We start from the raw sequence: 56,003 nt of genomic DNA, 5'->3' as shown, positions 1-56,003 counted from the left end.
CGACCGACTCCATCGCCAGGTAGGGGTTGATCGCGCTGGCGCCGTAGCCGATCAGCAGCGCCACGTGGTGCACCTCGCGGACGTCGCCGGCCTCGACCAGCAGCGAGACCTGGGTGCGCTGCTTGGTGCGGATCAGGTGGTGGTGCACGGCGGAGGTGAGCAGCAGCGACGGGATCGGCGCGTGCTCGGCGTCCGAGTGGCGGTCGGAGAGCAGCAGGATGCGGGCGCCGTCGGCGATCGCCGCGTCGGCCTCGGCGGCGATCTCGCGCAGCCGCTCGGCCAGCGCCTCGCCGCCGCCGGCCACCCGGTAGAGGCCGGAGAGGGTGACGGCCTTGAGGCCGGGCTGGTCGCCGTCGGCGTTGATGTGGATCAGCTTGGCCAGCTCGTCGTTGTCGATCACCGGGAAGGTGATGCCGACCGAACGGCAGTGCGCGGGCCCGGCGGTGAGCAGGTTGACCTCGGGGCCGAGGCTGCTGTGCAGCGAGGTGACCAGTTCCTCGCGGATGGCGTCCAGCGGCGGGTTGGTGACCTGGGCGAACAGCTGGACGAAGTAGTCGAAGAGCAGCCGGGGCTTCTCGGAGAGGGCGGCGATCGGCGAGTCGGTGCCCATCGAGCCGAGCGCCTCGGCGCCGGTGCGGGCCATCGGCGCCAGGATGACGCGCAGCTCCTCCTCGGTGTAGCCGAAGGTCTGCTGACGGCGGGTCACCGAGGCGTGGGTGTGCGCGATGTGCTCGCGCTCGGGCAGCTCGGCCAGCTGGATCCGGCCGGCGGCCACCCACTCCTCGTAGGGGTGCTCGGCGGCCAGCGCGCCCTTGACCTCCTCGTCCTCGACGATCCGGTGCTCGGCGGTGTCGACCAGGAACATCCGGCCCGGCTGCAGCCGGCCCTTGCGGATCACGCTCTCCTGCGGCAGGTCGAGCACGCCGACCTCGGAGGAGAGCACCACCAGGCCGTCCTCGGTGACCCAGTACCGGGCCGGGCGCAGGCCGTTGCGGTCCAGCACGGCGCCGATCTGGGTGCCGTCGCTGAAGGTGACGCAGGCCGGGCCGTCCCAGGGCTCCATCAGGTTGGAGTGGTACTGGTAGAAGGCGCGCCGCGCCGGGCTCATGGTGGCGTGGTTCTCCCAGGCCTCCGGGATCATCATCAGCACCGAGTGCGGCAGCGAGCGGCCGCCGAGGTGGAGCAGCTCCAGCACCTCGTCGAAGGAGGCGGAGTCGGAGTGGTCCGGGGTGCAGACCGGGAAGATCCGGCTCAGGTCGCCGGGGATCAGGTCGGTGGCCAGCTGCGACTCGCGCGCGGTCATCCAGTTCCGGTTGCCCTTGACGGTGTTGATCTCGCCGTTGTGCGCGACGAACCGGTAGGGGTGGGCGAGCGGCCAGCTCGGGAAGGTGTTGGTGGAGAACCGGGAGTGCACCAGGCCGATCGCGGAGGCGAACAGCCGGTCCGACAAGTCCGGGAAGAACGGCTCCAGTTGACCGGTGGTCAGCATGCCCTTGTAGACGATGGTCCGGGCGGACAGCGACGGGAAGTAGACACCGGCCTCGCGCTCGGCGCGCTTGCGGAGCACGAAGGCGATCCGGTCCAGCTCCAGGCCGGCCGCCCCGGGCCGGCTGACGAAGAGCTGGCCGAACCGCGGCATCACCGAGCGGGCGGTGGCGCCCAGCAGCTCGGGGGCGGTGGGCACCTCGCGCCAGCCGAGGACGGACAGGCCCTCCTCGGCCGCGATCGTCTCGATGGCCGAGACGGCGGTGGCCGCTGCTTGGTCGTCGACCGGCAGGAAGGCGATGCCGACCGCGTACTCCCCGACCGGGGGCAGCTCGAAGCCGGTGTTGGCGCGCAGGAAGGCGTCCGGGATCTGCGTCAGGATGCCCGCGCCGTCACCGGAGTCCGGCTCGGCACCGGTGGCGCCGCGGTGCTCCAGGTTGCGCAGCACGGTGAGCGCCTGCTCGACGATCGCGTGGTCGGCGGTGCCCGTCAGGGTCGCCACGAAGCCGACGCCGCAGGCGTCGTGCTCGTGGCGGGGGTCGTACAGGCCCTGAGCTGCAGGTCGTGCGTCCGGAACGAGCCGGTACGGCGAACGGCCGCCGCCCTGGGGCTCGTTGGCGGAGCGCATGGATGCAGAAAGCATCGGCTCTCCCGTCGTCGTCATTGGCAAGTGGTGGTGCCGCCCAGCCTCGGCTGGGGGAGCTTTGCAACAGGGACGACGTTGGCCCTCTGCGATTTGGTGCAGGTTACATGATGTCGAACATCCCGGGAAGTGGAATCCCTAGTCCAAATGGCGGACTGGACCGCAGGTCAACGGCTATTACCGGCGGGTAGGCCCGGGGCCGAACTCCTCACAGTGTGCCCTGCCCGTCAAGGGCCGAAACAGCCTGGAAATCACCCTGACTTCGACTGCGTGGAGTCCGCCCTGCGATTTCACCGAAATGACGCGGCCCGAGGCGCTGGTCTGATGGTCCAGGGCGCCTCGGGCCGTAAAATTGCATTGCTATGCGGAGCCATGCGTGATGCTCCACACATCAGGGGTCAAGCCCGGAGTCAACCGATGTGGCCGCCGATCAGCCAGCCCAGCAGGTAGGTCACCCCGGCCGCGGCGCTGCCGAGCAGCAGCTGGCGCAGCCCGCTGAACCACCAGCTGCGCGCCGTCACCCGGGCCACCACCGCGCCGCACAGGAACAGGCCGACCAGTGCCAGCAGCAGCGCCGGCAGCAGCGAGGAGGCACCCAGCAGGTAGGGCAGCAGCGGCAGCAGCGCGCCGACCGCGAAGCAGCCGAACGAGGAGACCGCCGCCACCAGCGGGCTGGGCAGGTCGTGCGGGTCCACCCCGAGCTCCTCCCGGACGTGCACCTCCAGCGCCTGCTCCGGATCCCGGGTCAGCTGCCGGGCCACCTCGGCGGCGAGCTCGGGCTCCACGCCGCGCTCGACGTAGAGCTGGGCCAGCTCGGCCAGCTCGCCGCGCGGGTTGCGGCTCAGCTCGATCCGCTCGGCGGCGATCTCGGCCTCGACCAGCTCCCGCTGGGAGGCCACCGAGGTGTACTCCCCCGCGGCCATCGAGCAGGCGCCGGCCGCCAGGCCCGCCAGCCCCGTGAGGATCACCGTGCTGTGGCCGGCCGCGCCGCCCACCACACCGGTCATCAGGGCGAAGTTGGAGACCAGCCCGTCCATCGCGCCGAACACCGCCGGCCGCAGCCAGCCGCCGTTGACGTCGCGGTGGTGCCCGGCGCTGGGCACCCGGGGGGCCGGGGATTCGTCGATGGCCGAGCGGGTGATGACAGCACTCATGGCGGACCTCCTGGAACTGCGTGACCCCTTGACGTTAATCGGAGGATGTGACGGTTTCCAGCAAGCCAGCCCTGGCTTACCTCGCTGACCTGCGCCGTTGCCGGCGGCTACCACCAAAGAGGACCCCGGAGTGGCAACTCCGGGGTCCTGCGATGACGATGTGACGGATGGCGCCGCCGCCCGTGTCCGGGCTCTCAGACGTCCTCGGCGGCCGGCTCCTCGGTGACCGGCGCCGCCCCAGCCGGCGGCGCGGTGACCGGCTCCTCAGCAGCCGACTTCTCCGTATCCGGCGTGTCGGCTGCCTTCGCGGTGGCCTCCGGCACGGCCGGTGCGTCGGACCCCGGAGCGGCGTGGGACCCCGCTGCGGCGGTGGCCGCCTCGGCCTCCTCCCGCACGCCGACCGGGTCGATCGAGTCCGGCGCCTCGCGGCCCGGCCGCAGCCGCCCGACGATCACCAAGTAGGCCAGCGCGCCGACGAACACCACCAGCGAGGTCCAGTCGTTGAGCCGCAGGCCCAGGATGTGGTGCGCCTCGTCGACCCGCAGGTACTCGATCCAGGCCCGGCCCACCGTGTAGGCCATCGCGTACAGCGCGAACGCCCGGCCGTGGCCCAGTCTGAACCGGCGGTCGGCCCAGAGCACCAGCAGCGCCACCCCGACGCACCAGAGCGACTCGTAGAGGAAGGTCGGCTGGAAGACCCCGTCGACCACGGTGCCGTCCGCCTCCACCTTGTGGATCTCCAGGCCCCAGGGCAGCGAGGTCGGCCGGCCGTAGAGCTCCTGGTTGAACCAGTTGCCCCAGCGCCCGCAGGCCTGTGCCAGCGCGATGCCCGGGGCGATCGCGTCGGCGTAGGCCGGCAGCGGCACGCCCCGGCGGCGGGCGCCGATCCAGGCGCCGACCGCGCCCAGCGCGATCGCGCCCCAGATGCCCAGGCCGCCCTCCCAGATCTTGAAGGCGTTCCAGGGGTCGCGGCCCGGGTCGAAGTACAGCTGGTGATCGGTGATCACGTGGTAGAGCCGGCCACCGACCAGGCCGAACGGCACCGCCCAGACGGCGATGTCGCCCACCGTGTGCTTGGCTCCACCGCGGGCGACCCAGCGCTTGCTGCCGAGCCAGACGGCGACAACAACACCGATGATGATGCAGAAGGCGTACGCGCGCAGCGGGATCGGTCCCAGGTGGAGGACGCCCCGCGACGGGCTCGGAATGTAAGCGAGTTCCATGGCACCACCGACGCTACCGTGCCGTGACCTTGAAGCCCGCACCGCCCGCCGTACCGGGTCGAAACCGGTTCGCACACGGAACCGGGCCGTGACGTTGACGTGCCCGGGCTCAGTGCGGCGGCAGGGCCGCCGCCGCGGTGCTGGTCGGCGCCGGGCTGGCCGAGGCGCTGCCGGTGGTACCCAGCGGCTTGCCCTGGTTCGCCTGGTCCACCCACTTGACCAGGTTGTCCGGGGAGATCTCCTCGTTGCCGTTCTTCGGGTAGATCGGCTTGCCGTTCAGCAGCACCGTCGGGGTGGAGGTGTAGCCGGTCTTGTCGAAGTCCTGCTCCACCGCGGAGACCCAGCTCTTGAAGTGCTGGCCGTTGACGCAACTCTCGAAGGCCGGCGTGTCCAGCCCGGGGACCTGCTTGGCCAGGGCGATCAGCTGGGACTTGTCCTTCCAGGTGTCCACGGTCTCGTCGGGCTGGTTCTTGTACAGCACGTCGTGGTACGCGCGGAAGTACCCGGCGTCCTGGGCGCAGGCCAGCGCGTTGGCGCCGTTCTTGGAGCCGTGCCCGCTGTCGTGCCGGTCGATGAACGAGACGATGTGGTAGTTGCCGTAGAGCTTGCCCTGGTCCTGCAACTGGTCGATGGTGGCCGAGAACTGGTGCTCGAAACCGCCGCAGGCGGGGCAGCGCGGGTCCTCGTAGACCGTCAGGGTGGACGGGGCGTTGGCCGGGCCGTCCGGGATGATCAGCTTCTTGTCGCCGATCGCCCCGGCCGGCGCCGCGGTCGGGGTGGACGGCGCCGAGCGGCTGCTCTGAACCGCGATGCCGATGCCGACCCCGGCGGCGATCACCACCAGCACGGTGCCCACGACCAGCAGCTTCTTGCGCCGCGCGGCCTTGACCTGCTCGGCGGCGCGCTCCTGCTGCATCCGCTCGCGGGCGGAGCGCTTGCCTTCGCGGTTCTTCTCACTCAATGACATTCAGACTTCCGGGAAGTTGGCGGTGTGACTGGTCGTCCAGCGCACCGGGTCGGTCAGAGTGCGAGCCAGGCGTCGACCGAGGCCTTGGAGCGCGGCCGGTAGACCAGCCAGAGCGCCAGCAGCAGGAATCCGCAGTCGCGCGCGATCTCCTGGCCGTACTGGGTCTGCGACTTGGCCACCGCGCCGCCGCCGCCGAAGCAGCCGCAGTCGATCGAGATGCCGCGTGCCCAGGCCGAGCTGATCCCGGCGATGAAGGTGAGCAGCAGCACGATGGAGATCACCGCGACGACCCGCACTCCCAGGCCGACCACCAGCAGCACCGCCAGTGCCAGTTCCAGGAACGGCAGCCCGTAGCCGACCGGCTTGACCAGCCCCTCGGGCAGGATCCGGTAGGCCCGGACCGCCTGCGCGGCCACCGCCGGGTCGGAGATCTTGGCCAGACCCGCCCAGGCCCAGACCACGGCGAGGCCCAGCCGCGCGGCGGTGCTCAGCCACTCCGCCGCCGGTCCGTCCGCCACCCGACGCACACTGCCCACCGCCACCGCCTCGACCATGCTGCCTACCCCCTCGACGACGTCCGTTGCCGGGCCACCGGGCCCGTCGGGAACTACCTGACGAACCGTAGGGGATAAGTGGTGAATGGTCCAAAGTGTCCGATTCACCCGAACGGGTGATGGGACGTCAATGGCGCAGCAGGTCGACCTGCCGTGCGGGCGCGCGGTGCGGCCGGTCCTGGTGCTGATGGGCCGCCAACTCGGCGCCCCGGCGGGCCAGCGCATGGCCGACCACGTGCTCGCTTCCGAATGCCACGGCCAGCACCACGGCGGCGGCAACCGCTCGCAGCAGGACCGCGCGGTGGATCCCGGCCACGGGCCTCGCCTCCCGGTGGTTTGTGAGTGACGCGAACGGCGGAGACCGGAAGCATTCCCCGCGGCCGCACCGGATACAACGTCCGGTCCGCGCCGATGACACGTCAGGTCGGTCAATTTCACCCGAACGGGTCGGCGCATGGCAACGGCCCGCGCCCCCTGAAGTCAGCGGGGCGACGGGCCGTCGAAGGTGCCGGGGGGCGGGTCAGCGCGAGCGCACGCCCTGCGCCAGCTCGCCCGCCAACGCACCCACCGCGTCGAGCGCGGCCGCCTCGTCCGCCCCGGCGTCCAGGATCCGCTGCACGAAGGCCGAACCGACGATCACCCCGTCGGCGAAGCCCGCCACCTGGGCGGCCTGCGCACCGTTGGAGACGCCCAGGCCCACGCAGACCGGCAGCTCGGTGGTGGCCCTGGTGCGGGCCACCAGGTCCTCGGCCAGGTCGCCGACCTGGGCCCGGGACCCCGTCACGCCCATCACCGCGGCGGCGTAGACGAAGCCGCTGCCGGCCGCAGTGACCTCGGCCAGTCGCGCGTCCTTGCTGGACGGCGCGACCACGAAGACGGTGTCCAGACCGTGCTCGCCGGCCGCCTTGCGCCACTCGCCGGACTCCTCCACCGGCAGGTCGGGCAGGATCACGCCCGCGCCCCCGGCCGCGGCCAGGTCGGCGGCGAACCGGGCGACGCCGTACCGGTCCACCGGATTCCAGTAGGTCATCACCAGCACGGCGGTCGCCGGATGGGCGTCGGCCACCTCCTTGACGGTGCGCAGCACGTCGGTGATCCGCACCCCGCCGCGCAGCGCGATGTCGTCGGCGGTCTGGATGGTGGCGCCGTCCAGCACCGGGTCGGAGTGCGGCAGGCCGATCTCGACGATGTCGCAGCCGCCCTCGATCATGGCGCTGATCGCCCGGATGCCGCCGTCGACGCTGGGGAAGCCGGCCGGCAGGTAGCCGATCAGGGCCGCCCGGTCCTCCGCGCCGGCCTGCGCCAGCACCGTGGTGAGCTTGGACGTCATCGGTTCTCCCCCTTGGCCGGCTCGTCGTAGAGGCCGAAGTACTGGGCGGCGGTGTGCATGTCCTTGTCGCCGCGCCCGGACAGGTTGACCAGGATGGTGGCCTCCGGGCCCAGCTCACGGCCCAACTCCAGTGCCCCGGCCAGCGCGTGGGCGCTCTCGATGGCCGGGATGATGCCCTCGGTGCGGGACAGCAGGCGCAGCGCCCGCATCGCGGCGTCGTCGGTCACCGTGCGGTACTCGGCGCGGCCGGTGTCCTTGAGCCAGGCGTGCTCGGGGCCGACGCCCGGGTAGTCCAGGCCCGCCGAGATGGAGTGGCTCTCGACGGTCTGGCCGTCCTCGTCCTGCAGCACGTAGGTGCGCATGCCGTGCAGCACGCCCGGGGAGCCCTTGGTGAGGGTGGCGCCGTGGCGCTCGGTCTCCAGGCCTTCCCCGGCCGGCTCGCAGCCGATCAGGCGCACGCCCGCGTCCGGGATGAACTCGTGGAAGATGCCCATGGCGTTGGAGCCGCCGCCGACGCAGGCGACCACCGCGTCGGGCAGCCGGCCGGTGCGCTCCAGCACCTGCCTGCGGGCCTCGATGCCGATCACCCGGTGGAAGTCGCGGACCATGGCCGGGAACGGGTGCGGGCCGGCCACCGTGCCGAACAGGTAGTGGGTGGAGTCGACGTTGGCCACCCAGTCGCGGAACGCCTCGTTGATCGCGTCCTTGAGGGTGCGGCTGCCCGACTTGACGGCCACTACCTCGGCGCCGAGCATCCGCATCCGGGCGACGTTGAGCGCCTGGCGCTCGGTGTCCACCTCGCCCATGTAGATGGTGCAGTCGAAGCCGAAGAGCGCGCAGGCGGTGGCGGTGGCCACGCCGTGCTGCCCGGCGCCGGTCTCGGCGATGATCCGGGTCTTGCCCATCCGGCGGGTCAGCAGCGCCTGGCCCAGCACATTGTTGATCTTGTGCGAGCCGGTGTGGTTGAGGTCCTCCCGCTTGAGCAGCACCCGGGCGCCGCCGGCCTCGGCGGAGAACCGGTGCACGTCGGTCAGCGCGCTGGGGCGGCCGGTGTAGTCCTTGAGCAGCAGGTCGAGTTCGGCGGCGAAGGCCGGGTCGTTCTTGGCCTTCTCGTACTCCTCGGCGACCTGCTCCACGGCGGCGACCAGCGCCTCGGGGATGAAGCGGCCGCCGTAGGCGCCGAAGTAGCCGCGGGCGTCGGGCACCTGAGGGCCCGTCAGGTTCTCTGACATGTCAGTGGTGGTCCTTGGACGATGGCGGAACGGAGGTCAGCTGGAGTGACGGTCCGTCCGGCGCCATCGGCGACCGGGCACCTGGCCCGGCTCGCACCCGATCACGTAGCGCACCCGCCGCCCCAGCACCCGGCGCGCGGGCGCCCGGCAGCCGCGCGGGCGGCAGCCGGGGGCCAGGCGGGTGGTGAGCGGCATGGCGGTCAGCCCTTGTTCCGCAGGGCGGGGTGGGCGCCGGCCGCGACCAGGTCGGCGACCGCCGTGCGCGGGTCCCTGCCGGTCACCAGCGACTCGCCGACCAGCACCGCGTCGGCGCCCTCGTTGGCGTAGGCGATCAGGTCGTGCGGGCCGCGCACCCCGGACTCGGCCACCTTCACGATGTGGCCGGGGATCGCGTGCGCCACGTTGGCGAAGGTGTCGCGGTCCACCTCCAGGGTCTTGAGGTTGCGCGCGTTCACCCCGATCACCCGGGCGCCGGCGTCGACCGCGCGGGCGATCTCCTCCTCGTCGTGCACCTCCACCAGCGGGGTCAGCCCGATCGACTCGGCCCGCTCGATCAGCGACACCAGGGCCGGCTGGTCCAGTGCGGCGACGATCAGCAGCGCCAGGTCGGCGCCGTGCGCCCGGGCCTCCCAGAGCTGGTAGGCGGTGACGATGAAGTCCTTGCGGAGCAGCGGCGTGTCGACCGCGGCGCGGACGGCGTCCAGGTCGGCGAGCGAACCGCCGAACCGGCGCTGCTCGGTGAGCACGCTGATCGCCGCGGCGCCGCCGGCGGCGTAGTCCACCGCCAGCGCGGCCGGGTCGGCGATCGCGGCGAGCGCGCCCTTGGACGGGCTGGAGCGCTTGACCTCGCAGATCACCCGCACGCCGTCACCGCGCAGCGCGGCCACGCCGTCCTTGGCCTGCGGGGCCTTGGCGGCCAGCTCCTTGAGCCGGTCCAGGCTCACCCGGGCCTGCCGCTCGGCGAGGTCCTCGCGGACTCCGGCGATGATGTCGTCAAGCACGCTCATCAGGCTGCCTCTCCCCTGGCCATCACGGCCGGAACACCACGTGCCTCACGCACCGTGCACCTTCTCTGCACCCGAAATCTTCCAGGGGCCCGATCGGATCATGCGGCGGCAGCGGCCGGCGCACCTCCATCGGCAACTCGATGGTAGCCGCACCGGGGGGCGCGCAAGGCATCCACCCGGCGCCCGTCTCGTCCTGCGGACCGGTAGCGGCGCAGCTCACCGGGGGCGGCCCAGCGCTCGGGCAGCCCGGACCGCCGGGGGTCAGACGGCCGGCGGCGCCAGGTGCACACCGGCCGGCACGTTGCGCAGCACGGTGAAGGCCAGCAGCACCAGCCCCAGCGCGACCAGCCGGGCCGGCCCCATCTCCACCCGTGGCGCCGGGCCACCGGTCAGCGCCGCGAAGGCCCAGCGCACCCAGAGCACCCCGAGGATCCCGAAGAGCACCACGGCCAGCAGGTTGTCGTGCAGGGCGGCGGTGAACTCGCCGCGGGTCAGCGCATGGACGCAGCGCAGCCCGCCGCAGCCGGGGCACCACCAGCCGGTGGCCTGCCGGAACGGGCAGAGCGGATAGTGCCCGGGGGTGTTCGGGTCGACGGCGCCGACGTAGCCGGCCGGGAGTGCGGCGGCGGCCAGGGCGGCGAACGGGCGGCTCAGCCGGCGCAGGACCGGCCCGCCGGCGGTGGTGCTCGGTGCGGTCACGGGGCTGATTCTGCCCGGGCGCCGCCCGGGCACGCGCGCTGCCACGCGGCGGCGGGGGTGCGGGCGGTCGGCGCGCGCCACCGGTCACGCGAACACGCGGACCGGGGCGCCGGGCCTCCGGGGCCCTGGCGCCCCGGTCCGGGACGTACGTGGCGGAAGTGTCAGGCGTTGGCCGTGACAGCCTCGGCGGTGCCGGCCTGCGCGGTGCGCAGCGCGCGGTACTCGGCCTTGATCTGCTCGACCTTGGGGTCGGGCTGCTTGCCCATGCCGGCCGCCTTCATCGCCATGCCGACGACGCCACCCGCGACCACGACGACCAGACCGGCGATCACGATGATCGGCGAGGCCATGATCATGCCGACGCCGGCGACGCAGAACCCGGCGAAGGAGACGACCACGCCGGTCCAGGCAGCAGGGGTGTGTCCGTGGGCTTGCCGCGACATGTGGGTACTCCTTGGTTCCGCAAAGGTCTGTCACCCACCATTGTTGCGGACGCCTTTCGGCGCTCCAAAGGCGGGTCCGAGTGACGACGGTCACGCTCCACGATGCGTGAACTCGCCCGGCACGTCAGGCGGTCGGGTCCTCGCCGCGATCCAGCGCCTTCCACAGGTCGGCCGGAGTGCCGGCAGCCTGGGCGGCGCCGGCGGTGCGCCGGGCGGTCGGCGCGTCATAGCGGGCGCCCATGCTCGGCCAGGCTTTCCCCTGACTGATCGTCAGCATCCCGGCCAGCGCCAGCAGCAGGCCGCCGAGCAGGGCCACCCAGGGCCAGGCGGTGTGGCTGACGTGCTCGGCCGTCACCCCGGTCAACCCGAGCTTGCGGGCCGCCCCGGAGTCCAGCGCGGCGGTGTCCCCGGCACCCAGGCCGGCCGCCACCGCGATGCCCAGGCCGGCCAGCGTGACCAGCCCGCCGACCACCGCGCGGGCCGGGCCGCGCACCGCGAACACCGCCACCCCCGAGGCCAGCGAGACCAGCGCGAGGGCGCTCGGCAGTCCGGAGACGTCACCGCCGCTGGCCGTCACGTCCAGCCCGGCGACCGTGCCCGACGCCCAGCCGCGGCCGGCCGCCCAGAGCACCAGGGTGGCGCCCACCACGGTCAGCAGCAGCATCACACCCAGGCTGCGCCGGGCCGCGGCGGAGCGGGCGGGGGTGGGGGCGGCGGCGGTGCCGGGGGCGGCGGCGGGTGCGGGTTCGGGAGTGGAGGCGGGTGCGGCAGTCACCCGTCCACTATCCCCCGAGACGGTTCGGATCTCCGCACCGGGTCACCCGCGGGGAAAGCCGTCCGTCTTGATCACGATCTTCCGGTCCTCGAGCGGCAACACGAGATCCTCACCGAAGGGAACCCGTACGGCGGTGGCGTAGGTCCCGGTGTGCTGCGGGGAACCGTGCACAGTGCAGATGGCGGTCGCCGGGTCGATCACCACGTAGAGCGGGATCGCGCACTCGGCGTAGAGAGCGACCTTCAGGACGAAGTCGTTGTCCTTGCTGGACGGGGAGACGACCTCCAGGATCGCCTCAAGATCATGCCACTCGTAGCGGCCACGGCTGTTGTGCTCCGCACCCGGGGCGACGATCGCCAGATCAGGCGCGTAGCCGTAACGGCTGGACGGAAAGTCGATCATGACATCCGAGAGGATGTCACCCCCATCGACGAGCTGATCCTCGATCTGGCGAGCAGCCTTGAAGATGACCTTCATCTGCGTCTCACCCTGGGGGGTCATGATGATCTTCCCGTCCGTGATCTCGACCTTGTAGCCACGCGGGAAGTCAACGCCCCCATGCACATCCCAGGCGCTCTCGGTTGCCATCGCGGTCATCGCCACCTCCCTGTGAGACACAACGAACGGGCTCCTCTCACGATACTGGCGCCCGCAGGGTGTTCGCCGCAGCGACCGCCCGCAGCACCGCCGTGGCCTTGTTGCGGCACTCGGTGTCCTCGCCGACCGGGTCGGAGTCGGCCACCACACCGGCGCCGGCCTGCACGTAGGCGGTGCCGTCGCGCAGCACGGCGGTGCGGATGGCGATCGCGGTGTCGGCGTCCCCGGCGAAGTCCAGGTACCCGACGCAACCGCCGTAGAGGCCCCGCCTGGTCGGCTCCAGCTCCTCGATGATCTGCATCGCGCGCGGCTTGGGCGCCCCGGAGAGGGTGCCGGCCGGGAAGCAGGCGGTGAGCACGTCGAAGGCGGTGCGGCCCGCGGCTACCTCGCCGGTGACGGTGGAGACGATGTGCATCACATGGCTGTAGCGCTCCACCGACATGAAGTCGACCACCTCGACGCTGCCCGGTTCGCAGACCCGGCCCAGGTCGTTGCGGCCCAGGTCGACCAGCATCAGGTGCTCGGCCCGCTCCTTGGGGTCGGCCAGCAGTTCGGCGGCCAGCTCGGCGTCCTCCTGCGGGGTGTCGCCGCGGTGCCGGGTGCCGGCGATCGGGTGCAGCATCGCCTGCCCGTCGGTCACCTTGACCAGCGCCTCGGGGCTGGAGCCGACCACGTCGAAGCCGCCCTCGGCGCCCCCGTCCGGGCCGGGGAACCGGAACAGGTACATGTACGGGCTGGGGTTGGTGGTGCGCAGCACCCGGTAGACGTCCAGCGCGGAGGCCGGGCACGGCGCCTCGAACCGCTGCGAGGGCACCACCTGGAAGGCCTCGCCGGCCCGGATCCGCTCCTTCACCGTCTCCACGGCCGCTTGGTACGGCGCCCCGCCGAACGGCGAGTGCGCGTCGACGGCGGGAAGGCGGCCGATGACGGCCAGCCCCGGGTCGACCGGGCGGGCCAGCTCGGCCTCCATCGCGTCCAGCCGGGCCACCGCGTCGGCATGGGCCTCGTCCACGCCGCTGGCCCGGTCGTTGTGGTTGACCGCGTTGGCGATCAGCAGCACCGTGCCGTCGACGTGGTCGAGCACCGCGAGGTCGGTGGCGAGCAGCATGGTGAGCTCGGGCAGCCGCAGGTCGTCCGGGTTGAGGTCGGGCAGCTTCTCCAGGCGGCGGACGATGTCGTAGCCGAGGTAGCCGACCAGCCCGCCGGTGAGCGGCGGCAGACCGTCGTCGTCCAGGCGCGGGGTGTGCAGCACGGCCAGGGCGGCCCGCAGCGCCTCCAGCGGGTCGCCGTCGCGCGGGATGCCGACCGGCGGGGCGCCGAGCCAGCGGGCCCCGCCCTGCTCGTCCACCGTCAGGGTGGCGGCGCTGCGCACCCCGACGAACGAGTAGCGGGACCAACTGCGGCCCTGCTCGGCCGACTCCAGCAGGAAGGTACCGGGACGCTCGGCGGCCAGGCTGCGGTAGAGGCCGATCGGGGTCAGGCCGTCCGCCAGCAGTCGGCGGGTGACCGGGATGACCCTGGTGTCGACGGCGAGCTTGCGGAAGGCGGCGAGGTCCATCGGGAGCACCAATCGTCGAGGGTCGGTCGAGGTCAGCGGGCAGCGGGCGTCGGGGCCGGGTCAAGTGCCGGCGACTCGGCGGCGGGTCAGGACGCCGGAGCGAGCAGCACGTCTTCGTCGAAGCAGGTGCGGGCGCCGGTGTGGCAGGCCGCGCCGACCTGGTCGACCCGGACCAGCAGGGTGTCGCCGTCGCAGTCCAGTGCCACCGACTTGACGTGCTGCAGGTGGCCGGAGGTGTCGCCCTTGACCCAGTACTCCCGGCGGCTGCGGCTCCAGTAGGTGCAGCGGCCGGTGGTCAGGGTGCGGTGCAGCGCCTCGTCGTCCATCCAACCGAGCATCAGCACCTCGCCGGTGTCGTACTGCTGCGCGATGGCCGGCAGCAGGCCGTCCGAGGTGCGCTTGAGACGGGCGGCGATGGCGGGGTCGAGTCGGGTGCTGCCGGGGGCGGCGGGGGCGGACGGCGTCGCGGATGACATGACGCCATTCTGGCAGGCTCGCGGGGCGGGCGGGGCCCGTTGGCCAACTGGCGGGAAAGCCTCACACGGGCGGCCGGGCTGCGGGATTCTGGTGCGCATGACCCAGTCCGCGCGCCCTGCCGGCCGGTTGGCCCTGCCGGCCCTGGTCCTGCTGCTCGTCGTGGCCGTACTGGCCGTGGTGCTGTTCTGGCCGAGCCCCGGGCACCGGGCGGCCGCGCCGCCGCCCCCGTCGCCGAGCGCCCCGCCGTCGCCCTCCCCCAGTCCGAGCCCCACCAAGCAGCTGCCGTACCCGTGGTTCGCGGTCGGCGCCTGCCTGGACCATCCGAAGCTGAGCCCGGTGATCACGGTGGCCGAGCCGCAGCGGTGCGACGGGCCGCACGACGCCGAGTCGATCGGCAATCCGCTGCTGCCCGACGGCCTGCAGAAGGAGAGTCAGATCGCCCTGACGCTGCAGCGGCTCTGCCAGCCCTACGCGGCCGCCGCCGAGGCCAAGCAGGGCGGCGGCACCTGGTTCAGCCTGCCGACCGGGCCCTCGCTGAAGTACTACGGCCAGGGCTACCGGGACACCAGTTGCCTACTGGCCGCCTCCGACCGCGAGGGCGGCAGCAAGTTGACGGCTCCGCTGAAGGGCTAGCGCACCGGGTGGCCGGTGTCGCGCAGCGCGTCCTTGACCGCCCCGATGGTCAGCTCGCCGAAGTGGAAGACCGAGGCGGCCAGCACGGCGTCCGCGCCGGCGTCGATCGCCGGGGCGAAGTCGGCGAGCCTGCCGGCCCCGCCGGAGGCGATCACCGGGACGGTGACCAGCTCGCGGACCGCGCGGATCATCGCCAGGTCGTAGCCGTCCTTGGTGCCGTCGGCGTCCATCGAGTTGAGCAGGATCTCGCCGGCGCCCGACTCGGCGGCCTGCCGGGCCCATTCGACGGCGTCCAGGCCGGTGCCGGTGCGGCCGCCGTGCGTGGTCACCTCGTAGCCGGAGGGCGTCCGGGTGCCGGGCGGGCAGCGGCGGGCGTCCACCGAGAGCACCAGCACCTGTCGGCCGAACCGCTCGGCGATCTCCCGGATCAGCTCCGGGCGGGCGATCGCCGCGGTGTTGACGCCCACCTTGTCGGCACCGGCCCGCAGCAGCTTGTCGACGTCCTCGACGGTGCGCACCCCGCCACCGACGGTGAGCGGGATGAAGACCTGCTCGGCGGTGCGGCGCACCACGTCGTAGGTGGTCTCTCGGTCGCCGGAGGAGGCGGTGATGTCGAGGAAGGTCAGCTCGTCGGCGCCCTCGGCGTCGTACCGCTTGGCCAGCTCGACCGGGTCGCCGGCATCGCGCAGGTTCTGGAAGTTGACGCCCTTGACGACCCGTCCGGCGTCCACGTCCAGGCAGGGGATAACTCGGACCGCGAGGGTCATCTCGTGTTGCCTTCCAGGGAGTTGGCGAGCCCCGCACGGTAGGCGTCGAGCTCGATTTCGACCAGTGTCCGGGGGTCGGACAGGCCGGCCACCACCAGCAGGGTGGCGGCCGGGCGGACCGCGCCGAACAGTTCCCGGTGGGCCCGGCCGACCGGGTCGGCATCCCGGGCATGGGTGATGTACATCCGCGTGCGGACCACGTCGTCCGCGGTCAGACCGTAGGCGGCCAGCGCCGCCAACGCGCTGCCGAAGGCGGCCCGGGCCTGCTCGTACGGGTCGCCCCAGGCGTCGCCGTCGCCGTCCGAGCCGGCCATGCAGCCGGCGACATGGACGTGGTCACCGGCCGCCACCGCGCGCGCCGACCCCAGCTGCTCCTCCACCGAGGAGGACCCGAGCAGCCGACCGCCCACGATCTGACCGTCCGTCACGATGACACAGCCTCCAGGGCCTCGGCGAGGGTGAACTTCTGCTCGTAGAGCGCCTTGCCGATGATCGAGCCCTCGACGCCCTCCGGTACCAGGGTGGCGATGGCCCGCAGGTCGTCCAGTGAGGACACGCCGCCGGAGGCCACCACCGGCCTGTCGGTGGCGGCGCAGACCCGGCGCAGCAGCTCCAGGTTGGGGCCGCTCAGGGTGCCGTCCCGGTTGACGTCGGTGACCACGTAGCGGGCGCAGCCCTCGGAGTCCAGCCGGGCCAGCACCTCGAACAGGTCGGGGCCCTCGGTGGTCCAGCCGCGACCGCGCAGCTGGGTGCCGATCACGTCCAGGCCGACCGCGATCCTGTCGCCGTGCTCGGCGATCACCTTGGCCACCCAGTCGGGTGACTCCAGGGCGGCGGTGCCCAGGTTGACCCGGGTGCAGCCGGTGGCCAGCGCCCGGGCCAGCGACTCGTCGTCGCGGATGCCGCCGGACAGCTCGACCTTGATGTCGAGGGTGCGGGCGATCTGCTCGACCAGGTCGCGGTTGTCGCCGGTGCCGAAGGCGGCGTCCAGGTCGACCAGGTGGAGCCACTCGGCGCCGGCCTGCTGCCAGGCCAGGGCGGCGGCCAGCGGCTCGCCGAAGGAGGTCTCGGTGCCGGAGGCGCCCTTGACCAGGCGGACCGCCTGGCCGTTGCGGACGTCGACGGCAGGGAGCAGTTCGAGGCGGCTCATCAGTCTGATGCTTCCATGCGGTTGGGAGGAGGGAGTTAGAGGGTGCCGACCCAGTTGGTCAGCAAGGCGGCGCCGGCGTCGCCGGACTTCTCGGGGTGGAACTGGGTGGCCCAGAGCGGGCCGTTCTCCACGGCCGCCACGAACGGCTCCCCGTGGGTCGCCCAGGTGACCAGCGGCGCGTTGATCCTGGCGTTGGCGACCTCCAGCTCCCACTTCCGCACCGCGTAGGAGTGCACGAAGTAGAACCGGGCCTGCGGGTCGATCCCGGCGAACAGCCGACTGCCCTGCGGCGCCTCGACGGTGTTCCACCCCATGTGCGGGATCACCGGCGCCCGCAGCGGCTCCACGGTGCCCGGCCACTCGTCGCAGCCGGGCGTCTCCACGCCGTGCTCGACCCCGCGCTCGAAGAGGATCTGCATGCCCACGCAGATGCCGAGCACCGGACGGCCGCCGGCCAGCCGGCGGCCGATGATCCAGTCACCGCGGACCGCCTTCAGCCCGCGCATGCAGGCCTCGAAGGCGCCGACGCCGGGGACCAGGAGCCCGTCGGCGTCCATCGCGGTCTGGAAGTCGGAGGTGACGGTGACGTCCGCGCCGGTGCGCTCCACCGCCCGCTGCGCCGACCGCAGGTTGCCGGAGCCGTAGTCGAGGACGACGACGTTCTTGCCCATCAAGCTGTTCCCGTCTGTTTCCGAAAGCCACGAAGGGCGAGGGCTAGAGGCGCATGAGGCCGGCGGACAGGCACATGACCGCTCCGATGGCGAGCACGGCGATCACGCCCTTGGCCACCTTCTGCTTCCAGAAGGAGTAGACACCGCCGCCCAGGAAGAGGCCGGCGGCGATCAGCATCATGGCGGACTTGCTCACAGTGCACCCTTGGTCGAAGGCAGGATCCCGGCCGCCCGCGGGTCGAACTCGGCGGCGTAGCGCAGCGCCCGGGCGAGCGCCTTGAACTGGGCCTCCACGATGTGGTGCGCGTTGCGCCCGTACGGCACGTGCACGTGCAGGGCGACCTGCGCCTGGGCCGTGAAGGACTCCAGTATGTGCCGGGTCATCGTGACATCGTAGGTGCCGATCATCGGCGCCATGCCCTCGGGCTCGGTGTGCACCAGGTAGGGGCGGCCGGAGAGGTCGACGGTCACCTGGGCCAGCGACTCGTCCAGCGGCACCGTGCAGTTGCCGAACCGGTAGATGCCGACCTTGTCGCCGAGCGCCTGCTTGAAAGCGGCGCCCAGCGCGAGGGCGGTGTCCTCGATGGTGTGGTGGGTGTCGATGTGCAGGTCGCCCTCGGTCTTCACGGTGAGGTCGAAGAGTCCGTGGCGGCCCAGCTGGTCGAGCATGTGGTCGTAGAACCCGACGCCGGTGGAGATGTCGGTCCGGCCGGTGCCGTCGAGGTTGATCTCGACCAGGACCGTGGTCTCCTTGGTGGTGCGCTCGACGCGCCCGATGCGGGGGGTCATACGGGTGACAGCTCCTTGATGACGGTGGCGACGGCGGCCAGGAAGGCCTCGTTCTCCTCGGGGGTGCCCGCGGTCACCCGCAGCCGCCCGGGAACGCCGTTGTTGCGGACCAGCACGCCCTGGTCGAGCAGCGCCTGCCAGACCGCCTGCGGGTCCTGGAAGACGCCGAACTGGATGAAGTTGGCGTCCGAGGCGGTGACTTCCAGGCCGAGCGCGGCCAGCCGGGCCACCACCTCGTCGCGCCCCTCCTTGAGGCGGCGGACGTACCCCAGCAGGGTGTCGGTGTGCTCCAGGCAGGCCAGTGCCGTCGCCTGGGTGACGGCCGACAGGTGGTACGGCAGCCGGACCAGCTGCACGGCGTCCACCACCGCCTGGTCGGCGGCCAGGTAGCCCAGGCGCAGGCCGGCCGCGCCGAAGGCCTTGGACATGGTGCGGGTGACCACCAGCAGCGGGCGGCCCGCGAGCAGCGGCAGCAGCGAGGGCTGGTGGGAGAACTCCACGTAGGCCTCGTCCACCACCACCATGGTCGGCTTGACCGCCTGGGCGGCGTCGTAGAGCCGCAGCACGGTACCGGCGGCCACCGCGGTACCGGTCGGGTTGTTCGGCGAGCAGATGAACAGCACGTCGGGGCGGTGCTCGGCGAGCGCGGCCTCGGCGGCGGCCTCGTCGATGGTGAAGTCCGCCTTGCGCGGGCCGGCGATCCAGCGGGTGCCGGTGCCGCGCGAGATCAGCTCGTGCATCTGGTAGCTCGGCTCGAAGCCGAGCGCGCTGCGGCCCGGTCCGCCGAAGGTCTGCAGCAGCTGCTGGATGATCTCGTTGGAGCCGTTGGCCGCCCACACCTGGCGCACGCCCAGCTCGGTGCCGGCGGTGCGGCCCAGGCCGCTCGTGCGGTTCAGGTAGGCGGCCAGTTCGGTGCGCAGCCGCACCGCGTCCCGGTCCGGGTAGCGGTTCAGGTCGCGGGCCGCCTCGGCGACCCGCTCGGCGATCCGGGCGACCAGCTCGTCGGGCAGCTGGTAGGGGTTCTCGTTGGTGTTCAGCTGGACCGGGACGTCCAGCTGCGGGGCTCCGTACGGGGACTGTCCGCGCAGCTCGTCGCGGACCGGTAGGTCGTCGATCTTCATCAGTTGCCGGGGACCGTCCAGTCGAAGCGGGCTCGGATCGCGTCGCCGTGGCCGGGCAGGTCCTCGGCGGCGGCCAGGTTGACCACGTGCGCGGCGACGTCCGCCAGCGCGTCCTTGCTGTAGTCGACCACGTGGATGCCGCGCAGGAAGGACTGCACCGACAGGCCGGACGAGTGGCAGGCGCAGCCCGCGGTGGGCAGCACGTGGTTGGAACCGGCCGCGTAGTCGCCCAGCGAGACCGGGGCGTAGCGGCCGACGAAGACCGCGCCGGCGTTGCGCACCCGGGTGGCGACCGCGGCGGCGTCCCGGGTCTGGATCTCGAGGTGCTCGGCCGCGTAGGCGTTGGCGACGGCCAGGCCCTGCTCCAGGTCGTCCACCAGCACGGTGGCGGACTGCTTGCCGCTGAGCGCGGTGGTGACCCGCTCGCGGTGCTTGGTCTCGGCGACCTGCTTCTTCAGCTCGACGTCGACCGCGTCGGCCAGTGCCGGCGAGTCGGTGACCAGCACCGATGCCGCCATCGGGTCGTGCTCGGCCTGGCTGATCAGGTCGGCGGCCACCTCGGCGGGCGCGGCGGTGTCGTCGGCGAGCACCAGGATCTCGGTCGGGCCGGCCTCGGCGTCGATCCCGATCCGGCCCTTGAGCAGGCGCTTGGCGGCGGCCACGAAGATGTTGCCGGGGCCGGTCACCATGTTGACCGGGGGGCACTCCTCGGTGCCGTAGGCGAACATCGCCACCGCCTGGGCGCCGCCGACCGCGTACACCTCGGTGACGCCGAGCAGCGCGCAGGCCGCCAGCACCACCGGGTGCACCTTGCCGCCGAACGCCTTCTGCGGCGGAGAGGTGACCGCGATGCCCTGGACGCCGGCCTCCTGCGCGGGGACCACATTCATCACAACGGATGACGGGTAGACGGCCAGTCCGCCCGGCACGTACAGGCCGACCCGGTCCACCGGCACCCACCGCTCGGTGACCGTGCCGCCCGGCACCACCTCGGTGGTGTGGTCGGTGCGGCGCTGCGCGCGGTGCACGATCCGGACCCGGCGGATGGTCTCCTCCAGCGCGGCCCGGACCTTCGGGTCCAGACCGGCCAGCGCCTCGTCCAGCTCGGACCGCGGCACCCGGGTGCTGGACAGCTTGACGCCGTCGAACCGCTCGGTGATCTCGATCAGCGCCGCGACACCGCGATGGCGCACGTCGTCGCAGATCGGGCGCACCTTCTCCAGGGCGTCCTCCACGTCGAACTCGGCACGGGGCAGCAGGTCGCGCGGGTCGGCGGTCGAGCCGCGCAGATCGATTCGAGAGATCACACGGCCAAGTGTAAGGAGTGGCCGGAACTGCTGGCCCGGCATATCAGTCCGTGATACGAACACTGAGACCCCGGTCGTGAACCTGATCACCCTTGCTGGTCACACGGCTGGAGCACACAGGGGGGGTACGCGTGACTGTGGGGGCGGAGCAGCTGGCTCCTCAGGGCTGGACCGGGACGGAGTCACGGCTCTGGGACATGTTCCGGTGCAGCGAAGTGCTCGACCTGTCGAGCGGCGACGTGGCCGCCGACAATCCGGCCGGCGGGGCCGGCTGGGGCCCGGACCGCACGGTGCGGGCCGAGGTGCTGGCCCGGCTGCTGCTGGCCGGGCCCGACCCGCTGCCGGGCCGGGTCCGCGGGCTCAAGCTGATCGGCGCCCGGATCGCCGGGCGGCTCTGGCTGGCCGGCGGGCGCTGGGACAGCTTCGTCGAGCTGCACGACTGCTACTTCGACACCGGCGCGGTGCTCTCCGAGGCGCACGCCGGCACGGTGCGGCTCGACGGCTGCTGGCTGCCCCGGCTGGACGCCTCCCGGCTCGACACCGCGGGCGACCTGGTGCTGGCCCGCTGCACCGTGCCGTACGGCGTGCGGCTGACCGACGCGCAGATCGGCACCGACCTGATCGCCAACTACCTGACGGTGGGCGGCGACCAGTACGGCCGGGGATTCTCCGCCGACGGGCTGACGGTGCACCAGGACTTCGAGGCCGACCGGCTGACCAGCGACGGCGAGGTGAGCCTGCGCACCGCCCGGGTGGGCGGTCGGCTCTCGCTGCGCGGCGCCCAGCTGCACGGGCGGCCCGGCAAGCCCAACTGCCTCAACGCGGCGCGGCTCACCGTGGGCAGCACCTGCTACCTGACCGGCTGGCGGGACCCTAGGAGCAGCCGCGCCTTCGCTCCGCAGACCCGGGAGCCGTCCGGCGGCCCGTTGGCCGGACCGGCCGCCGCCGCGGCGCAGGCGGCCGCCGAGGCGCAGCTCAACAACGTGCCCGACCTGCGCTACCTCCGCGTCCAGCACGACCCCGGGCCGTACCACACCGGCGCCGTCCCGGGCCCGTTCCACGGCGCCGCGGTGCCGCCGCAGCGGCTCGGCCCCTCGGACCCCGACGACGACGCCGCCGACGCGGAGCAGGAGGAGCGCGAACAGAGCATGTACGGCCAGGACTTCGGCGAGGAGTCCGGCGACGGCACCATCCCGTTCCGCGCCTACGGCGGAGTCCGGCTGGACGACGCGCACTTCGAGAGCGCCCTGCTGATCAACAACGCCGAGTTCCTACTGGCCGACAAGCAGGAGCTGTCGCTGCGCCGGATCCAGACCCCCGAACTGCGCTTCACCAGCCCGACCCCGCCGACCGGCACGGTGGCGCTCTCCCGGGCCCGGGTCGGCAACCTGGTGGACACCTGCTCGGCCTGGCCCCGCAACCACAAGGTGCGGCTCACCGGCTTCTCCTACGAGGCGCTGCGCCCGCCGGAGGGCACCACCTACACGGTGGCGCAGCGGATCGACTGGCTGGACGCGGGCCTGGACAAGTTCCGCCCCGAGCCGTACGAGCAACTGGCCGCCGCCCTGCGCCGGGACGGCCTGGACGACGACGCCCGCCACGTGCAGTACGCCAAGCAGCGCCGCCGGGCCCGCACCCTGCCGCTGCCCGGTCGGCTCTGGTACCGCCTCCAGGACATCACCGTCGGCTACGGCTACCGTCCCGGCCGGGCCGCCCTGTGGCTGCTCGCCGCCTGGGTGGTCGGCACCCTGTGGTTCGGCTGGCACCAGCCGGCGCCGATGAAGCTCGACGAACACCCGCACTGGAACCCCGCGTTGTACTCGGCCAGCCTGGTGCTGCCGATCGTCAACTTCGGCCAGGACGGCTGGGCGCCCGCCGGCTTCAGCCAGTGGCTGAGCGCCGCGCTGGTCGTGACCGGCTGGGTGCTGGCCTCCACGGTGGTCACCGGGGCGACCCGGGTCCTGCAGCGGGGATGAGCGGGGAAGCGGGGACAAGCGGGGACAAGCGGGGACGGCCAACGCGTGGACGTCCACAACGAGTTCAGCGGCCGGGCCGTCTTCGTGATGCGGGCCGGCACCCGTCCACCGGTTCCGGCGCGCCCCTCTGCGGGAGCGACTCGCCAGGCGACCGGTAAGGTCTCGCCATGATCGACGACGACCGGATCGGCCCGCCCCACTTCGCTCCCGAGCGCGACATGCTCCGCGCCTTCCTGGACTTCCAGCGCGCCACGCTGGCCATGAAGTGCCAGGGCCTGACGGACGAACAGCTCCGCGAGCGCTCCATGCCCCCGTCCACGCTCACCCTGCTCGGCCTGGTCCGCCACCTGGCCGAGGTCGAACGGGCCTGGTTCCGCCGCGTCTTCGACGACCACGAGGCCCCGCTGGTCTGGTCGGACGAGGTCGACTTCCAGGCCGCCTACGACGCGAGCAACTCGACCCGCGCCGAGGCGTTCGCCGCCTGGGAGGCCGAGGTCGCCCACTCCCGCAAGGTCGAGGCGGCCGTGGAGTCCCTGGACTCGCCCGGCTACCAGCCTCGTTGGGAGGAGGAGGTCTCGCTGCGCATGGTGATGCTGCACGTGCTGCTGGAGTACGGGCGCCACAACGGCCACGCGGACTTCCTGCGCGAGGGCGTTGACGGCGTGGTGGGGGCGTAGCCCGCGCCGACCGCCGTCGCTCAGCGGCTCGGTGGCTGCGCCGCCCACGCCAGCGCGTACCAGGACAGCACCGCCAGCACCGCCGCGCTGGGCAACTCGGTGGCGTAGGCCAGCACTTGGGCGAGCAGATAGGCCGAGCCGCGGTGCGCCGACCACAGGTCGAAGAACGCGTCCACGACGAACAGCACCGCCGTCGCCGAGGCCAGCGGACTGGTGGCCCGGTGGCGGCGGGCGACCAGCGCGGCGAGCAGGAACAGCGCCACCACCTCGATCAGGTCGAACCAGATCCAGGCGTTGGAGAGGTTGCGCTTGCCGAAGTAGCCGCGGACGTTCAGCGCCAGCACCACGATCCACGGCAGCAGCAGGAACCCGCCCGCGCGGAGGGCGCGCGGCAGCCACCGCCTGATGGCGGGTTCTCGGAGTTCCATGGCACCGTGCAGGTCTCGCATGGGTCAAGCCTAGGTGGCGCCGCGACGGCCGTGATCGGCCGGCAAGGCGGTCACCCCACCCCGTCGCTCGCAGCCGCCCCCAGCCGACCCGAGTCGCTCCCGGCCGCGTTCGGTCACCCCGGCCGCACCCGGTCACCCCAGTTGCGCCCGGTCGCGCCCCAGCCGCCCTCAGCCGACGTTGCGCGGCCGGAACTGGATGCTGATGCGCGGCCCCGCGCCGCGGGCGGTCTTGGGCACGGCGTGCTCCCAGGTGCGCTGGCAGCTGCCGCCCATCACCACCAGGTCGCCGTGACCCAGCGGCAGCCGGTGGTGCGCCGTCCCGCCGTCGCACGGGCGCAGCACCAGCGCTCGCGGCTCGCCGACCGAGAGGATCGCCACCATGGTGTCGTGGGTCCGGCCGCGCCCGATCCGGTCACCGTGCCAGGCCACGCTGTCCTGCCCGTCGCGGTAGAAGCAGAGCCCCGCGGTGACGAAGGGCTCGCCGAGTTCCTCGGCGTAGTGGGCGCTCAGTGCGTCGCGGGCGGCGGTGAGCACCGGGTGTGGCAGCGGCTCCCCCTCCCGGTAGTGGGCCAGCAGCCGGGGCACCCGCACCACGTTGTCGTACATCTGGCGCCGCTCGGCCCGCCACGGCACTCGGGCCGCCAGGTGATCGAACAGCGCATCCGACCCGGTGAGCCAGCCCGGCAGCACATCGATCCAGGCGCCGTGCGACAGCTCGGTCCGCCGCACTGCCGCGAGGTCCGTGAGCCGCAGCGGGGCTGCCTCGGCGGAGTCGAACAGGGACGCCTGGAGGTGCACGCTCATGCCTCCAGGCTAACCCAGATATCGAACGTTTGACCGAACAGAACTTCACCCGTGCGACTCAGGCCCGCGACTCCGCCCGACAGGCGGCGATGAACCGCAGCAGGCGCTCGTTGACCAGTTCGGGCTGCTCCAGATTCAGGCCGTGACCGGCCCCTTCGACGATCTCGGCCTGGACGTCGGGGATCAGCGCGGTGATCCGTGCCAGCGCCTGGCGGGGCCGCAGCAGGGCGCTGCGGCGCCCGAGCAGGACCAGGGCGGGCACCCGGACGGAGCCCAACTCCTCGTCGGTGAACGGCCTGGCCGCGGGGCGGCCGGTCGGCCTGTACGTGCGCATGGCGAGCATCAGGGGAGCGATCATCTCGGGCGGTGAGCTGAGCGCGGGGTTGGCCAGCAGCCGTCCCAGCGCGGGCCGGAAGCGGCGCGGGGCGAGCATTCCCAGCAGGCCGCCGACCATGTGGACGTAGAACCGCGCGGGAACTCCCTCGATCCCGCCCGGATCCAGCGGCGCGATCGACGCCAGGCGCTCGGGCGCGTGCACGGCCTGGTTGAGGGCCAGCCAACCGCCGTAGGAGAGGCCGACCAGGTGGATCCGGTCCAGCCCGAGGCCGGCGAACACCTCGCCGAGCCAGGCCGCGTTCTCCTCGGAGCCGGCGGCGACGGCGCGTTGCACGCTGCGGCCGGGGTCGTCCAGCGTGTCGATCGCGTAGACCGGGTGGCACTCGCCCAGGGCGGCGATCTGCCGGTACCAGTTGGACGCGTGCCCGGCGTGCCCGTGCAGCAGCACGACCGGCTCACCGGTCGCGGGCCCGTAGTGGTGGACGTGGACGGTGCCGTAGGCGGTCTCGACGTCGAGTGCGCGGCGGGGGCCCGGCCACAGCTCCATCGCGCGGTCGTACGCGGCGAGGAACTCGGTGCGGGCTTCCTCACTGACGAAGTGCCCGACGCTTGCCCTGGTCATGAACCCTCCCGGTGACACGAAGCAGCAGGACTTGATGGTATGGCTGTACCACCAAGATGGTATGGTTGTACCATAAAAGAGTTCGAAAGGGAGCAGAGAAGGAAGCCGATGCCGAAACTGGTGGATCACGAGGAGCGGCGGGCCCAGATCATCGATGCGCTGCTCCGGGTGGCGGCGGACACCGGGCTGCACGCCGTCACCATGCGGTCCGTGGCCGTCGAGGCGGGCATCTCCGTGCGGCTCGTGCAGTACTACTTCGACACCAAGGAGCAGTTGCTGCTCGCCGCGCTCGACCGCCTGGCGGCGCGCATGGGCGAGCGGGTCCGCGACCGGGTGAGGAGGGCCGGCTCGTCACCCGCTCCGCGCGACATCGTCGAGGCGGTCCTGCTGGAAGCCGTGCCCACCGACGAGGAGAGCCGCACCTTCCACCTCGTCTACACCGAGTACGCCGTGCTCTCCGTCACCGATCCCGCGCTCGGCGGCCGGCCGTTCCTGGCGGCACCCGACGAGATGGAGGAGTTCCTGGTGGCCCAGCTCACCACGGCGCAGCGGGCCGGGGACGCCGACCCCGAACTCGACGCCCGCCAGGAGGCCGTCGTCCTGCTGGCCGTCTCCGCCGGCCTCGGACTGAGCGTGCTCCTCGGTCAGCGCACGGCAGGCGACGCCGCCGCCGTTCTCCACTACCACCTCGGACGGCTCTTCCCCAGCCGGTAGGCTCCCCCGGCCCGGCCCCGGCAAGCAGCCCCCAGGCCGTCCGACACCGAGGCGGAGGTCGGCGCTGCCCCAAGTCGAACACCCGGAGCTGCGCCGCTTCCCGAGCGGGCGTCACCGGCCGCTCCCCGGGCCCAGCTTCGCGATCACCTCCCGCATCTGCTCCTCGTCGGCCTCGTAGACCGTCTCGCCCATCCGCGGATCCCGGGCGTGCAGCGTGTGGATGAGCGGGCCGTGCGGCACGTCCAGTCGGACGAGGGAAGCCGAGGGACCGTGGACGACACGTTCGCTGCCGGGGCGGACGGTCAGGTCGACGCGGCTGGCGACCCCTGGAGTGACCCAGACGGTGGACTGCTCGAAGCGGCCCAGGAGTTGCAGGTGGAAGTGGCCGCAGAGGATGAGCTCGACGTCGGTGCCGCGGATCACGTCGGCCAGCTCCTGGGCGTTGCGCAGGCCGAGTTCCCGCTGCACCTCGACATCCAGGGCGATCGGCGGGTGGTGGAACGCCAGTAGGGTGCCGAGCGGCGCGGGAGCCGACAGAAGGTCGGCAAGCCAGTCGAGTTGAGCACGACTGAGCCAGCCGTAGCCCTTCCCCGGCACCAGCGAGTCCAGTGTGATCAACCGCCGGCCCCCGACCGTGCTCGCCGCGGCCCGCTCCCCCGCGGGTCCCTCGTACACCGTCTCGGGCCGCTCGTGCCCGCTCCCCAGCACCTCGGCGAACGCACCGCGCTCGTCATGGTTGCCCGTCGTGTAGAAGACCGCCGCGCTGCGCTCCCGCGCGAAGTCACCCACGATCTCGCGGATGCGCGTGTAGGCCTCGCGGGAACCGTCGTCGGCGACGTCCCCGGTGATCACGAGCGCGTCGAGGTCACGTAGATGCACCAGCTCGCCGAGCATGCGGCGCAGGGCGGCGGTGCCGTCGGCACCATCCGCGTCCGGGCCGTCGATGCGGCTGATGTGCACATCGGACAGATGCAGGATCCTCATCCCGTCAACCTATCCGCCCACCAACGGAGTTGACCACCCTCGGTGCGGAGGAGCACGGTCGGCGACCTCACCGCCGTCCGCGCCGCGCTGCCCGGCGACCGGGCCGACGTGAGCGCCCCCGGCAACCGGCCGCACCGACGGGGAGCCTCGGGACCGCTGTGCACCGCAGCCCCCGGCAACCGGCCGCACCGACGGGGAGCCTCGTGACCGCTGTGCACCGCAGCGAGAGGCGGACCGGCGCCCCTGCCGATGAGACCGTCGTCGCCGTGTCTCCCCGGGCGGCTACGCTGTGCGCCGTGACAGAACGGCTTCCGATCTTCCCGCTCGACGCGGTGCTCTACCCGGGGCTGGTGTTCCCGCTGCATGTGTTCGAGGAGCGCTACCGGCGACTGGTCGCCGACCTGGTGGCGCTGCCGGAGGGCCGGCCGCAGCGGTTCGGGGTGCTGGCGATCAAGGACGGGCGGGAGGTCGCACCGGTCACCGAGAGCGACAAGCCGGCCGGACCGCTGGACGGCCTGGGCACCTCCAACGGCGACCCCCTGGAGGCCCTGTACCACATCGGCTGCATCGCCGACGTGGCCTCGGTGACACCGCACACGGACGGCCGGTACGAGCTGCTGGTCACCGGCACCACCCGGTTCCGGCTGAGCGCGGTGGACACCAGCGGGCCGTACCTGGTCGGCGAGTGCGAGCCGCTGGAGGAGCAGACCGGCAGCGGCGCCGGGGTGCTGGCCGGCGGGGTGGAGCGGGCGTTCCGGGCGTACCAGAAGCGGCTGGCCGGAGCCCGGCAGGCGAGCCTGGCCGGCGAACAGGAACTGCCGGACGACCCGCAGGTGCTCTCCTACCTGGTGGCCGCCGCCGCGGTGCTCGAGGTGCCGGTCAAGCAGAAGCTGCTGGCCTGCCCGGACACCGCGAGCCGGCTGAGCGCCGAGCTGGAGCTGCTGCGCAGGGAGACCTCGCTGATCAACTGGCTGCCGTCGCTCCCGGCCGTGGAGCTGACCCGGCAGCCGTTCAGTCCCAACTGAGGGGAACCATGGCGAAGAAGAACGGCGCCGGCGGCAAGGGCACCCCGGCCACGGTGGCCCTGGAGAAGGCCGGTGTGGCGTTCACCGTGCACGCCTACCAGCACGACCCGGCCGCGCCGTCCTACGGCACCGAGGCGGCCGAGGCGCTCGGGGTCGCGCCGGAGCGGGTGTTCAAGACCCTGGTGGCCGAGGTGGACGGCACCCTCACGGTCGGCGTGGTCCCGGTCGCCGGTCAGCTGGACCTCAAGGCGCTGGCCGCCGCGGTGGGTGGCAAGCGGGCCGTGATGGCCGATCCGGCGGCGGCCGAGCGCAGCAGTGGCTACGTCCGCGGCGGGATCTCGCCGCTGGGCCAGCGCAAGCCGCTGCGCACCGTGGTGGACGCCGGGGCGCTGGCCCACCCGACCGTCTACGTCTCGGCCGGGCGCCGGGGCCTGGAGGTGGAGCTGGCCCCGGCGGAGCTGCTGCGGCTCACCGACGGCGTCAGCGCGGAGATCAGCCGCAGCAACTAGCCGGGCCCAGTGCCGTCGCCCCCTCAGCGCCCGGACTCGGTGTGCGACGGGGCCTGGTCGCCCTCGGCGGGCGGCTCGGACGGTTGCGGGGCCCACGGGTTCCCCGAGCCGTCGTCGGCCGGCGGCAGCGGGCCGACCCACTGCGGCTCCGGGTGCTCCTCGCGCTTGCCGAAGGTGGCGGTCAGCGCGAGCAGCAGCACCATGGCGGCGATCGGCCAGGCCAGCAGCGCGCCGTGGGCGGGCAGCGTCAGGTTCTCGTAGAAGGTGTGCCCCTCCCCGACCTGCTTGGCGTGCCCGATGATGTTGCTGGTCGGACCGAGCTTCTCGCCCAGCCAGACGGCGATCAGCGAGCCGCCCACCCCGCCGAGCCCGAGTGCCACGGCCATCGCGATGCCGCCGCCGCGCCGCCGGGTGAGCAGGAAGGCGACCAGCGCGGTGACCAGCCCGAAGGCGATGCCGAGCAGCACGAAGGTGCCGACCGCGCCGGCCGACTGCTCACCCTCCGGGTCCACGTAGAGCACCGAGTTGCCCTGCACCACCAGCGGCACCTCGGGCGCCAGCCAGTACCACAGCGCCCCCATCAGCAGCCCCAGCAGCAGGCAGCCGAACCCGATCGGGAGCGCGATCCGCAGCTCGGCCCGGAGGCGGGTCAGGACGGTGCCGGCGCGGGGCTCCGAGGTCAGCTCGTCCGGGGCCGTCGACAGCGGGTCGGGTTCCGCAGGGGTGTTCGGTACGGTCACCCGACCATCGTTTCACGCCGGTCCGGTGCACCGGCCACTCGGGCCCACGGCACCCGGAAAGGCCCGACCGCGCAGCCGCCCGGCGGTCCGGAAAGGCCCGACCGCGCAGCCACCCGCGGGTCCGACCGGGCCCGACCGCGTCGCCACCCCCGCGCGGTCCGGAAAAGCCCGACCGCGTCGCCACCCGCGGGTCGGGAAAGGCGCTACCGCGTCGCCACCCGCCGGTACGCGTACGTCGCCAGGGTGAGGGCCAGCAGCCCGACGCCCGCGCAGACCCCCAGGTCGCCCAGTACGGCGGCCCAGTCCGGGCGGGCCGCGAAGCTGTCGGCGAAGGCGTCGACGCCGTACGTGGACGGCAGCAGATCGCGCAGCGCCCGGATCGGGCCGGGCAGGTGGGAGGCCGGCAGCACCCCGAGCAGCAGCGCCGCGGACATGCCCAGCTGGCCGAGCATGGTGGCGATCTCCTGCTTGGGCGCGAGCAGGCCGAGCGCCGCGCCCAGCCCCGACAGGGCCGCCCCGGCCAGCGGCACCACCGCCAGCAGCACCCACAGGTGGGCCAGCGGCAGCCCGAACAGCACCGCACCGAAGGCGGCCGTGACCAGCGCGCCGGGCAGCGTGAAGGAGGCGTAGGCACCCGCCGCGCCGAGCACCACCGCGGCGGCCGGCACCGGCAGCGTGGCGTAGTGGTCGAGGCCGCCGGTGGCGCGCAGCTTGCCGAAGTACTGGGCGAGCAGGTTGAGCGCCACGAAGGCGACCACCAGCACGGCGGAGCCCGCCACCACGGCGCGGGACGACGCGTTGTCGCCGCTGTCCACCACGCCGCGCATCATCACCAGGATGCCGACGGACTGGAAGGTGGCGACGAACATCAGCGGGATCCGGGCGACCTTGGCACGGGTCAGCTGCGCCCGGTAGACGGCGGCCAGTGCGGGCAGCAGGCGGGCCGCCGGGCCCAGCGGGGCGGCGGTCGGCGCGGCGGCGGGGGCAGCGGTGGCAGGGGTCAGTACGGTCACGTCGCCGGTCCTCGCGAACGAAGGGCTGAGTGGGCGGTCACTTCGCCAGTCCTTGGTGGCGGCCGCCGAGCCGGAGGTAGGCGTCCTCCAGGCTCGGAGTGGCGAGGGTGAAGTCGTCGAGGGCGGCGAACGCCGGCCCGGCGGTGACGGCGGCGACCAGTTCCCTGGCCTCCTCCGGGGTGGTGCGCACGGTCCAGCGGCGGCCCGAGCAGTCGGCGCGGTCGGCGAGCCGGGCCACCGCGGGAACGGTCAGCGGGGGCTCGTCACGCCACACCAGGTCGAGCCGGACGTCCCCGTCGACCAGCGCCTTCAGCCTGCCGGGGGTGTCGCAGGCGATCACCCGGCCGTCGTCCAGCACGGCGACCCGGTCGAGCACGGTCTCGGCCTCGATGACGTTGTGGGTGACCAGCAGCACGGTGGTGCCGCGCTCGGCGCGGCGGCGGTCCACGGCCGACCAGACGGCGCGGCGGGCGACCGGGTCCATGCCGGTGGTGGGCTCGTCGAGCACCAGCAGCGGCCGCTCCCCCACCAGGGTGGCCGCGAAGCAGGCGAGCCGGCGCTGGCCGCCGGAGAGCTTGGCCAACGGGCGGGCGGCCAGCCGTTCCAGGCCCAGTTCGGCGAGCACCTCGGCGGTCTCGGCGCGGGCCGCGGACCGGCTGAGCCCGCGCAGCCGGCCGGTGGTCTCGGCGGCCAGCGCGACGGTCAGCTCGTCGAGCGCGGTGGACTCCTGGCCGAGGTAGCCGAGCAGGCGGGCGGCCCGCTCCGGGTGGCGCACGATGTCGTGGCCGAGGATCTGCACGCTGCCCGCGTCGGGGCGCAGCAGTCCGGTGAGCTGCCGGACCAGGGTGGACTTGCCGGCCCCGTTCGGCCCGAGCAGGCCGAAGACCTCACCCTGGCGGATCTCCAGGTCGACCCCGTCGTTGGCGCGGATCTCACCGTGGTTCTTGGTGAGGCCCCGGACGGAGCAGCAGGGCAGGGGGGCGTGGCTCACGACCGAAGACTCTACGCGCCGATCGCCCGCGAAGCGGACCGGGGTCACCCCGTCCGGTGATCAGTTCAGTCGTCCACCACGATCTGCTCCCCGCCCGGCACCCGGGCGGCGAGCTCCTTCCAGAAGCCGGCCCGGATCGCGTACCGGTCGTGCTCGTCGATCTGGTCGTCCTTGTGGGCGAGCAGGCCGAACCGCGCGGCGTAGCGCAGCAGCTCGCCGTCGACCTTGTGCGGGATCCGCGGGTAGTCGGACCAGATGACGGTGAGCCGCTCCTTGTCGGCCAGCCGCTCGGTCCAGCGGCGGGCGAAGACCTGTCCGACCTCGTGCGGATCGCCGCCGATCGCCGTGATGTCCTCCTCGCGGTCGGCCCAGCGCTGCTCGGCGGTGGTCAGCTGGGCCAGGGTGGGCAGCGAGTCGGCGGCGCAGGGCTGCTCGGCGGGGCGGTCGACGTAGCCGCGGTCGGAGGACCAGCGCAGCACCGGGGCGTTGGCGGCGGCGGCCGGCTGCGGCTGTGGCTGCGGCTGGGCGACGTGCGCCTGGGCGCGGCCGGCCAGGTCCTTGGGGGTGGGGACGGCCTTGAGCGGCGCCGACGGCTCGGGCTCGGCGGGCTGGGCGGGGGCCTCGGCGGCGGCCGGGCGCGGCGCGGCGGGTGGGGCGGAGAGGATCTTGGCGATCTCGGGCGGCGGTCCGGCCGACGGGAACGGCGGCACCTGCTCGCGCAGGCTGACCGAGCGGGTGATCCAGTCGCGGTCCAGCACCCGGCGCTCGTCGGCCTCGCCGACCAGGTCCTCCGACTGGTTGAAGTCGCCGTCTGCGGCCTGCAGCGCCCACAGGTGGACGGCCACACCGTGCTCCTTGGCGCTCATCATGCCGGGCAGCAGGTCGCCGTCGCCGGTGACCAGCACCACGTCGGCGCAGGCCCGGTTGCGGGCGAGTTCGGAGAGTTCGGCGTGCATCGCGGCGTCCACGCCCTTCTGCACCCAGCGGCCCTCGGCCCGGGTGAGGGCGCCGAGCCGCACGGTGACCCGGGGCAGCACCCGCAGCCGGCGGTGCTCGGGCAGCGGCCGGCGCTCCGGGGCGGCGTCGAACCAGTAGATCCGCAGCAGCGGCAGGCCGGTCTCCTCCTCGGCCCGTTCGCGCAGCGAGGCGATCAGCGCGGTGTGGTCCACCGTCACCCGGGAGCGGGATGGTTCTCCGGCGAGCAGGCTGGCGGAGGCACCCAGCAGGTACCCGGCGTCCACAAGGACAACGCAGCGGTCCACATTCCGCACCTTTCTCCCGGTCGGCCCCCGTGACACCAGCCCGTTGACGCCGCCTGGAGGCAGTCTGCCCGAGCGACGTCCCACCTGGCACCCGGTCTGACCGTTGCGATCACCTTTACCCCCCGAAGACGGTGTGAATCACCCGGGTGCGCGGTCGTCGCACAAACTGCTAGGTCGAATTCGACCGACCACTCGTGCTGTCGGCGAGCGACACTCGCGGCGTCCTAATCGGCGAGCGGCGCTCGTGGCATCGCCCGTCGGCACCCACGGTGTCAGCGTGCCGCGCGGGCGGCGTCGTACGCCGAGCGGGCCTGGTGGATGGTGGTGCGGTGCCGCTCGGCCCATCGGGTCAGCTGCGCCAGGTACTCGTTGAGCTCGACGCCGACCTCGGTGAGGGCGTACTCCACCTTGGGCGGCGCGGTCGGGTGGACGGTGCGGGAGATCAGCCCGTCCCGCTCCAGGTTGCGCAGCGTGAGGGTGAGCATCCGCCGGCTGATCCCGGTGATGGTGCGCTCCAGCTCGGTGAACCGGATCGGCCCGGCCGCCGCGGAGACGATCACCATGATGCTCCACTTGCTGCCCACCCGGTCGAGCACCTCGGTCACCGCGCAGGCCCCGCGCTCCACCGTGTCACCCGGCTTGAGCGGCCCCGGTACACAGGTGTTCCCCCGTGACAAAAAAGTGCCTTCTTCCATGGGATCTGATGGTCACACAGGATGGTCCACGTAACAAGACGTGCACCATCGGAGGTCAAGCCATGTCTGCCAAACCTGTTGGGAACGATCGACGCCGCTGGTACGCCCTGCTGGTGCTCTGCGCCGGCACTTTGGTGATCATTCTGGACGGAACGATCGTGACGGTGGCCCAGCCCGCGATCCAGCACGCTCTGGGCTTCACCGACACCGGGCTCTCCTGGGTGATGAACGGCTACCAGATCCCGTTCGCCGGACTGCTGTTGCTGGCCGGTCGGCTCGGCGACCTGCTCGGCCGCAAGCGGGTCTTCCTGGCGGGTCTGGTGCTGTTCGCCGCCGCCTCGGCGCTGTGCGGACTGGCGGACTCGGCGGGGATGCTGATCGCCGCCCGCTTCCTGCAGGGCGCGGGCGGGGCGCTGGTCTCGGCGGTCAGCCTCGGCATGATCGTCACGCTCTTCCCCGACCCGGTCGAACGGGGCCGCGCGATCGGCGCGTTCAGCTTCGTCGGCGCGGCCGGTGCCTCGCTCGGCATGGTGCTCGGCGGAGTGCTGACCCAACTGCTCGACTGGCACTGGATATTCCTGGTGAACCTGCCGATCGCCCTGGCCGCCGGCCTGCCCGCGGTGCGGCTGCTCGACCCGGAACCGGGCCAGGGCCTGCGGCAGGGCACCGACGCACTGGGCGCACTGCTGGTCACCGCCGGCCTGATGCTCGCCGTCTACACCATCGTCAGCACCGGTACCCGCGGCTGGAGTTCTGCTCACACCCTGGGCTACGGCGCGGCGGCCCTGGGGCTGCTGGCCGCCTTCCTGGCGCGGCAGGCCCGGGCGGCCCGACCGCTGCTGCCGCTGCGGCTGTTCCGGTCCCGGCGCACCTCGGGCGCCAACCTGGTTCAGCTGCTGATGATTTCGGCGATGTTCGGGTTCCAGGTGCTGATCGCGCTCTACCTGCAGAACGTGCTCGGCTACGGCGCGGCGGCCACCGGCTTCGGGATGCTGCCCACCGGACTGGCCATCGCCGCCGTCTCGTTGGGGCTGTCGGCCCGGCTCACCCGGGCCTTCGGCGCCCGCCGGGTGCTGCTGACCGGCGCCGGGATGCTGGTGCTGTCGCTCGCCTACCTGGCCCGGCTGCCCCAGCACGCGTCCTACGCGGTGGACGTGCTGCCCGCGCTGCTGCTGGTCGCCGGCGGCGGCCTGGTGCTGCCCGCCCTCGCCGGGCTGGCGATGGCGGACGCCACGCCGGAGGACTCGGGGGTCGCCTCCGGTCTCTTCAACACCTCGCAGACGGTGGCCTCGGCGCTCGGAGTGGCCGTTCTCTGCACCGTGGCGGCGGGGCGGACCGCGGGGCTGCGGGCCGCCGGGCGCGACGCGGTCGGTGCGCTGGCGAGCGGCTACCGGCTCTCCTTCGCGGTGGCCGCCGGGCTGCTGCTGCTCGCCTTCGTCGCGGCGGCGGTGCTGCTGCGGGAGCGCCGGGCCGCAGTTCCCGAGGCCGCACTGGCGGCGTGAGGCCCCGGGCCGGACGCACGGCGGGCCGGGCTCCCGACGAGGGTGCCCGGCCCGCCGTGCGTCCGGCCTGTGATCAACCTCCGGCTGCTGCTCAGCCGTTGAGCTCGGCCGCGACCAGTTCGGCCAGCTGCACGGTGTTCAGCGCGGCGCCCTTGCGCAGGTTGTCGTTGGAGATGAAGAGCGACAGGCCGTGCTCCACGGTCTCGTCCCGGCGGATCCGGCCCACGTAGCTCGGGTCCTGGCCGGCCGCCTGCAGCGGGGTCGGGATGTCGGCGAGTTCCACGCCGGGCGCGCCGCTGAGCAGCTCCACCGCCCGCTCGGGGCTGATCGGGTTGGCGAACCGGGCGTTCACCTGGAGCGAGTGGCCGGTGAAGACCGGCACCCGGACGCAGGTGCCGGCCACCTTGAGCTCCGGGATCTCCAGGATCTTGCGGCTCTCGAACCGGAGCTTCTGCTCCTCGTCGGTCTCGTTCAGACCGTCGTCCACCAGCGACCCGGCCAGCGGGACCACGTTGAACGCGATCGGGCGGGCGTAGACCTTCGGGTCGGGGAACGGCACGGCGGAGCCGTCGAGGGCCAGCGCGGCGGCGCCGTCCACCACCTTGGCGGCCTGCTCCTGCAGCTCGGCGACGCCGGCCACGCCGCTGCCGGAGACCGCCTGGTAGGTGGCGACCACCAGGGCGGTCAGCCCGGCCTCGGCGTGCAGCGGGCGCAGCACCGGCATGGCGGCCATGGTGGTGCAGTTCGGGTTGGCGATGATGCCCTTGGGGCGGTCGGCGACGGCGTGCGGGTTGACCTCGGCCACCACCAGCGGGACCTCGGGATCGCGGCGCCAGGCCGAGGAGTTGTCGATCACCACGGCGCCGGCCGCGGCGACCTCGGGCGCCAGCGCCTTGGAGGTGCCGCCGCCGGCCGACATGATCACGATGTCCAGACCGGCGTAGTCAGCGGTGGCGGCATCCTCCACCACCACCTCGCCACCCTGCCAGGGCAGCGTCTTGCCCGCCGACCTCGCCGAGGCGAACAGCCGCAGCTGCGTCACCGGAAAGGCGCGCTCGGCCAGGATCTCGCGGACCACGTTGCCCACCTGGCCGGTGGCACCGACGATACCGATCTTCATGTTTCCTCCTCCTGCCTACCTGCTCAGACTCATCTTGCCTGGTCACCGGTTCCGAAGCGGCATCGCTTTCACCCAGTGGACACCGCGAGGTCCAGCGCCCGGGACACCGAGGCCGCGTTCGCGGGCAGCAGCGGCAGCCGGACCGCCGGGGAGGGGATGCGACCCCGGGCGTGCAGCACGCCCTTGATCACGGTGGGGTTGGGCTCGGCGAACAGCGCGGCGGCCAGCCGGGACAGGCGGTGTCCCAGCTCCCGGGCCCGGGCGACGTCGCCGGCCTGCCAGGCGTCCACCAGCTCCACCCAGCGGGCGGTCGCGATGTGCGCCGAGGCCAGGATGCCGCCGGCGGCGCCCAGCGCCAGCAGCGGCGGGAGCACCACGTCGTCCCCGCCCAGCACGGCGAAGTGCGGCGGCAGTTCGCCGGCGAGCAGCGCCACGACCTCCGGATCGACCGCCCCGGTGGCCAGCTTGACGCCGGCCATGCCGGGCACCGAGGCCAGCTCGCGCAGCGTCTCGGCGTCCAGCGCCTGCCCGGTGCGGTACGGGATGTGATAGGCGACCAGCGGCACCGGGCTGGCCGCGGTCAGCTCCCTGAAGTGGGCCAGCACCCCGGCCGCGCCCGGCCGGACGAACGGCGGCACCAGGGTGAGGGCGGCCGTCGCCCCCGGGGTCACGTCCTGGAGGGCGGCGGCCACCTGCCGGGTCGCGCCGCCGCCGACGCCGACCAGCAGCGCGGCCCCGCGCTCCGCGCAGACCCGCGCGCAGATCCCGACCACCGCGGCCTGCTCCGCGGCGTCCAGTGCACCGGGTTCGCCGGTGGTGCCGAGCGCGACCAGGCCGGCCGCGCCCTCGTCCAGCACTCCGTGGGCGAGCTTCTCCAGGGCGGCCCGGTCGAGGCGGCCGTCAGCGGTGAAGGGGGTGATCAGGGGGACGTGGATCCCCCGCAGCTTGGCGGTTTCCATGCCCTCGACCCTCGCTCACGGCGATCGTGCAGGTCCAGTTCGCGTTTCTGACGCAAAGCGTAAGCTGAGCCGATGCTCGACACCCCGGGAGTGCGCTGATGCTCGATGTCCGCCGTCTGCGGCTGCTGCGGGAGCTGGCCCACCGGGGCACCATCGCCGCCGTCGCCGAGGCCCTCGCCTTCAGCCCGTCCGCCGTCTCCCAGCAGCTGACCGCCCTGGAACGGGAGGCCGGGGCGGTGCTGCTGGAGCGCACCGGCCGCCGGGTGCGGCTCACCCCGGCCGCCGAGAAGCTGGTCGGCCACGCGGAGGCGGTGCTGGCCCGGCTGGAGCTGGCCGAGAGCGAGCTCGCCGGTGCCCGGCGCGGGCCGGCCGGGCCGCTGCGGATCGGCACCTTCCCGTCCGCCGGCCGGGTGCTGATCCCGCCCGCGCTGGCCGCGCTCTCGGTGATCCACCCGGAGCTGGAGCCGATGGTGGCCGAGGTCGACCCGGCCGGGGTGGGCGACCTGCTGCGCTCCGGCGAGTTGGACGTGGCGCTGGTCCACGACTACGACTTCGTACCGTCCGCCGAGGAGCCCGGGGTCGAGCGCCGACCGCTCTTCGCGGAGACGATGCACCTGGCCGCCGCGGTGCGCGGCAGCGGCCGGCTGGCCGACTACCGGGACCACCCGTGGATCCTGGCCACCCACGGCACCCTCTGCCACGCGATGGCGATCCGGGCCTGCCAGGCCGCCGGGTTCACGCCCCGGATCCGGCACCGGGCGGACGACTTCGACACCGTGCTGGCCCTGGTCGCGGCCGGTCAGGGCGTGGCGCTGGTACCGGACCTGGCGCTGCTGGCCCCGCTGCCCGAAGTGCGGTTGCACCGGCTGCCGATGTCACGCCGCACCGCGGTGGCCGCCCGCGAGGGCGGGAGCGGGCACCCGGCGGTCGTCGCGTTCACCTCAGCAGTCAAGAAGGCATTGCCAACAAATCTGCGCTGATCTGATACCGGTTGGGAAACACTCTTCCTAAAGGGTTGTCAAACCCGGTAAAACCTCTGAGGGTCAGGTCATCACGAGACGAGCGGGGCTATGACCAACCCACCTCCCGGCTACGGCTACCCTCCGGACCCCCAGGGTTCCCGGAACCCCTACGACCAGCAGCCTCCGTCCACGCCGTCCGGCTACGGCGTGCCGCAGGGTCCGTACGACCCGCAGCCCGGCTACACGCACCAGCCCCAGCCCGACTACGCCGCTCCCCCGCAGCCGCCGGGCTACCCCCAGCAGCCCACCGGCTACGGCCCCAACCCGGCCTACCCGCAGCTCCCGTACTGGATGTCGCCGCCCACCCCGTACGGCCCGCCGCCGCCCGGCAGCCGCCAACTGGCCGGCGCGGCCGACCGCTTCCTGGCCCGGCTGATCGACGGTGCCATCCTGCTGGTACCGGTCGTGCTCATCCAGGTCCTGCTGAGCACCGCCATCGGCGTCTGGCTGGCCGCCGTCGTCGACGCCGCCATCTACTTCGGCTACGAGGCGCTGATGCTGCTCACCCAGGGGCAGCAGAGCATCGGCAAGAAGGCCATGAAGCTGCGGGTCGTCGACGCCGCCCACGGCGGCCGCCCGACCGACAACCAACTCCTGGCCCGCACCGCGGTCTTCGCCCTCCCCCAGGCCGTCTACTGCATCGGCTCGCTCTTCGCCCTGGTCAACGTGCTGTCGCTGACCTGGGACAAGCCGCTGCAACAGTGCTTCCACGACAAGGCCGGCAAGACCGTGGTCGTCAAGGAGTACTGAACGCAGGCCGATTGACGGCCGGCCGGCCCGCCCTTCGGGGCGAGCCGACCGGCCGTCGCCGTTGCTACCGTCGGATCACGTCCTCGACCTGCCGCGCCCGACACTGAGGCCCCGCTCGCCCTGACTCCGACGAGAGGACCCGCCGATCGTGCGCTGGATGCTCGGTAACGAGCAGTGGTCCGCGGTCCTCGTCCGTCACGGCTTCGAACACGTCGACGTCCACACCCGCCCCGGCCCAGCGGAGGGGCTCGTCGGAACCACGATGGGACGTGCCCGTGCGCCCCACTAGGCAGGTGCCGTATCCCCGAGGACCTGGAAGTACGAGGCGTGGCTCCCTGCCGCAGCAGTCGCGGATCCGGACCGCGGCGCGCCCCGGCCCGCGCACCGTGACGACGCCCTCGTGGCGGGAATCGATCACGCTCCCCGGCGCGCTAGGGTGGATAGCCTCCCAGCCGCAGCCGACACCGAGGAGCCTGCCCCCGTGGCCGACAGCTTCGTTCACCTGCATGTCCACACCGAGTACTCGATGCTCGACGGGGCGGCCAAGAACGGCAAGCTGGTCGCCGAAGCGGAGCGGCAGGGGATGCCGGCGATCGCGATGAGTGACCACGGCAACATGTTCGGGGCGTACGAGTTCTTCCAGAAGGCGAAGGACAGCGCGGTCAAGCCGATCATCGGCATCGAGGCGTACGTCGCCCCCCACTCGCGTTTCGAGAAGAAGCCGGTCTTCTGGTCCCCCGGCGGCCAGCGCCCGTCCAACAGCGACGGTGAGGGCGGCAAGGACGTCTCGGGTGGTGGCCGCTACACCCACATGACCATGTGGGCGCAGAACGCGACCGGGCTGCGGAACCTGTTCCGGCTCTCCTCCCTCGCGTCGATCGAGGGCTACTACATGAAGCCCCGGATGGACCGCGACCTGATCTCGCAGCACGCCGAGGGCATCATCGCCACCACCGGCTGCCCGTCCGGCGAGGTGCAGACCCGCCTCCGCCTCGGCCAGTACGACGAGGCGGTCAAGGCAGCCGCCGCGTACCAGGACATCTTCGGCAAGGAGAACTACTTCCTGGAGCTGATGGACCACGGCCTGGACATCGAGCGCGAGGTCCGCCTGGACCTGCTGCGGCTGGCCAAGGAACTGGACATCCCCCTCCTCGCCACCAACGACTCGCACTACGTCACCGCCGACCAGGCGGACGCGCACGACAGCCTGCTCTGCGTCGGCGTGGGCAAGAACAAGGACGACCCGAACCGCTTCAAGTTCAACGGCAGCGGCTACTACGTCAAGACCGCCGAGGAGATGCGCGAGCTCTTCAGCGAGCTCCCGGAGGCCTGCGACAACACCCTCGCGATCGGCGAGCGGGTGGAGTCGTACAAGGAGGTCTTCGACTACGTCGACCGGATGCCGCAGTTCGACGTGCCGGAGGGCGAGACCCAGGCCTCCTACCTGCGCAAGAAGATCGAGATCGGTCTGAAGAAGCGCTACGGCGACAACCCGAGCCAGGAGGTGCTGGACCGGGTCGAGCTGGAGATGGGCGTCATCACCCCGATGGGGTTCGACTCCTACTTCCTCGTGGTGGCCGACATCTGCGAGTACGGCCGCAACAACGGCATCCCGGTCGGCCCCGGCCGTGGTTCGGCGGCAGGCTCGATGGTGGCGTACCTGACCGGCATCACCCAGCTCGACCCGCTGGAGCACGACCTCCTCTTCGAGCGCTTCCTCAACCCCGAGCGCATCAACCCCCCGGACGTCGACATCGACTTCGACGACCGCCAGCGCGACCAGATGGTGCGCTACGTCACCGAGAAGTACGGTGCCGAGTACACCGCCCAGGTGAACACCTTCGGCACCATCAAGGCGAAGGCCGCCGTCAAGGACGCCAACCGGATCCTGGGCTACCCGTTCTCGATGGGCGACCGCATCACCAAGGCGATGCCGCCGGACGTGATGGGCAAGGGCGTGCCGCTGGCGGACCTCTTCAACGAGTCGCACCCTCGCTACAACGAGGGCACCGAGATCCGGCAGATGTACGCCAACGAGCCGGACGTCAAGAAGATCATCGACACCGGCATGGGCATCGAGGGCTTGATCCGCGGCACCGGTGTGCACGCCGCGGCCGTCATCCTCTCCTCGACCCCGCTGCTCGACCTGATCCCGCTGCACATGCGGGACAAGGACGGCGTGATCATCACCGGCTTCGACTACCCGTCGTGCGAAGCCATGGGCCTGATCAAGATGGACTTCCTGGGTCTGCGGAACCTGGGCATCATCGATCACTGCCTGCAGATCATCAAGGCCAACCGCGGCGTCGAGGTCGACATCGAGAAGATCCCGATCGACGACCCGACCACCTACGAGATGCTGGCCCGCGGCGACACGCTGGGCGTGTTCCAGCTCGATGGTGGTCCGATGCGCGCCCTGCTGCGGCTGATGAAGCCCACCGAGTTCGCCGACATCTCCGCCGTCTCGGCGCTGTACCGGCCCGGCCCGATGGGCATGAACTCGCACACCAACTACGCGCTCCGCAAGAACGGGCAGCAGGAGATCGTGCCGATCCACCCGGAGTTGGAGGAGCCGCTCAAGGACGTCCTCGGGCCCACCTACGGCCTGATCGTGTACCAGGAGCAGGTGCAGCGTGCCGCGCAGGTGCTGGCCGGCTACAGCCTCGGCCAAGCAGACCTGCTCCGCCGCGCGATGGGCAAGAAGAAGAAGGAGGTCCTGGAGAAGGAGTTCGTGCCGTTCCACGCGGGCTGCAAGGAGCGCGGCTACTCGGACGAGGCGATCCAGGCGGTCTGGGACGTGCTGGTCCCGTTCGCCGGGTACGCGTTCAACAAATCGCACTCCGCCGCGTACGGCCTGGTCTCCTACCAGACCGCCTACCTGAAGGCGAACTACCCGGCCGAGTACATGGCCGCGCTGCTCACCTCGGTGGCGGACGACAAGGACAAGATGGCCGTCTACCTGGCCGAGTGCCGGGCGATGGGCATCAAGATCCTCTCGCCGGACGTCAACGAGTCGGTGGTCGACTTCACCGCCGTCGGCAGCGACGTGCGGTTCGGCCTCAAGGCCGTCCGCAACGTCGGTGTGCCGGTGATCGAGTCGCTGATCAAGACCCGCAAGGAGAAGGGCAAGTACACCTCCTTCGCGGACTTCCTGGACAAGGTCGAACTGGTCGCCTGCAACAAGCGCACCGTCGACTCGCTGATCAAGGCCGGCGCCTTCGACTCGCTGGGCCACACCCGGCAGTCGCTCTGCGCGGTGCACGAGAACGCGATCGACGCAGTCACCGGCGTGAAGAAGCAGCAGGCGATCGGGCAGGACGACCTGTTCGGCGCGCTGGACACCGGCGCCGACACCCCGGCGATCGGGTTGGACTTCGAGCTGTCCGACCGCGAGTGGCCGCGCAAGCAACTCCTCAGCCTGGAGCGGGAGATGCTCGGACTGTACGTCTCCAGCCACCCGCTGGACGGCGCCGAGCACATCCTGGCCCGCAACCGGGACATCTCGATCGCCGAGCTGATGGGCTCCGGGCGCACCGAGGGCGAGGTGCGGCTCTCCGGGCTGATCACCAACGTGGACCGGCGGATCAACAAGGCGGGCAACGCCTGGGCGATCATCACCCTCGCCGACCGCGACGGCTCGGTCGAGGTGCTGTTCTTCCCGGCCACCTACAACCTGATGGCCGATCAGATGGTCGAGGACAACGTGGTCTCGGTCCGCGGCCGGCTGAACGAACGCGACGGCGCGCTCTCGGTGTTCGGCCAGGAGATCACCACGCTGGACATCTCCTCGGCCGAGTTCGGCGGCAAGCCGCCGGTGCAGATCACCGTGCCGTACCCGAAGGTCACGGCCCACGTGGTGCGGGAGTTGAAGGCGACGCTGCAGGCCCACCCGGGCGATGTGCCGGTGCGGCTGCTGACCACCAGCCGGCAGAAGGACGTGCTCTACGAGCTGGGCTTCCTGGTGAACCCCGACACGGCGTTCGCCAGTGAGGTCAAGACGCTGCTCGGGCCGTCCGCCTGGAGCGCCTGAAACGAGCGCGTCACCGTTGTGCTCCCGGTGTGCGGGCTGCCGTTCCCGGCGCACCGGAAGCGCGCTAGTCTCACCGGGCGGCGGCGTCCGGCGCCGTGAGTGATGTGCTGCCCGGAGGGGGAAAGATGAGTTACGGCCAACCCGGGGTCCAGGGGTACGCACCGGTGGCGGCGCCGCCCCGGTCGGGCGGCGCGGCGGCGCTGCCGGGGCTCGCGGTGGTCCTGGTCCTGAACCTGGTGCTGGAACTGGCGCTGCTGATCTTCGACCTGAACCGCAAGGGTGCCGGGTACCTGGAGACGGCGATCTGGAACGACTACCACCACTACGTGGACGGTGTGCCGTTCGGCTTCTTCCCGGGTGACACGGCGACGGTGATCGCCCTGGTGGTGCTGATCATCGGCGCGTTCTCCGGCAAGGGCTGGGTCCGGCCGGCCGGCACCGTGCTGCTGCTGATCAACGGGTACGGCTCGGCGATCGTGGTGATCGACCAGCTGACCAGTGACGAGGGCCGGCATGCCTTCGGCAGTCCCGCGACCAACCTCTGGCTCAACCTGGACGGCATCGTCCAGGTGCTGCTGGCCCTGGTCTTCGCCCTGGTGGTGATGGTGACCGTGTCGTCCGGTCCGCGGCCGGCCTACGGCCCGGGCTACGCGCCGATTCCCGCCCAGCCGATGCCCATGCCGCCGGCGGGGGCGCCGGGCGGGGCACCCGGCTTCCCGCCGCCGCCCGCCCAGCCGCCGGGGCAGCCGCCCTACGGCTACCCGCCGAACCGCTGACCGGCGGTCAGCCGGCGTCGAGGTCGTCGAGGAAGGCCAGGGCCGTCGCCCAGGTCCGCTCGGCGGCCTCTTCGTCGTAGTCGGGCAGGTCCGGATCGGTGTAGAGGTGGCCGGCGCCGTGGTAGCGGTGCACCTCGACGTCCGCGCCGGCCCGGCGCATCCGCAGGTACCAGGCGTTCAGCCAGTCCTCGGTCTCGAACGGGTCGGGCTCGGCCACGTGCAGCTGCACCGGGATCCCGGTGGCGGCGTCCTCGCGCAGGTCGGAGGTGCCGTGCAGGAGCAGCAGGGCGAGCGCGTTCTCATCGGCGAGCGCCAGGTTCTGCGCCAGTGCGCCGCCGAGCGAGAAGCCCGCGTAGACCAGGCCCTTGCCCGGGGCGGACGGCACCGGGGTGAGCAGCGGGGCGGCGGCGCCGACGGCCCGGCGCAGCAACTCGTCGGTGCCGATCGCCTCTTGGTGCGCCGTGGCCTCGTCGATGGAGTCGAAGGCCTTGCCGTCGTAGAGGTCGGGCACCGTGACCTGGTGCCCGGCGGCGCGCAGCCGGTCGGCGGCGGCGTGGACCGCGGGGCGCAGGCCGTAGACGGAGTGGAGGAGCAGGATCTGGGCCACGGTGGCGCGTACTTCCTGAGAGGTGGACGGGTACCGCCCCATCCTCCCTCACCCGGCTGTCGGGAAACGATGTCCTCGCGCCCCGGCGGTCAGGACACGATGTCCTTGCGCGCGAAGCCCCGGAACGCCAGCGCCAGCAGGATCAGCGCGTAGGAGAGCGAGAGCGAGACACCCTGGATCATGCCGCCCACCTCCAGTTGCGGCTGCAGCGCGTCCGCCCAGGAGTACTGCCAGTGCGCCGGCAGCCACTCGCGCAGCGAGCCGAGCGCCGTGATGGCGTCCAGCACGCCGGTGACGATGGCGATGAAGACCGCGCCGCCGACCGCGCCCAGCGGGTTGTCGACGGCGGTGGAGAGGTAGAAGGCGAGGGCGCCCACCACCAGTTCGCTGAGCACGATGAAGAGCACCGCGATCGCCAGCCGGGACAGCGCCTGGTCGGCCGGCAGCGCGCCGCTGGTGGGCAGCCGCAGGTCGCCCCAGCCGTAGACGGCGGTGCCCAGCCCCAGTCCGACCAGCGGCAGCGTCACGATCGCCGCGGTGGAGAAGAGCAGACCGACGGCCAGCTTGCGGGCCAGCAGCCGGGCCCGGGGCACGGGCGCCGCCAGCAGGTAGCGCAGCGACGACCAGCCGGCTTCGGCCGCCACCGTGTCGCCGCAGAACAGCGCCATCGGGATGACCAGCAGGAACCCGGTGCCCATGAAGAGCATGGTGGCCGCGAAGTTGGGGCCGGAGGCGGTGGCCAGCGCGATGAAGGTGGTCCGGTCGGCGCTCCGCTGCGCGCCGCCGAGCTGCAGGGCGGCCAGCACCAGGAAGGGCATGGCGAACAGCACCGCGAAGATCACCAGGGTGCGCCGGCGGCGCAGCTGGCGCAGCGCCTCCACCCGCAGCGGCAGGGTGCGCTGCGGGCGGTAGCCGAGCGCCCGGTCGTTCTGGGCAAGGCCGACGGTCATGCCCGTCCTCCGATCCTCATGCGCCGCCGCCGATCAGTGACAGGAACGCGTCCTCCAGTCGGCGGTGCGGTCCGGCCCGTTCCACCGGCACGTCGAGCCGGACCAGCTCGGCGATCAGTTCGGTGGCGGTCATCCCGTCCAGCCGGACCAGCAGCCCGTGCTCGACCGTCTGCGCCTCGGCGATGCCGGGCAGCGCCGCCACCTTGGCGGCGGCGACCGCCAGCCGTTCCGGCGGGTAGCTCGCCGGCGTACCGACCAGCAGCAGCTCGCCACCGCCGACGATCTCGCCGACCTCCCCGGCGGTGACCAGCCGGCCGCGCTCCATCACCACCAGGTGGGTGCAGCTCTGCTCGACCTCGGCCAGCAGGTGGCTGGAGACGATGACGGTGCGTCCGCCGGCCGCGTAGCGGATCATCACCTCGCGCATCTCGCGGATCTGCGGCGGGTCGAGCCCGTTGGTCGGCTCATCGAGGATCAGCAGTTCCGGCAGGCCCAGCATGGCCTGGGCGATGGCCAGGCGCTGGCGCATGCCCTGCGAGTAGGTGCGCACCGCGCGGTTCAGGGCCTCGCCCAGGTCGGCGATCTCCAGTGCCTCGTCCAGGTGGGCGTCGGCGGCGGGGCGGCCGGTGCTGCGCCAGTAGAGCTCCAGGTTGGCCCGTCCGGTCAGGTGCGGCAGGAAGCCGGCGCCCTCGACGAACGCCCCGACCCGGGAGAGCACCGGGCTGCCGGGCCGCACGGCGTGGCCGAACACCCGGATCTCGCCCTCGTCGGGGCGGATCAGGCCCATCAGCATGCGCAGCGTGGTGGTCTTGCCGGCGCCGTTGGGTCCGAGCAGGCCGAGCACCTGGCCGCGCTGCACGGTGAACGAGAGGTCCCGCACCGCGTACCGGTCCTGGGCGCCCTTGTAGCGCTTGCTCAGCCCGGTGATCTCCAGCGGCACGTCGGCCAGCGCCGGGTCGGGCAGCGGCAGCGCGCGGCGGCGCCGGGCGGTGAGCAGCAGCACGCCGGCGGCGGCCAGCGCGACCAGCGGCAGTGCCCAGGTGCGGGTCGGCAGTGCGGTGGGCTCCGGGGTCAGCGCGGCGTCGGTGGGCAGGGTGATCGGGCCGGTCGCCGCCACCTGGTAGGTGGCCGGGTCGCTGGGCGAGGCGTAGGCCAGGTCGGTGCTGGAGAGGGTGAGCCGCAGTCGGTGGCCGGCCGGGAAGGAGTAGTCGACGGCCGGCAGCCGGATGCTGACGGTGCGTCCGCCCGGGGTGTCGGCGCCGGTGACCCGCAGCGGGGCGGCGAGTTGCTGGGGCAGCGTGGTCTTGCCGTCCGGGGCGAGGTCGTAGAGCTTGGCGAAGAGCACCGCGTCGGGCCGGTCGGCGTGCACGGTGACGTTGACCGTGGGCGCGCCGGTGAGCTGGAGGGAGCCTTCCAGCGGCGCGGAGTCGAAGGAGGCGGACTGCCCCGGGAAGTCGAGGGAGAGGCTCACGCCCAGCTGGGAGGCCTGGGTGAGGGCGCCGAGCCCGGGCACGGTGGAGATCGCGGGGGGCGCGCCGCCGGGCGGGTTGGCGATGGTCTGCGGAGCGCCGGCCAGCTGGACGGTGCGCTGGGCGGTGCCGTTCAGGCCGGGGTAGCTGGTGCCGTCGGCGCCGCGCAGCACGGCCTGGAAGCCGGTGGAGTCGACGCCCCCGGTGCGGGTGACGCGGAAGGCCGGGCCGGTACTCGTCGACTGGTGCTTGAGGTAGTGGTCGAACCAGGAGGTCACCCGGCCGGTCACCCGGTCGCTGGTCTCCAGGCCGCCGTCGTGGCCGCCGGCGAACCAGTCCACCGAGACCGGGGCGCCGTTGGCGGCGATCGCCTTGGCCATCTCGTCGCCCTGGTCGAGCGGGAAGAGCGAGTCCTCCTGGCCCTGGACCACCAGCGTCGGCACCTTGATGCCGGACGCGTGGGCGGACGGGCTGGACTTCTCCAGCAGGGCGACGGCGGCCGGGTCCGGGCGGCCGCTGCTGGCCACCCGGTTGTACATGGCGCACAGTTCGGCGGTGAACCGGCCGCAGCCGACCGGACCGCTCTGGACGCTGACCGGCTTGTTGCTGCCGGAGCTGATGATGTCGCCGGAGGAGCCGGCGGTGAAGAAGATGCCGGCCCAGAGCTTCTTGAAGACGCCGTCGGCCGGGTTGCTGCCCTGGACGCCCTGCGGGAAGAGCGCCTGCGGCAGGTCCCACCAGGTGATCTGGGGGGCGATGGCGTCGATCCGCGGGTCGGCGGCGGCCGCCAGGAGGGAGATCGCGCCGCCGTAGGAGGCGCCGGTGATGCCGACCCGCGGGTCGCCGGGGCCGTCCAGCTGGACCTCGGGGCGGCCGGCCAGCCAGTCGACCAGGTGCTTGACGTCCTGCACCTCGCCGTCCTGCGCGTCGAGCCCGATCTGCCCGGTGGACTTGCCGAAGCCGCGGGCCGACCAGGTGAGCACCGCGTAGCCGGAGCGGGCCAGGGTGCGGGCCTCGCCGGCCTCGTCCGTCTTGCTGCCGCCGAAGCCGTGGGCGAGCAGGATCGCGGGGCGCGGGCTGCTGCCGGTGGTGAAGAAGGAGGTGTCGATGCGCACCTGGGCGCCGCTGCCGGGTGCCTCGGGCATCGAGAGGAACTGGTCCTGTTCGTGCACGGGCGCCGCGCCGTTCGCCACCGCGGTGACGGTTCCGAGCCCGACCAGCGCGACCAGGGCGAGTCCGGCCGCCAGTACCCGACGGCGGGTCGGCTTGAAACGTCCGCGCAGGCTCATGGAGACCGATCCTATGTGCGGAAACTGAAGATCTGCTGAAGAGCGGTCAGGTGCTGACGCACGACGGCCTGTCCGATTTGTATGTTTTGTCAGGATCGCCGCGTATCGTATGGCTGTGCTCTGGCCGCTCGTCTCGCTGCTCGCCATCGCCGCCGTGACCCTGGTGGTCGGCTGGCTGGTGGACCGGGGTCTGCAGCGGCTCAGCGCCCGCCATCCGAATGAGCTGCTCTGGACGCCGCTGCGGCGCTGCCGGGTGCCGCTGCAACTGGTGGTGGCGACCGGGCTGCTGCTGGGCGCCGGGTCGGTGGTCCATCCGGGCCGCGACCTGGGGCACCTGGTGCTGCTGGCACTGATCGCCTCGGTCGGCTGGCTGCTGGTGCGGATCGACGCGGCGGCGCTGACGGCCGTGCTGGCCCGCTACGAGGTGGTGGCCGGCGACCCGGCCAGGCTGCAGCGGGTCCGCACCCAGCTGGGCATGCTGCGCCGGGTGCTGAGCGCGCTGATCGCGGTGGTGACGATCGCCGTGATGCTGCTGACCTTCGGCGCCATGCGCGCCGTCGGCACCAGCCTGCTGGCGTCCGCCGGGATCATCGGCATCGTCGCCGGCATCGCGGCGCAGAACACCCTGGGCAACTTCTTCGCCGGGCTGCAGATCGCGTTCGGCGACACCGTGCGGATCGGCGACACGGTCGTGGTGGACGGGCAGCAGGGCACCGTGGAGGAGATCACCCTGGTCTACCTGGTGGTGCGGCTCTGGGACGACCGGCGGCTGGTGGTTCCGGTCTCCTACTTCGTCGCCCGGCCGTTCGAGAACTGGACCAGGCGGGATCCGGCGCTGCTCGCCTCGGTGCTGCTGCACGTGGACCACACCGTGCCGGTGCCCGAACTGCGGGAACGGCTGCGCGAGGTGCTGACCACCAGCCCGCACTGGGACGGCCGGGACTCGGCGCTGGTGGTGTTCGACTCCACGCCGAGCACCGTGCTGCTGCGGGCCACCATGACGGCCGCCGGCCCGGCCGAGGCCTTCGCGCTGCGCTGCACGGTGCGGGAGGAACTGGTCGCCTTCCTGCGCGACCGCCACCCGCACGCGCTGCCCCGGCTGCGCACCGGCGACCGACCGACCGGCGACTGACGGCCTGTCGGCCGACGGCCGCTGACCGGCCGTCCCCTGACGGTCCGGCAACCGGGCGGTCTCAGTCCCGCTGCTCGTGCAGTATGTGGTCCACGCAGACGGCGAGGACCAGCAGCATGGTGGTGTCCGCCGGCTCCAGCACGTCCACCGCGTAGGTGTCGCGCAGGCTGAACCAGCGCCGCGAGACGTGCGCCAGCGTGGTGCCCCGGTGCTGGATGTCGAACTCGCGGTCCCACAGGTTGCCGTTGATCCGCAGCTTCCGCCCGTCCCGCAGCTTGACCACGAAGCGGTCCCCGAACAGCCGGAAGAGGCGCCGGCTGATCTTGCCCAGCCGTTCCCCGTCGTGCTTGATCAGGATGGTGTGGTGCCAGGTCATCGCCTTGCGCACGATGGTGGCGGCGGTCTGGCCCCACGGGTCGACGAACGCGAAGGTGGTGCGCAGCCGCAGCAGCTTCCGGTCGACCTTGAACACCTTCTCCCGGTGCTCGGTCTCTATCCACGCCTCTTCGTGGAAGGCGAACATGCGGTCGCGCACCAGATAGCGCACGGCTCCCCCTTGGGACGGACTGGACGGACCACCAGCGACTCAGAGTGTCTTCACCATGGTGCGGTGCGGTATCCCGGCGTCGTCGTAGACCGGGCCCTGGGCACGATAGCCGAGCCGCTCGTAGAAGCCCATCGCCACGACCTGGGCGTGCAGCTCGCACTCCTTGGCGCCGAGCGCCCGGCCGGCCTCCTCGACGGCCCCGACCAGCGCGGCGCCGAGGCCGGTGCCGCGGGCCGCCGCCAGCACGGCGAGCCGGCCGAGCAGCACCCGGTCGGCGATCCCGGTGAGCGCGAGGGCGTGCTCACCGCTGATCAGCCGGGCGGTGCCGAGCGGCGCGCCGTCCAGGGCGCGGGCCAGCAGGTGGGTGGAGGTGGCGTCCAGCTCGTCGTACTCCAGCTCCGGCGGGATGCCCTGCTCCTCGACGAAGACCGCGCGGCGCACCGCGAAGACGGCGTCCAGCGCGGTCTGGTCGTCGGCGGTGCCGATCACCGCCATCAGCTCTCCCCGGCGATCACGTCGAGGGCGTGCTGCAGGTCGGCCGGGTAGGGGCTGGAGAACTCCACCCACTCGCCGTCGGCCGGGTGCTCGAAGCCCAGCGAGACCGCGTGCAGCCACTGCCGGGTGATCCCCAGCCGCTTGGCCAGCACCGGGTCGGCGCCGTAGGTGAGGTCGCCGACGCAGGGGTGGCGCAGCGCCTGCATGTGCACCCGGATCTGGTGGGTGCGGCCGGTCTCCAGCTTGACCGCGAGCAGCGAGGCGGCCCGGTAGGCCTCGATCAGGTCGTAGTGGGTGACCGAGGGCTTGCCGTCCCGGGTGACCGCCCACTTCCAGTCGGAGCTCGGGTGGCGGCCGATCGGGGCGTCCACGGTGCCGCTCAGCGGGTCGGGGTGGCCCTGGACGAGGGTGTGGTAGCGCTTGTCGGTGACCCGGTCGTGGAACTGGCGCTTGAGGTCGCTGTAGGCGCGCTCGGACTTGGCGACCACCATCAGGCCGGAGGTGCCCACGTCGAGGCGGTGCACGATGCCCTGGCGCTCGGCGGCGCCGGAGGTGGAGATCCGGTAGCCGGCGGCGGCCAGGTGGCCGATCACGGTCGGGCCGGTCCAGCCGGGGCTCGGGTGGGCGGCCACCCCGACCGGCTTGTCGACCAGCACGATGTCCTGGTCGTCGTGGACGATCCGCATGCCCTCGACGAACTCGGGGACGATCTGCACCGGGGCGGCGGGGGCCGGGATCTCGACCTCCAGCCAGGTGCCGGCCACCACCCGGTCCGACTTGCCGGCTGCCGAGCCGTCGATCCGGACCTTGCCGTCGGCGGCCAGTTCGGCGGCCTTGGTCCGCGAGAAGCCGAACATCCGGGCCAGGGCGGCGTCGAGGCGCTCACCCTCCAGGCCGTCCGGAACAGGGAGGGAGCGGATCTGCGCTGCGGTACTCACCCGTACGAGTATGCCGTAAGGGCAACTCTCAATCGGCCTGCTCGTCCTCGGCGGGCTCGGCCGGGGCCTCGGACGGCTCGGCCGGCTCGGACGCCGGGGCGGCGGTGCGGTGGGTGCTGCCGTCGGGGTTGCTGCCGCGGAACGACAGCAGCACCACCAGGATGCCGCCGCAGACGATGGCCGAATCGGCCAGGTTGAAGACCGCGAAGTGCTGCACCGAGATGAAGTCGACCACGTGGCCGCGGAAGGCGGCCGGGGACCGGAAGATCCGGTCGGTCAGGTTGCCCAGCGCGCCGCCGAGCAGCAGGCCCAGCGCGATCGCCCAGGGCAGGCTGTAGAGCCGGCGGGAGATCCGCCAGATCACCACGATCACCGCGGCGGCGATCACCGTGAAGACCACCGTCATGGTCTGGCCCATGCCGAAGGCCGCGCCGGCGTTGCGGATCACCTGGAGGGTGACCACGTCGCCGGCCACCTGGATCGGCGCGTGCCCCTCCAGCTTGGCGACGACCAGCAGCTTGCTGCCCAGGTCGAGCAGGTAGGCGAGCAGCGCGACCGAGAAGAGCAGGATGAGGCGGCGGCGGCGCACCATCGCCCGCAGCTCGGCCGGCTCGGTGACGGGGCTGGCACCGGCGAACCGGGACTCCTCGTCCCGCGTCTGGGGGGAACCTGGGGTAGTGATGATCCGCTCCGCTGCCGAAGAAGGGGCCGACGTTACGGGGTCGAGCATACGGCTCGCGAGCCGCCCGCCGGCCCGACCCCGGTCGATGCCCCGCGTGAGGAGTGTCAGCGGCGTTCCTGCTTGGACTTGCAGCTGACGCAGAGGGTGGCGCGCGGGAAGGCCTGCAGCCGGGCCTTCCCGATCGGCTGGCCGCAGGACTCGCAGGAGCCGAACTCACCGGCCTCCAGCCGGCCCAGCGCGCGTTCGCTCTGGTCGAGCATGTCGCGGGCGTTGTTGGCCAGCGAAAGCTCGCTCTCCCGGTTGATGTTCTTGGTGCCGGCGTCCACCTGGTCGTCGCCCGCGCCGTCGTTGGAGTCGCGCATCAGGCCGGTGAGCGCCGCCTCGGCGGCCTCGATCTCGTCCTTGAGGCGCTGCACGTCGGCGTTGAGCTCTCCGTGCACCTCAGCGACCTCGGCCGCGGTCCACGGGTCCTCGCCCGGTCGGATCGGCAGCTCCGCCGGGTCGACCGACCCGGTGACCGCCCGGGCACCGCTGCCCGAGGGGACGTGGTTGCGACTGGCGGCCGTCCGGCCGGTGGTGGTGCTGGTCTTCCGCCGTGTCGTCGTGGTCACGGAACCCTCCCCTTGGTCGCCTGCCACGGCATTCCGGATCCGCCTGGTAGCGGTACCCGCGCCCGTTGCCTTCTCAGCCATGGCTCGACCCCATCTACGAATGACTCCGGCCGACGGTTCCCGTCGGCCTCCGGTTCCGGAACGATAATCCTGATCGAATCCGGTCACAACGGGACATACCGGCACTACCTCGCGATCCCACTCGGGCAGCGGTGAGTAGCTCGACCCCGGGGCAGCGACAAGGTTGTGCCCAGAACGTCACCGGTTAACCGCCCTGCTCAACGGGGGCGGGCCCGGTTGGCCGAATTCGGTTGCCCGCTCCCTATAGACTGGGCCGGCAAGGCGCAGATGGGACGAGTACCGACGTACGCAGCCAGGAGCGACCCGGGGATGGTGCGAGCCCGGGGGCGTGCACGGCGGGAAGATCACCCCGGAGCCGCCGGAAGAACGGCCGCCTCGGCCTACTAGACCCGGCAGCAAGACCCAAGGAGTGGGCCGTCGGCAGCACCGCGGCGGCCAAGGAGGGTGGTACCGCGGGACGCGAGTCGTCTCGTCCCTCCGTCGGAATGCCCGTCCACGCATCCGTCGGAGGCGCAGTGACCAGCTACAACCCCGTCCCCGCCCAGGTCGACCTGCCCGCGCTCGAACACGGCATCCTCAGCTTCTGGCGCGACCAGAAGGTCTTCCAGCGCAGCCTGGAGCAGTCCGAGGGCCGCCCCGAGTGGGTCTTCTACGAGGGCCCCCCGACCGCCAACGGCATGCCCGGTGCCCACCACATCGAGGCCCGCGTCTTCAAGGACGTCTTCCCGCGCTACCGGACCATGAAGGGCTACCACGTGGCCCGCAAGGCCGGCTGGGACTGCCACGGCCTGCCGGTCGAGCTGGCGGTGGAGAAGGAGCTCGGCTTCTCCGGCAAGCCGGACATCGAGAGGTACGGCATCGCCGAGTTCAACGCCAAGTGCCGCGAGTCGGTGACCCGGCACACCGACGAGTTCACCAAGCTCACCGAGCGGATGGGCTACTGGGTCGACCTCGACGAGGCGTACCGGACCATGGACCCGTCCTACATCCAGTCGGTCTGGTGGTCGCTCAAGCAGATCTTCGACAAGGGCCTGCTGGTCCAGGACCACCGCGTCGCCCCCTGGTGCCCGCGCTGCGGCACCGGCCTGTCCGACCACGAGCTGGCCCAGGGCTACGAGACCGTGGTCGACCCGTCGGTGTTCGTGAAGTTCCCGCTGACCAGCGGCCCGCTGGCCGACCGGGCCTCGCTGCTGGTGTGGACCACCACCCCGTGGACCCTGGTCTCCAACACCGCCGCCGCCGTGCACCCGGAGGTGACCTACGTGGTCGCCACCGACGGCACCGAGCAGCTGGTGGTCGCCGAGCAGCTGGTGGGCAAGGCGCTGGGCGAGGGCTGGGAGCCCACCGGCCGGTCCTTCACCGGCGCCGAGATGGAGCGCTGGGCCTACCGCCGGCCGTTCGACCTGGTCGCCATCGACGACGCGCACTACGTGCTCAACGCCGACTACGTCACCACCGAGGACGGCACCGGCATCGTCCACCAGGCCCCGGCCTTCGGTGCCGACGACCTCGCGACCTGCCGCAGGTACGGCCTGCCGGTGGTCAACCCGGTCGAGGCGGACGGCACCTTCGCCGCCGAGGTACCGCTGGTCGGCGGGCAGTTCTTCAAGAAGGCCGACGAGGCGCTGGTCGCCGACCTGAAGGCCCGTGACCTGCTGTTCCGCCACCTCCCCTACGAGCACAGCTACCCGCACTGCTGGCGCTGCCACACCGCGCTGCTCTACTACGCGCAGCCGTCCTGGTACATCCGGACCACCGCCGTCAAGGACGCGATGATCCGTGAGAACGAGGCGACCAACTGGTACCCGGAGACGGTCAAGCACGGCCGCTTCGGCGACTGGCTGAACAACAACATCGACTGGGCGCTCTCCCGCAACCGCTACTGGGGCACCCCGCTGCCGATCTGGCGCTGCGAGGAGGGCCACCTCACCTGCGTCGGCTCGCTCGCCGAGCTGAGCGAGCTGACCGGCACCGACCAGGGCGGACTCGACCCGCACCGCCCGTTCATCGACGAGGTCACCTTCGCCTGCCGCGAGTGCTCCGGCACCGCCGTCCGGGTGCCCGAGGTGATCGACGCCTGGTACGACTCGGGCTCGATGCCGTTCGCGCAGTACGGCTACCCGTACCAGAACAAGGAGCTGTTCGAAAGCCGCTACCCGGCTCAGTTCATCTCCGAGGCGATCGACCAGACCCGTGGCTGGTTCTACACCCTGATGGCGGTCGGCACCCTGGTGTTCGACAAGTCGTCGTACGAGAACGTGGTCTGCCTGGGCCACATCCTCGCCGAGGACGGCCGCAAGATGTCCAAGCACCTGGGCAACATCCTGCAGCCGATCCCGCTGATGGACCAGCACGGTGCCGACGCGGTGCGCTGGTTCATGGCGGCCGGCGGCTCGCCGTGGGCGGCCCGCCGGGTCGGCCACGGCACCATCCAGGAGGTGGTGCGCAAGACGCTGCTCACCTACTGGAACACCGTCGCCTTCCAGGCGCTGTACGCGCGGACCGCCGGTTGGGCGCCGGGCGCGGGCGACCCCGCCCCGGCCGACCGTCCGCAGCTGGACCGCTGGGTGCTCTCCGAGCTGAACCAGCTGGTCAGGGAGGTCGACGCGGCGCTGGAGGCCTACGACACCCAGCGGGCCGGCAAGCTGCTCTCCGGTTTCGTCGACGACCTGTCGAACTGGTACGTCCGCCGCGGCCGCCGCCGGTTCTGGCAGGGCGACGCCGCCGCACTGGCCACCCTGCACGAGGCGCTGGAGACCGTCACCCGGCTGATGGCGCCGCTCACCCCGTTCATCACCGAGCGGGTCTGGCAGGACCTGGTGGTGCCGGTCACCCCGGGCGCCCCGGTCTCGGTGCACCTGTCGAGCTGGCCGGAGGCGGACGAGTCGCTGATCGACGCGGACCTCTCGCGTCACATGGCCCTGGTCCGCCGCCTGGTCGAGCTCGGCCGGGCGACCCGCGCCGAGTCCGGAGTGAAGACCCGTCAGCCGCTCTCCCGCGCGCTGGTCGCCGCCCAGGGCTGGGACGAGCTGCCGGCCGACCTGCGGGCGCAGATCGCCGAGGAGCTCAACGTCTCGGTGCTGGAGTCGCTGGCCCCCGACGCCTCGGACGAGGGCGCCGGCGGTTCGCTGGTCGACACCACCGCCAAGGCCAACTTCCGGGCACTGGGCAAGCGTTTCGGCAAGGGCGTGCAGGAGGTGGCGAAGGCGGTGGCCGCCGCGGACGCCGCCGTGCTGGCCGCCGAGCTGCGGGCCTCGGGCGAGACCTCGGTGCGGCTGGGCGACGACACGATCACCCTCTCGCCCGATGAGGTGATCATCACCGAGACCCCGCGCGAGGGCTGGGCGGTCGCCAACGAGTCCGGCGCCACCGTCGCCCTCGATCTGACGATCACTCCCGAGCTCAAGCGCCTCGGCATCGCCCGTGACGCGATCCGGCAGATCCAGGAGGCCCGCAAGAACTCCGGCCTCGACGTCGCCGACCGGATCGTGCTGCGCTGGCAGTCCGGGATCGAGGAGACGGTCGCCGCCGTCACCGAGCACGGCCCGCTGGTCGCCGAGGAGGTGCTGGCCGTGGACTTCGCCGCCGGCACCGCCGACTGGGAGTCGGACACCTTCACGGACGAGGGCCTGGGCCTGACCTTCCAGCTGCGCAAGGCGTAGCA

The 56,003-nt window shown here is 72.4% G+C and carries 56 protein-coding genes (1 of these 56 running past the window's edge); 13 read left to right on the top strand and 43 right to left on the bottom strand.

Annotation, left to right across the window (positions count from 1 at the left end; genetic code table 11):
- The 16 genes from gltB to hisI form a co-directional block, all read right to left on the bottom strand.
- Nucleotides 1-2,113 carry the start of a glutamate synthase large subunit gene (gene gltB, locus LN042_RS18085; RefSeq protein WP_230052350.1) on the bottom strand. 2,471 nt of this gene lie to the left of the window's left edge, so only the first 2,113 of its 4,584 coding nucleotides appear in the window; it begins with the start codon at nt 2,111-2,113; the stop codon falls past the left edge of the window.
- Between the two features lie 425 nt (nt 2,114-2,538).
- Nucleotides 2,539-3,282: a VIT1/CCC1 transporter family protein gene (locus tag LN042_RS18080; RefSeq protein WP_230052285.1), complete on the bottom strand. Its 744-nt coding sequence runs from the start codon at nt 3,280-3,282 to the stop codon at nt 2,539-2,541.
- A 194-nt stretch (nt 3,283-3,476) separates the two neighbouring features.
- Nucleotides 3,477-4,505, bottom strand: coding sequence for a prolipoprotein diacylglyceryl transferase (gene lgt, locus LN042_RS18075; RefSeq protein WP_230052284.1), 1,029 nt, complete (start codon nt 4,503-4,505; stop codon nt 3,477-3,479).
- A gap of 109 nt (nt 4,506-4,614) precedes the next feature.
- Nucleotides 4,615-5,472 (bottom strand): DsbA family protein, encoded by an 858-nt coding sequence (locus LN042_RS18070; RefSeq protein WP_230052283.1) that lies wholly within the window; start codon nt 5,470-5,472, stop codon nt 4,615-4,617.
- A 53-nt stretch (nt 5,473-5,525) separates the two neighbouring features.
- Nucleotides 5,526-6,026: a MauE/DoxX family redox-associated membrane protein gene (locus LN042_RS18065; protein WP_230052282.1), complete on the bottom strand. Its 501-nt coding sequence runs from the start codon at nt 6,024-6,026 to the stop codon at nt 5,526-5,528.
- 127 nt (nt 6,027-6,153) lie between these two features.
- Nucleotides 6,154-6,342, bottom strand: coding sequence for a hypothetical protein (locus LN042_RS18060; protein WP_230052281.1), 189 nt, complete (start codon nt 6,340-6,342; stop codon nt 6,154-6,156).
- Between the two features lie 204 nt (nt 6,343-6,546).
- Nucleotides 6,547-7,356 (bottom strand): tryptophan synthase subunit alpha, encoded by an 810-nt coding sequence (trpA, locus tag LN042_RS18055; RefSeq protein WP_230052280.1) that lies wholly within the window; start codon nt 7,354-7,356, stop codon nt 6,547-6,549.
- Nucleotides 7,353-8,588 (bottom strand): tryptophan synthase subunit beta, encoded by a 1,236-nt coding sequence (trpB, locus tag LN042_RS18050; RefSeq protein ID WP_230052279.1) that lies wholly within the window; start codon nt 8,586-8,588, stop codon nt 7,353-7,355. Before trpB ends, trpA begins: the two co-directional genes overlap by 4 nt.
- A gap of 36 nt (nt 8,589-8,624) precedes the next feature.
- A complete protein-coding gene (trpM, locus tag LN042_RS38045; RefSeq protein ID WP_372495763.1) occupies nt 8,625-8,783 on the bottom strand; it encodes a tryptophan biosynthesis modulator TrpM in 159 nt (52 codons plus the stop codon).
- A 5-nt stretch (nt 8,784-8,788) separates the two neighbouring features.
- Nucleotides 8,789-9,595, bottom strand: coding sequence for an indole-3-glycerol phosphate synthase TrpC (trpC, locus tag LN042_RS18045; protein ID WP_230052278.1), 807 nt, complete (start codon nt 9,593-9,595; stop codon nt 8,789-8,791).
- 261 nt (nt 9,596-9,856) lie between these two features.
- Nucleotides 9,857-10,294 carry a DUF2752 domain-containing protein gene (locus tag LN042_RS18040; protein ID WP_230052277.1) on the bottom strand — a complete coding sequence of 146 codons (438 nt, stop codon included), beginning with the start codon at nt 10,292-10,294 and terminating at the stop codon, nt 9,857-9,859.
- Between the two features lie 161 nt (nt 10,295-10,455).
- Complete coding sequence (locus LN042_RS18035) at nt 10,456-10,737, bottom strand: HGxxPAAW family protein (RefSeq protein WP_230052276.1); 282 nt, start codon at nt 10,735-10,737, stop codon at nt 10,456-10,458.
- 124 nt (nt 10,738-10,861) lie between these two features.
- Nucleotides 10,862-11,512 (bottom strand): TIGR02234 family membrane protein, encoded by a 651-nt coding sequence (locus LN042_RS18030; RefSeq protein ID WP_230052275.1) that lies wholly within the window; start codon nt 11,510-11,512, stop codon nt 10,862-10,864.
- 42 nt (nt 11,513-11,554) lie between these two features.
- Nucleotides 11,555-12,109, bottom strand: coding sequence for a Uma2 family endonuclease (locus tag LN042_RS18025; RefSeq protein ID WP_230052274.1), 555 nt, complete (start codon nt 12,107-12,109; stop codon nt 11,555-11,557).
- Between the two features lie 37 nt (nt 12,110-12,146).
- Entirely contained in the window at nt 12,147-13,667 is a 1,521-nt protein-coding gene (locus LN042_RS18020) for an anthranilate synthase component I (RefSeq protein ID WP_230052349.1), read from the bottom strand.
- A gap of 86 nt (nt 13,668-13,753) precedes the next feature.
- A complete protein-coding gene (gene hisI / locus LN042_RS18015; protein ID WP_230052273.1) occupies nt 13,754-14,143 on the bottom strand; it encodes a phosphoribosyl-AMP cyclohydrolase in 390 nt (129 codons plus the stop codon).
- Nucleotides 14,144-14,240: 97 nt separating this feature from the next.
- Here hisI and LN042_RS18010 point away from each other — a divergent pair, with 97 nt between their 5' ends.
- Nucleotides 14,241-14,777, top strand: coding sequence for a hypothetical protein (locus LN042_RS18010; protein WP_230052272.1), 537 nt, complete (start codon nt 14,241-14,243; stop codon nt 14,775-14,777).
- Here the strand turns inward: LN042_RS18010 and hisF are convergent.
- From hisF to hisD, 8 genes are read right to left on the bottom strand one after another with little or no spacing between them, the layout of a single operon-like run.
- Nucleotides 14,774-15,544 carry an imidazole glycerol phosphate synthase subunit HisF gene (gene hisF / locus LN042_RS18005; protein ID WP_230052271.1) on the bottom strand — a complete coding sequence of 257 codons (771 nt, stop codon included), beginning with the start codon at nt 15,542-15,544 and terminating at the stop codon, nt 14,774-14,776. The two genes, LN042_RS18010 and hisF, sit on opposite strands and share 4 nt — an antisense overlap.
- Complete coding sequence (locus LN042_RS18000; RefSeq protein ID WP_230052270.1) at nt 15,541-15,972, bottom strand: Rid family hydrolase; 432 nt, start codon at nt 15,970-15,972, stop codon at nt 15,541-15,543. Before LN042_RS18000 ends, hisF begins: the two co-directional genes overlap by 4 nt.
- The gene (gene priA, locus LN042_RS17995; protein WP_230052269.1) at nt 15,969-16,694 is read right to left on the bottom strand and encodes a bifunctional 1-(5-phosphoribosyl)-5-((5-phosphoribosylamino)methylideneamino)imidazole-4-carboxamide isomerase/phosphoribosylanthranilate isomerase PriA; all 726 of its coding nucleotides are present in this window, start codon (nt 16,692-16,694) and stop codon (nt 15,969-15,971) included. The genes LN042_RS18000 and priA overlap by 4 nt, the downstream gene beginning before the upstream one ends.
- Nucleotides 16,695-16,729: 35 nt before the next feature.
- Nucleotides 16,730-17,365, bottom strand: a complete 636-nt coding sequence (gene hisH / locus LN042_RS17990; RefSeq protein ID WP_230052268.1) for an imidazole glycerol phosphate synthase subunit HisH — start codon at nt 17,363-17,365, stop codon at nt 16,730-16,732.
- 43 nt (nt 17,366-17,408) lie between these two features.
- Nucleotides 17,409-17,546 (bottom strand): CG2302 family histidine operon protein, encoded by a 138-nt coding sequence (locus LN042_RS17985; protein ID WP_504871028.1) that lies wholly within the window; start codon nt 17,544-17,546, stop codon nt 17,409-17,411.
- Nucleotides 17,547-17,557: 11 nt separating this feature from the next.
- Nucleotides 17,558-18,154: an imidazoleglycerol-phosphate dehydratase HisB gene (hisB, locus tag LN042_RS17980; RefSeq protein ID WP_230052266.1), complete on the bottom strand. Its 597-nt coding sequence runs from the start codon at nt 18,152-18,154 to the stop codon at nt 17,558-17,560.
- Complete coding sequence (locus tag LN042_RS17975; protein WP_230052348.1) at nt 18,151-19,278, bottom strand: histidinol-phosphate transaminase; 1,128 nt, start codon at nt 19,276-19,278, stop codon at nt 18,151-18,153. The genes hisB and LN042_RS17975 overlap by 4 nt, the downstream gene beginning before the upstream one ends.
- On the bottom strand, nt 19,275-20,582 hold the full coding sequence (hisD, locus tag LN042_RS17970; RefSeq protein ID WP_230052265.1) for a histidinol dehydrogenase: 1,308 nt from the start codon (nt 20,580-20,582) through the stop codon (nt 19,275-19,277). Before hisD ends, LN042_RS17975 begins: the two co-directional genes overlap by 4 nt.
- A gap of 131 nt (nt 20,583-20,713) precedes the next feature.
- On the opposite strand from hisD, the gene LN042_RS17965 reads away from it, so the two are divergent.
- Both LN042_RS17965 and LN042_RS17960 read left to right on the top strand, forming a co-directional pair.
- Complete coding sequence (locus LN042_RS17965) at nt 20,714-22,558, top strand: oxidoreductase (protein ID WP_230052264.1); 1,845 nt, start codon at nt 20,714-20,716, stop codon at nt 22,556-22,558.
- Between the two features lie 167 nt (nt 22,559-22,725).
- The gene (locus LN042_RS17960; protein ID WP_230052263.1) at nt 22,726-23,235 is read left to right on the top strand and encodes a DinB family protein; all 510 of its coding nucleotides are present in this window, start codon (nt 22,726-22,728) and stop codon (nt 23,233-23,235) included.
- Nucleotides 23,236-23,255: 20 nt separating this feature from the next.
- Here LN042_RS17960 and LN042_RS17955 read toward each other — a convergent pair whose 3' ends face one another.
- The 3 genes from LN042_RS17955 to LN042_RS17945 all read right to left on the bottom strand — a co-directional run bounded on the left by LN042_RS17955 (nt 23,256) and on the right by LN042_RS17945 (nt 25,446).
- The gene (locus tag LN042_RS17955; protein WP_230052262.1) at nt 23,256-23,684 is read right to left on the bottom strand and encodes a hypothetical protein; all 429 of its coding nucleotides are present in this window, start codon (nt 23,682-23,684) and stop codon (nt 23,256-23,258) included.
- Between the two features lie 168 nt (nt 23,685-23,852).
- Entirely contained in the window at nt 23,853-24,488 is a 636-nt protein-coding gene (locus tag LN042_RS17950; protein ID WP_230052261.1) for an alpha-ketoglutarate-dependent dioxygenase AlkB, read from the bottom strand.
- Nucleotides 24,489-24,546: 58 nt separating this feature from the next.
- Nucleotides 24,547-25,446 carry an alpha/beta fold hydrolase gene (locus LN042_RS17945; protein WP_230052260.1) on the bottom strand — a complete coding sequence of 300 codons (900 nt, stop codon included), beginning with the start codon at nt 25,444-25,446 and terminating at the stop codon, nt 24,547-24,549.
- Between the two features lie 108 nt (nt 25,447-25,554).
- Here LN042_RS17945 and LN042_RS17940 point away from each other — a divergent pair, with 108 nt between their 5' ends.
- Complete coding sequence (locus LN042_RS17940; RefSeq protein ID WP_230052259.1) at nt 25,555-26,160, top strand: TetR/AcrR family transcriptional regulator; 606 nt, start codon at nt 25,555-25,557, stop codon at nt 26,158-26,160.
- A gap of 111 nt (nt 26,161-26,271) precedes the next feature.
- Here LN042_RS17940 and LN042_RS17935 read toward each other — a convergent pair whose 3' ends face one another.
- Nucleotides 26,272-27,144, bottom strand: a complete 873-nt coding sequence (locus LN042_RS17935; protein WP_230052258.1) for a metallophosphoesterase family protein — start codon at nt 27,142-27,144, stop codon at nt 26,272-26,274.
- A gap of 296 nt (nt 27,145-27,440) precedes the next feature.
- On the opposite strand from LN042_RS17935, the gene LN042_RS17930 reads away from it, so the two are divergent.
- Together LN042_RS17930 and ybaK are read left to right on the top strand one after the other, a co-directional pair.
- Complete coding sequence (locus LN042_RS17930; RefSeq protein ID WP_230052257.1) at nt 27,441-28,169, top strand: LON peptidase substrate-binding domain-containing protein; 729 nt, start codon at nt 27,441-27,443, stop codon at nt 28,167-28,169.
- 8 nt (nt 28,170-28,177) lie between these two features.
- The gene (ybaK, locus tag LN042_RS17925; RefSeq protein ID WP_230052256.1) at nt 28,178-28,678 is read left to right on the top strand and encodes a Cys-tRNA(Pro) deacylase; all 501 of its coding nucleotides are present in this window, start codon (nt 28,178-28,180) and stop codon (nt 28,676-28,678) included.
- Nucleotides 28,679-28,701: 23 nt separating this feature from the next.
- On the opposite strand, the gene LN042_RS17920 is transcribed toward ybaK, so the two are convergent.
- From LN042_RS17920 to LN042_RS17900, 5 genes are all read right to left on the bottom strand, one after another.
- Nucleotides 28,702-29,418 (bottom strand): hypothetical protein, encoded by a 717-nt coding sequence (locus LN042_RS17920; RefSeq protein ID WP_230052255.1) that lies wholly within the window; start codon nt 29,416-29,418, stop codon nt 28,702-28,704.
- Nucleotides 29,419-29,621: 203 nt separating this feature from the next.
- On the bottom strand, nt 29,622-30,431 hold the full coding sequence (locus tag LN042_RS17915) for an ABC transporter permease (protein WP_372495762.1): 810 nt from the start codon (nt 30,429-30,431) through the stop codon (nt 29,622-29,624).
- 37 nt (nt 30,432-30,468) lie between these two features.
- On the bottom strand, nt 30,469-31,422 hold the full coding sequence (locus tag LN042_RS17910) for an ABC transporter ATP-binding protein (protein ID WP_230052254.1): 954 nt from the start codon (nt 31,420-31,422) through the stop codon (nt 30,469-30,471).
- A 65-nt stretch (nt 31,423-31,487) separates the two neighbouring features.
- Nucleotides 31,488-32,684, bottom strand: coding sequence for an NYN domain-containing protein (locus LN042_RS17905; protein WP_230052253.1), 1,197 nt, complete (start codon nt 32,682-32,684; stop codon nt 31,488-31,490).
- A 272-nt stretch (nt 32,685-32,956) separates the two neighbouring features.
- Nucleotides 32,957-33,361, bottom strand: coding sequence for a winged helix-turn-helix transcriptional regulator (locus tag LN042_RS17900; protein ID WP_230052252.1), 405 nt, complete (start codon nt 33,359-33,361; stop codon nt 32,957-32,959).
- An 80-nt stretch (nt 33,362-33,441) separates the two neighbouring features.
- On the opposite strand from LN042_RS17900, the gene LN042_RS17895 reads away from it, so the two are divergent.
- Nucleotides 33,442-34,881: an MFS transporter gene (locus tag LN042_RS17895; protein ID WP_230052251.1), complete on the top strand. Its 1,440-nt coding sequence runs from the start codon at nt 33,442-33,444 to the stop codon at nt 34,879-34,881.
- A 91-nt stretch (nt 34,882-34,972) separates the two neighbouring features.
- Here the strand turns inward: LN042_RS17895 and LN042_RS17890 are convergent, their stop codons facing one another.
- Both LN042_RS17890 and LN042_RS17885 read right to left on the bottom strand, forming a co-directional pair.
- On the bottom strand, nt 34,973-36,001 hold the full coding sequence (locus tag LN042_RS17890; protein ID WP_230052250.1) for an aspartate-semialdehyde dehydrogenase: 1,029 nt from the start codon (nt 35,999-36,001) through the stop codon (nt 34,973-34,975).
- A gap of 68 nt (nt 36,002-36,069) precedes the next feature.
- On the bottom strand, nt 36,070-36,960 hold the full coding sequence (locus LN042_RS17885) for a dihydrodipicolinate synthase family protein (protein WP_230052249.1): 891 nt from the start codon (nt 36,958-36,960) through the stop codon (nt 36,070-36,072).
- 98 nt (nt 36,961-37,058) lie between these two features.
- On the opposite strand from LN042_RS17885, the gene LN042_RS17880 reads away from it, so the two are divergent.
- The 4 genes from LN042_RS17880 (at nt 37,059) to LN042_RS17865 (ending at nt 43,538) form a co-directional block, all read left to right on the top strand.
- Complete coding sequence (locus LN042_RS17880; protein ID WP_230052248.1) at nt 37,059-37,940, top strand: LysR family transcriptional regulator; 882 nt, start codon at nt 37,059-37,061, stop codon at nt 37,938-37,940.
- 90 nt (nt 37,941-38,030) lie between these two features.
- Nucleotides 38,031-38,732, top strand: a complete 702-nt coding sequence (locus LN042_RS17875) for an RDD family protein (protein WP_230052247.1) — start codon at nt 38,031-38,033, stop codon at nt 38,730-38,732.
- A 481-nt stretch (nt 38,733-39,213) separates the two neighbouring features.
- Entirely contained in the window at nt 39,214-42,762 is a 3,549-nt protein-coding gene (gene dnaE / locus LN042_RS17870) for a DNA polymerase III subunit alpha (RefSeq protein ID WP_230052246.1), read from the top strand.
- Between the two features lie 125 nt (nt 42,763-42,887).
- Nucleotides 42,888-43,538, top strand: coding sequence for a hypothetical protein (locus LN042_RS17865; protein WP_230052245.1), 651 nt, complete (start codon nt 42,888-42,890; stop codon nt 43,536-43,538).
- Nucleotides 43,539-43,545: 7 nt separating this feature from the next.
- Here LN042_RS17865 and LN042_RS17860 read toward each other — a convergent pair whose 3' ends face one another.
- The 3 genes from LN042_RS17860 to LN042_RS17850 are packed head-to-tail and all read right to left on the bottom strand — an operon-like array spanning nt 43,546 to nt 47,853.
- Nucleotides 43,546-44,187: a dienelactone hydrolase family protein gene (locus tag LN042_RS17860; protein ID WP_230052244.1), complete on the bottom strand. Its 642-nt coding sequence runs from the start codon at nt 44,185-44,187 to the stop codon at nt 43,546-43,548.
- Nucleotides 44,188-44,234: 47 nt separating this feature from the next.
- Entirely contained in the window at nt 44,235-45,095 is an 861-nt protein-coding gene (locus tag LN042_RS17855; RefSeq protein ID WP_230052243.1) for an ABC transporter permease, read from the bottom strand.
- A 16-nt stretch (nt 45,096-45,111) separates the two neighbouring features.
- Nucleotides 45,112-47,853, bottom strand: coding sequence for an alpha/beta fold hydrolase (locus tag LN042_RS17850; protein ID WP_230052242.1), 2,742 nt, complete (start codon nt 47,851-47,853; stop codon nt 45,112-45,114).
- A 109-nt stretch (nt 47,854-47,962) separates the two neighbouring features.
- On the opposite strand from LN042_RS17850, the gene LN042_RS17845 reads away from it, so the two are divergent.
- Nucleotides 47,963-48,985, top strand: coding sequence for a mechanosensitive ion channel family protein (locus tag LN042_RS17845; protein ID WP_230052241.1), 1,023 nt, complete (start codon nt 47,963-47,965; stop codon nt 48,983-48,985).
- Between the two features lie 61 nt (nt 48,986-49,046).
- Here the strand turns inward: LN042_RS17845 and LN042_RS17840 are convergent, their stop codons facing one another.
- From LN042_RS17840 to LN042_RS17820, 5 genes are read right to left on the bottom strand one after another with little or no spacing between them, the layout of a single operon-like run.
- Nucleotides 49,047-49,532: an LURP-one-related/scramblase family protein gene (locus LN042_RS17840; RefSeq protein ID WP_230052240.1), complete on the bottom strand. Its 486-nt coding sequence runs from the start codon at nt 49,530-49,532 to the stop codon at nt 49,047-49,049.
- 39 nt (nt 49,533-49,571) lie between these two features.
- Nucleotides 49,572-50,027, bottom strand: a complete 456-nt coding sequence (locus LN042_RS17835) for a GNAT family N-acetyltransferase (protein ID WP_230052239.1) — start codon at nt 50,025-50,027, stop codon at nt 49,572-49,574.
- Complete coding sequence (locus LN042_RS17830) at nt 50,027-50,965, bottom strand: RluA family pseudouridine synthase (RefSeq protein ID WP_230052238.1); 939 nt, start codon at nt 50,963-50,965, stop codon at nt 50,027-50,029. The genes LN042_RS17835 and LN042_RS17830 overlap by 1 nt, the downstream gene beginning before the upstream one ends.
- A 28-nt stretch (nt 50,966-50,993) precedes the next feature.
- Nucleotides 50,994-51,695: a signal peptidase II gene (lspA, locus tag LN042_RS17825; protein WP_230052237.1), complete on the bottom strand. Its 702-nt coding sequence runs from the start codon at nt 51,693-51,695 to the stop codon at nt 50,994-50,996.
- A gap of 56 nt (nt 51,696-51,751) precedes the next feature.
- Nucleotides 51,752-52,258 (bottom strand): TraR/DksA family transcriptional regulator, encoded by a 507-nt coding sequence (locus LN042_RS17820; protein ID WP_308191823.1) that lies wholly within the window; start codon nt 52,256-52,258, stop codon nt 51,752-51,754.
- Nucleotides 52,259-52,854: 596 nt separating this feature from the next.
- On the opposite strand from LN042_RS17820, the gene ileS reads away from it, so the two are divergent.
- Complete coding sequence (ileS, locus tag LN042_RS17815; protein WP_230052236.1) at nt 52,855-56,001, top strand: isoleucine--tRNA ligase; 3,147 nt, start codon at nt 52,855-52,857, stop codon at nt 55,999-56,001.
- Nucleotides 56,002-56,003 lie beyond the last annotated feature (2 nt).

This window comes from Kitasatospora humi, from assembly GCF_020907985.1.
Classification (GTDB): Bacteria; Actinomycetota; Actinomycetes; order Streptomycetales; family Streptomycetaceae; genus Kitasatospora; species Kitasatospora humi.
The sequence above is the reverse complement of the archived record's forward strand: the minus strand, read 5'-3'. Positions and strand labels throughout refer to the sequence as shown.

Bases quoted from the DNA above. Each gene is read 5' to 3' on its own strand.
- LN042_RS18080 (WP_230052285.1), bottom strand. From the start codon at position 3,282: ATGAGTGCTGTCATCACCCGCTCGGCCATCGACGAATCCCCGGCCCCC.
- lgt (WP_230052284.1), bottom strand. From the start codon at position 4,505: ATGGAACTCGCTTACATTCCGAGCCCGTCGCGGGGCGTCCTCCACCTG.
- LN042_RS18070 (WP_230052283.1), bottom strand. From the start codon at position 5,472: ATGTCATTGAGTGAGAAGAACCGCGAAGGCAAGCGCTCCGCCCGCGAG.
- LN042_RS18065 (WP_230052282.1), bottom strand. From the start codon at position 6,026: ATGGTCGAGGCGGTGGCGGTGGGCAGTGTGCGTCGGGTGGCGGACGGA.
- trpA (WP_230052280.1), bottom strand. From the start codon at position 7,356: ATGACGTCCAAGCTCACCACGGTGCTGGCGCAGGCCGGCGCGGAGGAC.
- trpB (WP_230052279.1), bottom strand. From the start codon at position 8,588: ATGTCAGAGAACCTGACGGGCCCTCAGGTGCCCGACGCCCGCGGCTAC.
- trpM (WP_372495763.1), bottom strand. From the start codon at position 8,783: ATGCCGCTCACCACCCGCCTGGCCCCCGGCTGCCGCCCGCGCGGCTGC.
- trpC (WP_230052278.1), bottom strand. From the start codon at position 9,595: ATGAGCGTGCTTGACGACATCATCGCCGGAGTCCGCGAGGACCTCGCC.
- LN042_RS18035 (WP_230052276.1), bottom strand. From the start codon at position 10,737: ATGTCGCGGCAAGCCCACGGACACACCCCTGCTGCCTGGACCGGCGTG.
- LN042_RS18025 (WP_230052274.1), bottom strand. From the start codon at position 12,109: ATGACCGCGATGGCAACCGAGAGCGCCTGGGATGTGCATGGGGGCGTT.
- LN042_RS18020 (WP_230052349.1), bottom strand. From the start codon at position 13,667: ATGGACCTCGCCGCCTTCCGCAAGCTCGCCGTCGACACCAGGGTCATC.
- hisI (WP_230052273.1), bottom strand. From the start codon at position 14,143: ATGTCATCCGCGACGCCGTCCGCCCCCGCCGCCCCCGGCAGCACCCGA.
- LN042_RS18010 (WP_230052272.1), top strand. From the start codon at position 14,241: ATGACCCAGTCCGCGCGCCCTGCCGGCCGGTTGGCCCTGCCGGCCCTG.
- hisF (WP_230052271.1), bottom strand. From the start codon at position 15,544: ATGACCCTCGCGGTCCGAGTTATCCCCTGCCTGGACGTGGACGCCGGA.
- priA (WP_230052269.1), bottom strand. From the start codon at position 16,694: ATGAGCCGCCTCGAACTGCTCCCTGCCGTCGACGTCCGCAACGGCCAG.
- hisH (WP_230052268.1), bottom strand. From the start codon at position 17,365: ATGGGCAAGAACGTCGTCGTCCTCGACTACGGCTCCGGCAACCTGCGG.
- LN042_RS17985 (WP_504871028.1), bottom strand. From the start codon at position 17,546: ATGATGCTGATCGCCGCCGGCCTCTTCCTGGGCGGCGGTGTCTACTCC.
- hisB (WP_230052266.1), bottom strand. From the start codon at position 18,154: ATGACCCCCCGCATCGGGCGCGTCGAGCGCACCACCAAGGAGACCACG.
- LN042_RS17960 (WP_230052263.1), top strand. From the start codon at position 22,726: ATGATCGACGACGACCGGATCGGCCCGCCCCACTTCGCTCCCGAGCGC.
- LN042_RS17955 (WP_230052262.1), bottom strand. From the start codon at position 23,684: ATGCGAGACCTGCACGGTGCCATGGAACTCCGAGAACCCGCCATCAGG.
- LN042_RS17950 (WP_230052261.1), bottom strand. From the start codon at position 24,488: ATGAGCGTGCACCTCCAGGCGTCCCTGTTCGACTCCGCCGAGGCAGCC.
- LN042_RS17945 (WP_230052260.1), bottom strand. From the start codon at position 25,446: ATGACCAGGGCAAGCGTCGGGCACTTCGTCAGTGAGGAAGCCCGCACC.
- LN042_RS17940 (WP_230052259.1), top strand. From the start codon at position 25,555: ATGCCGAAACTGGTGGATCACGAGGAGCGGCGGGCCCAGATCATCGAT.
- LN042_RS17935 (WP_230052258.1), bottom strand. From the start codon at position 27,144: ATGAGGATCCTGCATCTGTCCGATGTGCACATCAGCCGCATCGACGGC.
- ybaK (WP_230052256.1), top strand. From the start codon at position 28,178: ATGGCGAAGAAGAACGGCGCCGGCGGCAAGGGCACCCCGGCCACGGTG.
- LN042_RS17895 (WP_230052251.1), top strand. From the start codon at position 33,442: ATGTCTGCCAAACCTGTTGGGAACGATCGACGCCGCTGGTACGCCCTG.
- LN042_RS17890 (WP_230052250.1), bottom strand. From the start codon at position 36,001: ATGAAGATCGGTATCGTCGGTGCCACCGGCCAGGTGGGCAACGTGGTC.
- LN042_RS17885 (WP_230052249.1), bottom strand. From the start codon at position 36,960: ATGGAAACCGCCAAGCTGCGGGGGATCCACGTCCCCCTGATCACCCCC.
- LN042_RS17880 (WP_230052248.1), top strand. From the start codon at position 37,059: ATGCTCGATGTCCGCCGTCTGCGGCTGCTGCGGGAGCTGGCCCACCGG.
- LN042_RS17875 (WP_230052247.1), top strand. From the start codon at position 38,031: ATGACCAACCCACCTCCCGGCTACGGCTACCCTCCGGACCCCCAGGGT.
- LN042_RS17865 (WP_230052245.1), top strand. From the start codon at position 42,888: ATGAGTTACGGCCAACCCGGGGTCCAGGGGTACGCACCGGTGGCGGCG.
- LN042_RS17860 (WP_230052244.1), bottom strand. From the start codon at position 44,187: ATGGGGCGGTACCCGTCCACCTCTCAGGAAGTACGCGCCACCGTGGCC.
- LN042_RS17855 (WP_230052243.1), bottom strand. From the start codon at position 45,095: ATGACCGTCGGCCTTGCCCAGAACGACCGGGCGCTCGGCTACCGCCCG.
- LN042_RS17850 (WP_230052242.1), bottom strand. From the start codon at position 47,853: ATGAGCCTGCGCGGACGTTTCAAGCCGACCCGCCGTCGGGTACTGGCG.
- LN042_RS17845 (WP_230052241.1), top strand. From the start codon at position 47,963: ATGGCTGTGCTCTGGCCGCTCGTCTCGCTGCTCGCCATCGCCGCCGTG.
- LN042_RS17835 (WP_230052239.1), bottom strand. From the start codon at position 50,027: ATGGCGGTGATCGGCACCGCCGACGACCAGACCGCGCTGGACGCCGTC.
- lspA (WP_230052237.1), bottom strand. From the start codon at position 51,695: ATGCTCGACCCCGTAACGTCGGCCCCTTCTTCGGCAGCGGAGCGGATC.